Annotated in this window: 42 protein-coding genes and 1 pseudogene; 20 read left to right on the forward strand and 23 right to left on the reverse strand. The window is 71.0% G+C overall.

Translation table 11 applies throughout. The annotated features are described in order from the left end of the window. Nucleotides 1-191 precede the first annotated feature (191 nt). On the forward strand, nt 192-800 hold the full coding sequence (locus tag AB0912_RS29390; RefSeq protein WP_366705085.1) for a TetR/AcrR family transcriptional regulator: 609 nt from the start codon (nt 192-194) through the stop codon (nt 798-800). A 191-nt stretch (nt 801-991) separates the two neighbouring features. Here AB0912_RS29390 and AB0912_RS29395 read toward each other — a convergent pair whose 3' ends face one another. After that, nucleotides 992-1,756, reverse strand: coding sequence for an SDR family oxidoreductase (locus tag AB0912_RS29395; RefSeq protein ID WP_366705087.1), 765 nt, complete (start codon nt 1,754-1,756; stop codon nt 992-994). Nucleotides 1,757-2,117: 361 nt separating this feature from the next. Here AB0912_RS29395 and AB0912_RS29400 point away from each other — a divergent pair, with 361 nt between their 5' ends. The 3 genes from AB0912_RS29400 to AB0912_RS29410 all read left to right on the forward strand — a co-directional run bounded on the left by AB0912_RS29400 (nt 2,118) and on the right by AB0912_RS29410 (nt 4,162). Beyond that, nucleotides 2,118-2,303, forward strand: coding sequence for a CsbD family protein (locus AB0912_RS29400; protein WP_366705089.1), 186 nt, complete (start codon nt 2,118-2,120; stop codon nt 2,301-2,303). A 300-nt stretch (nt 2,304-2,603) separates the two neighbouring features. Next, complete coding sequence (locus AB0912_RS29405) at nt 2,604-3,011, forward strand: YciI family protein (RefSeq protein WP_366705091.1); 408 nt, start codon at nt 2,604-2,606, stop codon at nt 3,009-3,011. Nucleotides 3,012-3,019: 8 nt separating this feature from the next. Next, on the forward strand, nt 3,020-4,162 hold the full coding sequence (locus tag AB0912_RS29410; protein ID WP_366705093.1) for a DUF6596 domain-containing protein: 1,143 nt from the start codon (nt 3,020-3,022) through the stop codon (nt 4,160-4,162). 111 nt (nt 4,163-4,273) lie between these two features. Here AB0912_RS29410 and AB0912_RS29415 read toward each other — a convergent pair whose 3' ends face one another. The 7 genes from AB0912_RS29415 to AB0912_RS29445 form a co-directional block, all read right to left on the reverse strand. Further along, nucleotides 4,274-4,429 carry a DUF6131 family protein gene (locus tag AB0912_RS29415; protein WP_366705095.1) on the reverse strand — a complete coding sequence of 52 codons (156 nt, stop codon included), beginning with the start codon at nt 4,427-4,429 and terminating at the stop codon, nt 4,274-4,276. Between the two features lie 142 nt (nt 4,430-4,571). Next, the gene (locus tag AB0912_RS29420; protein ID WP_366705097.1) at nt 4,572-4,928 is read right to left on the reverse strand and encodes an STAS domain-containing protein; all 357 of its coding nucleotides are present in this window, start codon (nt 4,926-4,928) and stop codon (nt 4,572-4,574) included. Continuing rightward, a complete protein-coding gene (locus tag AB0912_RS29425) occupies nt 4,925-6,226 on the reverse strand; it encodes a SpoIIE family protein phosphatase (protein ID WP_366705099.1) in 1,302 nt (433 codons plus the stop codon). The genes AB0912_RS29420 and AB0912_RS29425 overlap by 4 nt, the downstream gene beginning before the upstream one ends. Continuing rightward, on the reverse strand, nt 6,207-7,037 hold the full coding sequence (locus AB0912_RS29430) for an alpha/beta hydrolase (protein ID WP_366705101.1): 831 nt from the start codon (nt 7,035-7,037) through the stop codon (nt 6,207-6,209). Before AB0912_RS29430 ends, AB0912_RS29425 begins: the two co-directional genes overlap by 20 nt. Nucleotides 7,038-7,123: 86 nt before the next feature. Continuing rightward, nucleotides 7,124-7,591, reverse strand: a complete 468-nt coding sequence (locus tag AB0912_RS29435) for an ATP-binding protein (RefSeq protein WP_366705103.1) — start codon at nt 7,589-7,591, stop codon at nt 7,124-7,126. A gap of 222 nt (nt 7,592-7,813) precedes the next feature. Continuing rightward, nucleotides 7,814-8,653, reverse strand: a complete 840-nt coding sequence (locus AB0912_RS29440; protein WP_366705105.1) for an RNA polymerase sigma factor SigF — start codon at nt 8,651-8,653, stop codon at nt 7,814-7,816. Between the two features lie 230 nt (nt 8,654-8,883). Then, nucleotides 8,884-9,666, reverse strand: a complete 783-nt coding sequence (locus AB0912_RS29445; protein ID WP_366705107.1) for a response regulator — start codon at nt 9,664-9,666, stop codon at nt 8,884-8,886. A 113-nt stretch (nt 9,667-9,779) separates the two neighbouring features. Here AB0912_RS29445 and AB0912_RS29450 point away from each other — a divergent pair, with 113 nt between their 5' ends. Beyond that, on the forward strand, nt 9,780-11,387 hold the full coding sequence (locus AB0912_RS29450) for an ATP-binding protein (protein ID WP_366705109.1): 1,608 nt from the start codon (nt 9,780-9,782) through the stop codon (nt 11,385-11,387). On the opposite strand, the gene AB0912_RS29455 is transcribed toward AB0912_RS29450, so the two are convergent. Beyond that, nucleotides 11,302-12,327 (reverse strand): STAS domain-containing protein, encoded by a 1,026-nt coding sequence (locus AB0912_RS29455; protein WP_366705111.1) that lies wholly within the window; start codon nt 12,325-12,327, stop codon nt 11,302-11,304. The genes AB0912_RS29450 and AB0912_RS29455 overlap by 86 nt on opposite strands. Before the next feature lie 14 nt (nt 12,328-12,341). Here AB0912_RS29455 and AB0912_RS29460 point away from each other — a divergent pair, with 14 nt between their 5' ends. After that, the gene (locus AB0912_RS29460) at nt 12,342-13,364 is read left to right on the forward strand and encodes a TIGR03885 family FMN-dependent LLM class oxidoreductase (protein WP_366705113.1); all 1,023 of its coding nucleotides are present in this window, start codon (nt 12,342-12,344) and stop codon (nt 13,362-13,364) included. Next, complete coding sequence (locus AB0912_RS29465; RefSeq protein WP_366705115.1) at nt 13,355-15,055, forward strand: alpha-amylase family protein; 1,701 nt, start codon at nt 13,355-13,357, stop codon at nt 15,053-15,055. Before AB0912_RS29460 ends, AB0912_RS29465 begins: the two co-directional genes overlap by 10 nt. Before the next feature lie 35 nt (nt 15,056-15,090). Here AB0912_RS29465 and AB0912_RS29470 read toward each other — a convergent pair. The 3 genes and pseudogenes from AB0912_RS29470 to AB0912_RS29480 form a co-directional block, all read right to left on the reverse strand. Then, nucleotides 15,091-15,245 (reverse strand): annotated as a pseudogene (locus AB0912_RS29470) (VOC family protein); the annotation flags it as partial. A 26-nt stretch (nt 15,246-15,271) separates the two neighbouring features. Continuing rightward, entirely contained in the window at nt 15,272-15,919 is a 648-nt protein-coding gene (locus AB0912_RS29475) for a class I SAM-dependent methyltransferase (protein ID WP_366705117.1), read from the reverse strand. 17 nt (nt 15,920-15,936) lie between these two features. Beyond that, nucleotides 15,937-16,296, reverse strand: a complete 360-nt coding sequence (locus tag AB0912_RS29480; protein WP_366705119.1) for a VOC family protein — start codon at nt 16,294-16,296, stop codon at nt 15,937-15,939. Nucleotides 16,297-16,655: 359 nt separating this feature from the next. Here AB0912_RS29480 and AB0912_RS29485 point away from each other — a divergent pair, with 359 nt between their 5' ends. Next, nucleotides 16,656-19,094: an RICIN domain-containing protein gene (locus AB0912_RS29485; protein WP_366705121.1), complete on the forward strand. Its 2,439-nt coding sequence runs from the start codon at nt 16,656-16,658 to the stop codon at nt 19,092-19,094. Nucleotides 19,095-19,580: 486 nt separating this feature from the next. On the opposite strand, the gene AB0912_RS29490 is transcribed toward AB0912_RS29485, so the two are convergent. Next, the gene (locus AB0912_RS29490) at nt 19,581-20,519 is read right to left on the reverse strand and encodes a chlorophyllase (protein ID WP_366705123.1); all 939 of its coding nucleotides are present in this window, start codon (nt 20,517-20,519) and stop codon (nt 19,581-19,583) included. A gap of 238 nt (nt 20,520-20,757) precedes the next feature. Here AB0912_RS29490 and AB0912_RS29495 point away from each other — a divergent pair, with 238 nt between their 5' ends. Continuing rightward, nucleotides 20,758-21,138, forward strand: a complete 381-nt coding sequence (locus AB0912_RS29495) for a MerR family transcriptional regulator (RefSeq protein WP_366705125.1) — start codon at nt 20,758-20,760, stop codon at nt 21,136-21,138. A gap of 155 nt (nt 21,139-21,293) precedes the next feature. Here the strand turns inward: AB0912_RS29495 and AB0912_RS29500 are convergent, their stop codons facing one another. Further along, nucleotides 21,294-21,686, reverse strand: coding sequence for a PASTA domain-containing protein (locus AB0912_RS29500; RefSeq protein WP_366705127.1), 393 nt, complete (start codon nt 21,684-21,686; stop codon nt 21,294-21,296). A 124-nt stretch (nt 21,687-21,810) separates the two neighbouring features. Then, nucleotides 21,811-22,116: a cupin domain-containing protein gene (locus tag AB0912_RS29505; RefSeq protein WP_366705129.1), complete on the reverse strand. Its 306-nt coding sequence runs from the start codon at nt 22,114-22,116 to the stop codon at nt 21,811-21,813. Nucleotides 22,117-22,630: 514 nt separating this feature from the next. Between AB0912_RS29505 and AB0912_RS29510 the strand changes: the two genes are divergently transcribed. Beyond that, nucleotides 22,631-23,209 carry a fasciclin domain-containing protein gene (locus AB0912_RS29510; protein ID WP_366705131.1) on the forward strand — a complete coding sequence of 193 codons (579 nt, stop codon included), beginning with the start codon at nt 22,631-22,633 and terminating at the stop codon, nt 23,207-23,209. A gap of 134 nt (nt 23,210-23,343) precedes the next feature. Here AB0912_RS29510 and AB0912_RS29515 read toward each other — a convergent pair whose 3' ends face one another. Next, nucleotides 23,344-24,402: a TIGR01777 family oxidoreductase gene (locus tag AB0912_RS29515; protein ID WP_366705133.1), complete on the reverse strand. Its 1,059-nt coding sequence runs from the start codon at nt 24,400-24,402 to the stop codon at nt 23,344-23,346. A 180-nt stretch (nt 24,403-24,582) separates the two neighbouring features. On the opposite strand from AB0912_RS29515, the gene AB0912_RS29520 reads away from it, so the two are divergent. Continuing rightward, nucleotides 24,583-24,876, forward strand: coding sequence for a hypothetical protein (locus tag AB0912_RS29520; protein ID WP_366705135.1), 294 nt, complete (start codon nt 24,583-24,585; stop codon nt 24,874-24,876). Nucleotides 24,877-25,011: 135 nt separating this feature from the next. Here AB0912_RS29520 and AB0912_RS29525 read toward each other — a convergent pair whose 3' ends face one another. Next, nucleotides 25,012-26,010, reverse strand: coding sequence for a helix-turn-helix domain-containing protein (locus AB0912_RS29525; protein WP_366705137.1), 999 nt, complete (start codon nt 26,008-26,010; stop codon nt 25,012-25,014). 244 nt (nt 26,011-26,254) lie between these two features. Here AB0912_RS29525 and AB0912_RS29530 point away from each other — a divergent pair, with 244 nt between their 5' ends. Together AB0912_RS29530 and AB0912_RS29535 are read left to right on the forward strand one after the other, a co-directional pair. Further along, nucleotides 26,255-26,839 (forward strand): isochorismatase family protein, encoded by a 585-nt coding sequence (locus AB0912_RS29530; RefSeq protein ID WP_366705139.1) that lies wholly within the window; start codon nt 26,255-26,257, stop codon nt 26,837-26,839. 337 nt (nt 26,840-27,176) lie between these two features. Next, nucleotides 27,177-30,302, forward strand: a complete 3,126-nt coding sequence (locus AB0912_RS29535) for a discoidin domain-containing protein (RefSeq protein WP_366705141.1) — start codon at nt 27,177-27,179, stop codon at nt 30,300-30,302. Between the two features lie 218 nt (nt 30,303-30,520). Here the strand turns inward: AB0912_RS29535 and AB0912_RS29540 are convergent, their stop codons facing one another. Beyond that, nucleotides 30,521-30,874, reverse strand: a complete 354-nt coding sequence (locus AB0912_RS29540; protein WP_366705143.1) for a VOC family protein — start codon at nt 30,872-30,874, stop codon at nt 30,521-30,523. 251 nt (nt 30,875-31,125) lie between these two features. On the opposite strand from AB0912_RS29540, the gene AB0912_RS29545 reads away from it, so the two are divergent. Continuing rightward, nucleotides 31,126-31,665: a TerD family protein gene (locus AB0912_RS29545; protein ID WP_366705145.1), complete on the forward strand. Its 540-nt coding sequence runs from the start codon at nt 31,126-31,128 to the stop codon at nt 31,663-31,665. Nucleotides 31,666-31,678: 13 nt separating this feature from the next. Here the strand turns inward: AB0912_RS29545 and AB0912_RS29550 are convergent, their stop codons facing one another. Beyond that, on the reverse strand, nt 31,679-32,737 hold the full coding sequence (locus AB0912_RS29550) for a helix-turn-helix domain-containing protein (protein WP_366705147.1): 1,059 nt from the start codon (nt 32,735-32,737) through the stop codon (nt 31,679-31,681). Between the two features lie 255 nt (nt 32,738-32,992). Here AB0912_RS29550 and AB0912_RS29555 point away from each other — a divergent pair, with 255 nt between their 5' ends. Further along, nucleotides 32,993-33,118: a hypothetical protein gene (locus tag AB0912_RS29555; RefSeq protein ID WP_366705149.1), complete on the forward strand. Its 126-nt coding sequence runs from the start codon at nt 32,993-32,995 to the stop codon at nt 33,116-33,118. A 13-nt stretch (nt 33,119-33,131) separates the two neighbouring features. On the opposite strand, the gene AB0912_RS29560 is transcribed toward AB0912_RS29555, so the two are convergent. Beyond that, nucleotides 33,132-33,269, reverse strand: a complete 138-nt coding sequence (locus tag AB0912_RS29560; RefSeq protein ID WP_366705151.1) for a hypothetical protein — start codon at nt 33,267-33,269, stop codon at nt 33,132-33,134. A gap of 114 nt (nt 33,270-33,383) precedes the next feature. On the opposite strand from AB0912_RS29560, the gene AB0912_RS29565 reads away from it, so the two are divergent. Together AB0912_RS29565 and AB0912_RS29570 are read left to right on the forward strand one after the other, a co-directional pair. Further along, a complete protein-coding gene (locus AB0912_RS29565; protein WP_366705153.1) occupies nt 33,384-34,148 on the forward strand; it encodes a methyltransferase domain-containing protein in 765 nt (254 codons plus the stop codon). A gap of 185 nt (nt 34,149-34,333) precedes the next feature. Continuing rightward, entirely contained in the window at nt 34,334-36,406 is a 2,073-nt protein-coding gene (locus AB0912_RS29570) for a glycosyl hydrolase family 28-related protein (protein ID WP_366705155.1), read from the forward strand. A gap of 125 nt (nt 36,407-36,531) precedes the next feature. Here AB0912_RS29570 and AB0912_RS29575 read toward each other — a convergent pair whose 3' ends face one another. Beyond that, nucleotides 36,532-38,862 (reverse strand): FUSC family protein, encoded by a 2,331-nt coding sequence (locus AB0912_RS29575; protein ID WP_366705157.1) that lies wholly within the window; start codon nt 38,860-38,862, stop codon nt 36,532-36,534. Nucleotides 38,863-39,147: 285 nt separating this feature from the next. On the opposite strand from AB0912_RS29575, the gene AB0912_RS29580 reads away from it, so the two are divergent. Together AB0912_RS29580 and AB0912_RS29585 are read left to right on the forward strand one after the other, a co-directional pair. Further along, nucleotides 39,148-40,101 (forward strand): RNA polymerase subunit sigma-70, encoded by a 954-nt coding sequence (locus AB0912_RS29580; protein WP_366705159.1) that lies wholly within the window; start codon nt 39,148-39,150, stop codon nt 40,099-40,101. 59 nt (nt 40,102-40,160) lie between these two features. Next, a complete protein-coding gene (locus tag AB0912_RS29585) occupies nt 40,161-40,721 on the forward strand; it encodes a dihydrofolate reductase family protein (RefSeq protein WP_366705162.1) in 561 nt (186 codons plus the stop codon). A 107-nt stretch (nt 40,722-40,828) separates the two neighbouring features. Here the strand turns inward: AB0912_RS29585 and AB0912_RS29590 are convergent, their stop codons facing one another. Continuing rightward, nucleotides 40,829-42,937 (reverse strand): glycoside hydrolase family 6 protein, encoded by a 2,109-nt coding sequence (locus AB0912_RS29590; RefSeq protein WP_366705164.1) that lies wholly within the window; start codon nt 42,935-42,937, stop codon nt 40,829-40,831. Nucleotides 42,938-43,740: 803 nt separating this feature from the next. On the opposite strand from AB0912_RS29590, the gene AB0912_RS29595 reads away from it, so the two are divergent. After that, complete coding sequence (locus tag AB0912_RS29595; protein WP_366705166.1) at nt 43,741-45,564, forward strand: cellulase family glycosylhydrolase; 1,824 nt, start codon at nt 43,741-43,743, stop codon at nt 45,562-45,564. 224 nt (nt 45,565-45,788) lie between these two features. Here the strand turns inward: AB0912_RS29595 and AB0912_RS29600 are convergent, their stop codons facing one another. Next, on the reverse strand, nt 45,789-46,721 hold the full coding sequence (locus AB0912_RS29600; RefSeq protein ID WP_366705168.1) for a Ku protein: 933 nt from the start codon (nt 46,719-46,721) through the stop codon (nt 45,789-45,791). Nucleotides 46,722-46,982 lie beyond the last annotated feature (261 nt).

The following is a 46,982-nucleotide window of genomic DNA, read 5'->3' on the forward strand; positions in this document are numbered from 1 at the left end:
GACGACGCGGAGCGTCGGCAACCGACGACAACGCCGCAGATGTGCGTGCCCTGCCCCGCGACCCGCCACATGATCCAAACGACACGCCCTAGGGCATGTCGTAACGGCGAAAGGTGACCGGGCGGCCCGGCGACGCCCTGCCGCTCCACGCCTACACTGGACCAGGTGGTCCATTCCCGGGAGGTGGCGGTGTGCGCGGCGAGCTGACGGCCAAGGGGAAGGCGACGCGGGACCGGATCGTCGAGGGCGCCGCGGCGGTGCTGCGGGAGCGGGGGGTCGTGGCGGCCACCCTGGACGACGTCATGGCGCGGACCCGCACCAGCAAGAGCCAGCTCTTCCACTACTTCCCGGCGGGCAAGGACGAACTCCTCGTCGCCGTGGCCCGGTTCGAGGCGGACCAGGTCCTGGAGGATCAGGAGCCCTTCCTGAGCCACCTGGACTCGTGGGAAGCCTGGAGCCAGTGGCGCGACGTGGTCGTCAAGCGCTACGAGGACCAGGGCGACCAGTGTCCGCTCGGGTCGCTGTTCCTCCAGATCGGGCGCTCCACGCCGGGGACGCGGGCGATCGTGATCGAGTTGCTGCGACGCTGGCAGGAGCGGCTCGCGGCGGGCATCCGGGCCCTTCAGGCATCCGGCAGCCTGCCCGCCGGGCTCGATGTGGACCGGCGGGCCGCGTCGCTGCTGGCCGCGATCCAGGGAGGGGTGTCCATCCTGCTGAGCACGGGCCAGTCCACTCACCTGCGCGCCGCCCTCGACCAGGGGATCGCCGACCTCAGGAACGCGGGCCACGCCACCGGGTGACCCGCGTGGCGGCACCGGCGTACCCAGGGCCGGTCCCCGGCGGTTGACGGGGCCCTTGGCCGACCCCGGTCCCGGTGTGTACGGTCCTCGGCTGTCGCCGACGCGAGCCTCCCCGACGCAAGCCGCCCGGCGTGCAGACGGCCGCCCGGCCGCACCGCGCCCCGACTCGCCCGCCCGCCGGCCGGACAAGGTCAGGCGGCGATGACCGCCGCCGTGGTGCGTCCGCCGTCGACGTCGAGCACGATGCCGTGCACGAAGGCGGACTCGTCGGCGGCCAGGTACACCGCGGCGTTCGCGATGTCCTCGGGGGTGCCCATCCGGTTGGCCGGAGTGCCCTTCATCATGACCTCGGCGGGGTGCTCCTCGCCGGGGACCGGCGCCAGCACCACGCCCGGCGAGATGGCGTTCACGCGGACGCCGTGCGGCCCGAACTCGGCGGCCCAGGCCCGGGTCAGCGTCTCCACCGCGCCCTTGGTCGAGCTGTAGAGCGCGCTGATCGGAATGCCGAGCCGCGCGATCCAGGAGCCCAGGTTGATGATCGACCCGCCGCCGGCCTCCACCATGGCGGGCGCGACGGCCGCCGTCAGGAAGAAGGGGGCCTTCACGTTCACCGCGTAGACCTGGTCGAAGGTCTGCTCGTCGGCCGTGGCCGTGGTGTTGGCGGGGTAGATCCCGGCGTTGTTGACCAGGACGTCGATCCGGCCGCCCAGCACCCGGGTCGCCTCGTCGGCCAGGGCCCGCGAGGCCGCGGCGCTGCCGTCCAGGTCGGCCCGTACGAAGTCGGCCCGGCCGCCGCGTGCGCGGATACCGTCGACGACCTCCCCGCCCCGTTCGGCGCTGCGGCCGGAGACCACGACATGCGCGCCCTGGGCGGCGAAGGCCTCCGCGATCGCCCGTCCGATGTTGCTGGTCGCTCCGGTGACCAGCGCGGTCCTGCCCTCAAGCCGTGTCGACATGATCCACTCCGTTGCGTTCGTTCTGCACCGTGAACCCGGACGGCCGAACGGCATACCGCCTTCGTCCGAACGGGGCCCTGACCCGCAGGGCGCAGGCGCCAACGTACGACCGAGAAAATGGACCGGCAAGTCCAGAAAGTGGGGGCGCGGGCAGACCTGGAATCGGGCGGCACGACGGCCGCGGGGGACTGGACCGGGCCCTCTGCCGGACGGATGTCTCGGCCGGGGCCGTGACCCGGTGGCCCCGCTCCGGAGCCAGGTCCGTGACGCAGGGTGGTGACCCCGGTGCCCCGCTCCGGATGCGGGGCGTGCCGACCCTCCCTAGCGTGACTCGCGTAACACCCCCAACCAAGGAGTGATCATGGGCAAGAGTTCCATGGACAAGGCCAAGGGCAAGGCCAAGGAAATGGTCGGCAAGGCCACCGGCAACGACCGGATGGAGACCGAGGGCAAGACCGACCAGGCCAAGGGCAACGTCCGCGACGTAGCGGAGAAGGCCCAGAACAAGGCCGCCGGCGCCCGCGACTCACTCCGCGACGAGCGATAGTCGGCTCCACGCGCGCACGCGCACGCAAGGGCGTCCCTCGACCAGGATCGAGGGGCGCCCTTCCGCGTGACCGATGACCGCCGCCGCGAACCCGACGCGACGGGGCGGACCGGGTGGACCGGGCGGATCGGTATGAGGTCTGGCCGGCAGGCACGAGGTCCGCCCGATATCAGGTCCGGCCGGTACCCGGTCCGAGGACATCCGGAAAACCCTCGGCGGCGATGTCGAGAACCCGTGCCCCGCTCCGTCCCCGGGGTGAACGCGACCACAATGGGTCGCATCCGTACCGAGGAGAGCACCATGGCCAAGTACCTGCTGCTGAAGCACTACCGAGGCGCTCCGGCCCCCGTGAACAACGTGCCGATGTCCGAGTGGACCGAGGAGGAGATCTCGGCCCACCTGCGGTACATGAACGAGTTCGCCGCCCGGCTGGAGAAGTCGGGGGAGTACGTCGACTCCCAGGCGCTCTCCCCCGAGGGGACGTTCGTCCGCTACGACGGTGAGGGCCGCCCGCCGGTCACCGACGGCCCCTTCGCCGAGACCAAGGACCTGATCGCCGGCTGGATGGTGATCGACGTCGACTCCCACGAACGCGCCGTCGAACTGGCCGGTGAACTGTCGGCGGCCCCGGGCGCGGGCGGCAGGCCGATCCACGAGTGGCTGGAGCTGCGCCCCTTCTACGGCGTGCGGCCCACCACCACGGAGTGACCCGGGGGATGGACGAACACCTGCTCCGGAGCCTCACCCCGGCCGTGCTCGGGGTCCTTGTCCGCCGCGGAGCCGACTTCGCGGCGGCCGAGGACGCCGTACAGGACGCGCTGATCGAGGCGGTCCGGGTCTGGCCGGCCGATTCGCCCCGGGATCCGAAGGGGTGGCTGGTCACCGTCGCCTGGCGCAAGTTCCTCGACGCCACCCGGGCGGACACCGCCCGGCGCCGCCGCGAGGAGAGCGCCGCGGAGGAACCGGCGCCCGGGCCCGCACCCGCCCTGGACGACACCCTCCAGCTCTACTTCCTGTGCGCGCACCCCTTGCTGACGCCGTCCTCGGCCGTCGCGCTGACCCTGCGGGCCGTCGGCGGCCTGACCACGCGGGAGATCGCCCGGGCCTACCTGGTACCCGAGGCGACCATGGCGCAGCGCATCAGCCGGGCCAAACGCACCGTCTCCGGAGCGCGGTTCGACCGGCCCGGTGACGTCGCCACCGTGCTGAGGGTCCTCTACCTGGTCTTCAACGAGGGCTACTCCGGGGATGTGGACCTCGTCGCCGAGGCCATCCGCCTCACCCGGCGGCTCGCGGCCGTCATCGACCATCCCGAGGTGGCGGGGCTGCTCGCCCTGATGCTGCTGCACCATGCCCGGCGCGCCGCCCGGACCACGCCCGACGGCAGCCTCGTACCCCTTGCCGAGCAGGACCGCGGCCGGTGGGACACGAGGATGATCGCCGAGGGCGTCGGCATTCTTCAGGCGGCCCTCGCTGGGGACCGCCTGGGGGAGTACCAGGCGCAGGCCGCCATCGCCGCGCTGCACGCGGACGCGCCGAGGGCCGATCAGACGGACTGGGTGCAGATCGTCGAGTGGTACGACGAACTCGTCCGGCTCACCGACAGCCCCGTCGTCCGCCTCAACCGCGCGGTGGCCGTCGGAGAGGCCGACGGCCCGCGTGCCGGCCTGGCCGCGCTCGCGGAGCTGGACGGCAGCCTGCCCCGCCACACCGCTGTCGCCGCCTATCTCCATGAGCGCGACGGCGACAGGCGAACGGCGGCACGTCTCTACGCGGAGGCGGCCGGGCAGGCGCCCAGCCTCGCCGAGCGGGACCACCTCATACGCCAGGCGGCCCGCCTCAACGCCGACAGGACCTAGGACAACGGAAGGTCGCGGACCCTCACGTCCTGACGGGCGCGGTCATGAAGAGGGCGCGGTCACGCGTGGGGTGAGTTCACCGGTGAGGGCGCGGTCACGTGTGCGGTGAGTTCACCAGTAGTGCCGGCGTCCGCCGACCTCGCGGCCCAGCGCTCCCAGGATCCAGAGCAGGGCTCCGACGGCCACCAGGATGACGCCGATGGTCCAGAGGATCCCGATTCCGGCCACGAGGCCGACGACGAGCAGAATGACTCCAAGGATGATCATGGCGTCCTCCGATGACGGGGCGTCGTCCGGGGGCGCCCCGATCTGCCACCCGAGTGCCCGCACCGTGGCGAGGCAAACACACCGGGTTCGCGGCGGATTCGGCAGAGTGCGTCGCTCGACGCGGCGGGCTCGGCCGGCCGGGTCAGCCGGTGGGACGCCAGGCGGCCACGGCGGCCTGCACGGTGGCGTGGGAGGCGAACACCTGGTCGAGGCCGACCATGCGGAAGATCCGGCTGACGGGACCGGGGACGGCGGCCAGCGCTATGCCCGCGTCTGTGGCCAGGGCGTGGTTGCGGGCCGCGATGAGCACCGTGATGCCCGTGGAGTCGCAGAAGGTGATGCCCCCGAGATCAAGGACGAGCTGCCCGCCCGGAGGCAGCTCCAGCCCGGCCAGTTGGGCGCGGACCCGGTCGGCGCTGTGGAAGTCGAGTTCCCCGGAGAGTTCGATCACCGCCCCCGAGGGGGTGGTGCGCGTGTGGAGGCTCAGATGCTGGGTCACTGCTGCTCTCCACGGGGGGATCGAGGCACATGGATGGCGAGGACGGCGGTGTCGTCGTCCACGCCGGTGCCGAAGGTGTCGAGCAGTTCCCGGACCGCGTCGATGGCGGCCGACGCGGTGGTGGGCGCGAGTTCACGGGCGAAGTCGAGAAGGGCGTCGTCGCCGTAGCGGCCGTCGGCGGCGCCGCCGGTGTGGGCCTCGGTGAGTCCGTCGGTGTGCAGCAGCAGGGTGTCGCCGGGGGCCAGGTGCACCGCCGTGGTGGCGATGTGCACGTCCGTCAGCGCGCCGATGAGCTGCCCGCCGGGAGTGGGCAGGATGTCGGCCGTGCCGTCGGCGCGCATCAGCAGCGCGGGAGGATGCCCGCCACCCGCCAGGGTGATCCGGAACCCGCCGCGCTCGCGGTCGGGGGTGAGCAGCCCGAACACGACGGTGCAGAAACGGGGATCGGTGCCGTTGTACTCGTGGTTGAGGACGGTGTTGAGGTTGTCCAGGACGGTCGCCGGGTCCGGGTTGTACACGGCGGCGGCCCGCAGGGTGTAGCGCGCCAGGGAGGTGACGGCCGCCGCCGCGGCCCCCTTGCCGCACACGTCCCCCATGAACAGGCCCCAGGTGCCCTCGGCCAGCGGGAACAGATCGTAGAAGTCGCCGCCGACCTGGTCGACGGAGGCGATGTGGTAGTGCGCCGAGACCTCCAGGCCGGGCACGTTCGCGAGGGCCGGCGGCAGCAGCGTCCGCTGGAGGGTGGTGGCCAGGTTCTGCAGCCGTTCGCGCTCCTGCTCGGCCTCCTGACGGGCCCGCAGCAGTTCGGTCTCGTAGGCGCGGCGGTCGCGGGCGTCGAAGAGCGTGGTCCGGATCAGCAGGGGCTGTCCGTCGCTGCCCGACTTCACGGTCGAGGTGACGAGGACCGGCAGCCGGGACCCGTCGGCCGCCTTGAGCTCCAGGGCGATGCCGCTGACCTCGCCCTGCATGCGCAGCAGGGGTGCGAAGTGGGTCTCGTGGTAGATCCGGCCGCCGACGGTGAGCAGGTCGGAGAAGTGCATACGGCCCAGCAGCTCGTCCCGGCGGTAGCCGAGCCAGTTCAGCAGGGTCGTGTTGACCTTCGCGATCAGGCCGTCCAACTGGGTGGAGAGATAGCCGCAGGGCGCGTTCTCGTACAGGTCCTCGGCGCTGTCCTCCAGGAGGGCGGAGAACTGGGCCCGCTCGTCCACCGTGTCGCCGTCCGTGCCGCACTGGTCGCGGCTTCCGGGCGGCCGGCCCGCCGCGCTGTACTCGTCGTGGTCACCGGGGGGCTTGCACATGGTCCGGCAGCCCCTTCACGAACGCGGTGATCGCCGCGGCGGTCTCCTCGGGGGCGGCGAGCTGCGGGCAGTGCCCGGTCGCGTTCAGCGTGACGAGCCGGCTGCCCGGGATGCGGGCATGCACGAAGTCGCCCACCTCGGGTGGCGCGATCGCGTCGCTGGAGCACTGGGCCACCAGCGTGGGCACCGTCACTCCGGAGAGGTCCGCGCGGTTGTCGGACAGGAAGGTGACCCGCGCGAAGAGGCGGGCGATGGCCGGGTCGGTGCGGCAGAAGCTGTTGGTCAGCTCCTCACCCAGCTCCGGCCGGTCGGGATTGCCCATGATCACCGGCGCCATCGCCCCGGACCAGCCCAGGTAGTTGGCCTCCAGCGATTCGAGCAGTTCCTCGATGTCCGCCGCGCTGAACCCGCCGCGATAGCCGGTCGCCGGGTCGTCGACGAAACACGGCGACGGCGCGAGGAGCACCAGTCCCGCGAAGGCCTTGGGGTCCCGGGCCGCCGCGAGCACCCCCATCATCGCGCTCACGGAATGCCCGACGAACGTCACCGGCCCGAGATCCAGCTCCCGGCACAGCTCCAGTACGTCGTCCACATAGCCGTCCAGCGTCGCGTACCGCTCCGGGCTCCACGCGGACAGGTCCGAGTTCCCCGCGCCCACGTGGTCGAAGAGGACCACCGTGAAGTCACGCTCCAGGGCCGGCGTCACCAGGCGCCACATGTTCTGGTCGCACCCGAAGCCGTGGGCCAGCATCACCACCGGGGCACCGGCCCTGCCGGTCACCGTCACATGGTTCCTGCGCCGCGCGTTCATGGGCCGATCCTCTTCATGGGCGATCCTCGCTGTCTCGTACCGGTCGCCCGCCTGCCGCGAGGGCTGCTCCGGGGGTACCGGATCAGTCAGAGCGCGCTCGGTGCGGGAGCCACACCGAGCGAGATGTCGGCGGTGACGCGTTTGCCGACCGCCGTTCGTTCGATGCTGAAGCTCTGCGCGAGCGCGGTGACGATCTCCAGGCCGTGCTGGCCGATGCGCGCCGGGTCCGCGGTCTTGGCGGCCGGCAGAAGCGGGTTGCTGTCCCACAGTTCGACCCGCAGCACGGAGTCCGTCACCAGCAGCCGCAGCCGCGCCGGACCCGGCGCGTGCTTGCGGGCGTTGGTGACCAGCTCGCTGACGATGAGCTGCACGACCTCCACCACGGCCGACACGACCGGGATGCCCTGGGTGTCCCTCACCTTGGACAGGAAGGCGACCGCCACCTGCCGGGCCTGGGCGATCCGGGTGCCGTCGCCGTCCAGTTCGAGTGAGGTTTCCAGCGCAGGGCTCTCGCCCGCCCTTCCACCGCCGGCCACGCCTGATGATTCGTCCATCTGTGCCCGCTTCCGTCTCCCGCCGACTACCCCCGCAGGCGCCGCGTACGCTCGTCCCGGCACGTTACCTGTCCCACAGCCGCCCCGACGGCCGAGTCCCGAGGCCGGACTCCCACGCGAACGCCGGCGTCTGAACCCCGGCAACGGCGAAGGCGCCCACCCCGCGGGGTGAACGCCTCGGCTTCCGTACGTACCGGACGGGCATCGCGCGCCCGCCGCGGGTCACTGGGTGCTGAGCATCCCCGTACGCAGCTTGGCCAGCGTGCGGTTGAGCAGCCGGGAGACGTGCATCTGGGAGACGCCGAGGTGCTCGCCGATCTGGGCCTGGGTGAGTTCGTCCACGAACCGCATGTGGATGATGCGGCGCTCGCGGTCGTCCAGACCGGCGATCATCGGGGCCAGCGCGTTGAAGTCCTCGACCAGTTCGAGGGCGTTGTCGTCGGCGCCGATGAAGTCCGCGAGGGCGGCCTCACCGTCGTTGCTGGAGCTGATCGTGGCGTCGAGGGAGGAAGAGGTGTAGCCGTTGGAGGCGAGGCGCGCCTCGTTGACCTCCTCCTCGCTCAGGCACATCAGCTCGGACAGCTCCTTGACCGTGGGCGTCCGGCCGAGCCGGCTGCGCAGTTCCTCGGTGGCCTTCGCGAGCTGGATCCGCGCCTCCTGAAGACGCCGCGGGACATGCACCGCCCACGAGGTGTCGCGGAAGAAACGCTTGATCTCACCGACGATGTAGGGGACGGCGAACGAGGTGAACTCGACCTCACGGGTCAGCTCGAACCGGTCGATCGCCTTGATGAGGCCGATCGTCCCCACCTGGACGATGTCCTCCATCTCGTCGTGACTGCGGCTGCGGAACCGCGCCGCCGCGAAACGCACGAGTGTGATGTTCATCTCGATGAGGGTGTTGCGTGCGTACTGGTACTCGGGCGTGCCCTCTTCCAGGACGGCGAGCTGGTCGAAGAACAGCCTCGACAGCTCGCGGGCGTCCTTCGGAGTGACCCGCGACGGGTCGGTCACCTCCGGAAGCGTCGCCGTTCGTGCTTCCGTCGTCTCGGTCACCGTCATGTCAGATCCCCTCCCTACTGCGCCAGCCCCCGTGCCGCCGGCCGCTGGAGGCCGACGCAAGAGGCGCGTACCCCGGCTTCGGCCGTCCACACCAGAAAATTCGAACGAAGAGTCGTGGAGGGAGTATTCGCGCTCCCCGGCCACGTGGGCACCGACACCGTACCGCTCGCCGATGCCCACGCGACCCAGCCCCGCGGCGGACCAGGACAACCGGTCCCCGGCCGCGCCCGTCAGTTCTCGGTGCGCGGCAGCCGGGTCGCCGTCTCCAGGTAGAAGGCGTCGATGCTCTGCACGGCCTGCTCGAACTCCACCAGGTTGACGGGCTTGGTCACATACGCGTTGGCGTGGCTGTTGTAGGCGCCGGTGACGTCGTCCGGGGCGGAGGACGTGGTGAGGACGACCACAGGGATGGTCTGCAGCTCCTCGTCCGTCTTCAGCACCTGGAGCAGCTCCCGGCCGTTCATCCGGGGCATGTTGAGGTCGAGCACGATGAGGTCGGGCCGCACGGTCGACGGGTCGCGCAGGTGCTCCAGCGCGGCGACCCCGTCGGTGACCTGGACCAGATTGCGGGCGCCGCGCTCGGAGAGGGCCTCCTCGATGAGCATGGCGTCGGCGACGTCGTCCTCGACGAGCAGGACGTCGAAGGGTCGAGTGGGGGTGGTCATCATCGGTTGCTCCGTGGGTGCTTCGGTGGAGTGGTGGAAGAGTCCCGGCCAGCGGCGTCGGGCGCCCTGGCGCGTCATGTCGCACGCCTCGCCGATCTGCGGGTAACCGGCGCCCGCGCGGGCGGCGTCCACGGCCGCTTCACGCTGGAGGCGTTCGGCGGCCCGCTGGAGATGCGTCAGTACGTGCAGACGGGTCAGGGCGCGCGTGGGATCATCGGCGGTCGGCGGAGGCGGGGGGTCTTCCATGAGCTGGTGGGCGATGCGCCGCGCAAGTTCGTCGACCGCGGCGTCCGCGACTGCGGCTGTCTCCTGCGGGCTGGACGGCACAACGAAATTCTTGCCAGGCATACCCGGCACACTAGGCCCCGGACCGCCCCCACGACAACAACCGTTGTCGACCTCCCTCTAGAGTGTGCGCTGCGCCGCTTTCAGGGCGGCCGTCACAACGGAGGAGTCAGAGGATGACCGGCGACGAGAGGCTGCCGCACGAGCGGGGGCTGTCCACCTGGACGACCCGGCGGTGGCTTCGTGTGGGAGTGGCGGTCGCGCTGACCGTCCTCGGCCTGCTCGGGGCGACCGGGGCCTGGGTCCTCGGACGTACGGCGTCCATCAGTGACGATCTCGTGGACGTGAAGTCGCCCGCCCTGACCAGCTCGATCCGCCTGGAGTCGGCCCTGCTCAACCAGGAGACGGGCATCCGCGGTTACGGGCTCACCGGCACCCCGGACTTCCTCGCCCCCTACCGCCAGGGACTCGCCGACGAGAAGACCTACACCGCCCGGCTCAAGGAACTGCTCCGGGGCGACGCCCCCGCACTGCGCGACCTGAAGAACGTCGAGGACCACATCAGGATGTGGCAGGTGCGGAACGCGCGCCCCATCGCCGCCTCACCGGCCGGGGCGCCGTCACCCCAGGCCACCGAGCGGGCCGCCGAGGGCAAGAAGGACTTCGACCGGCTCAGGTCGGCCATGACCGCCCAGCAGAACCGGCTCCGCGACGAGCGCACCCGGTCGCGGGACGACCTCGCCTTCACGATGCGCCTGCGGAACTGGGTGTTCGCCACCATCGCCGTCCTCATCGTCGCCCTCGCCGGGATCGTCTTCGAGGCACTGCGCCGTGGCATCACCCTGCCGCTCGGACAGCTCGGGGCGGACGCCCGCACGATCGCCGACGGCGACTTCGGCCATCCCATCACCCCGACCGGCCCCGCCGACCTGCGACGGCTGGGCGGCGAGATCGAGTCCATGCGCCGACGGCTCGTACGCGAACTCGACTTCAGCGAGCAGGCCCGGCTGCGCCTCGACGCCCAGTCCGCCGACCTCAAGCGCTCCAACGCCGAGCTGGAGCAGTTCGCCTACGTCGCCTCGCACGACCTCCAGGAACCGCTGCGCAAGGTGTCCAGCTTCACCCAGCTCCTCCAGCGGCGTTATGGCGGACAGCTCGACGACCGCGCCGACCAGTACATCGACTTCGCCGTCGACGGCGCGAACCGCATGCAGACCCTCATCAACGACCTGCTCGACTTCTCCCGGGTCGGACGCGTCCACCGTCAGCTGCAGGACGTCGACCTCAACGCCGTGATGAAGCGCGCCCTGTCGGCGCTCAGCGTCAGCGTCGAGGAGTCGGGCGCGGTCGTCACCCGCGACGAACTGCCCACCCTGGTCGCCGACCCGACCCAGATGAGCATGCTGTGGCAGAACCTGATCGGCAACGCCGTCAAGTTCCGCCGCCCCGGCGAGACCCCGGCGATCCACGTCTCCGCCGAACAGGACGGCGACCTCTGGCGGTTCTCGGTCACCGACAACGGCATCGGCATCGACCCCGAGTACGCCGAGCAGGTCTTCGTGATCTTCCAGCGGCTGCACACCAAGGACACCTACCAGGGCAGTGGCATCGGCCTCGCGATGTGCAAGAAGATCGTCGAGTTCCACGGCGGCACCATCTTCGTCGACCCCGGCTACCGGGACGGCACCCGCATCACGTTCACCCTCGCGAGTGAGCCCCCGGCGGTGAGCCTCGCCCCCGCCGAGCCCGCGGAGACCGGCTCCGGCACGGCACCGACGAACTGACCCCGGTACCACCGACGGGACGCGCGGCGTCCAGCAGACGCTGTACGCCGGGGGAGCGGGGGCCGAGACGAAGGCGCCGCTCCCGGCGGCTCCAGCAGTCGAGAGCGTTCAGCAGCGCCGAATCGGCGAACGTGACGTGCCGGGTGTCGACGCTGAGGTGGACATAGCCCAGCGCGGCGGCCGAGGCGAGCAGCGCCCGGAGCGGCAGGGTGCTGTGGTGATCGATCTCGCCCTGCAACTCGATCCGCAGGGCCTGGCCGATGGTGGTGCAGGAACGGATGATTATGTCGCCGGGCGCGCCGGCGCCCGGCTCCCTCGCACAGCCGGCGACAGCGCCGGTGACGGCGACGCCGGTGTTCGGATCGGTGGGATCGGTCAGTATCGGAAGAACGCTCGCGGTACTCACGCCAAGATCAACAGCCGGGCCCGCTTCCGGGGTGCGGGTGATCACCCGGGTGTACGGAAGATCCGCCCCACTGGGGAAAAGCCGTCCCTCACCCGGGTGGTGTCCGGCATGGGGTGGCCGGATAGGGCGTCCGGGGCGGAGGTGGTCGGACAGGCCGTCCGGGATGGGCCTGGTCGGACAGGGCGTCCGGCGTGGGAGCGGGGCTGGACGGGGCGTCCGGGATGGGGGTGGCTGGATGTTGGACGACCTGGCGGGTGCCGGACCGGCGAGCGTGGCTGTGACTGTGGCCGTGGCCGTGGCCGTGGCCGTGGTCGCGGCTGTGGTCGCGGCTGCGACTCGGGGCCCGGAGCGGGTCCGGGTTCCGGGTTCGGGTTCGGCTCCGCTCCAGCGTGCCCGGGGCGACTCGTGGCCGTCCGGTGCGAGCCGAGGCTCCTCCAATGGGCGCCGAAGTCCCTTCCTCGCGAGCCGAAGCTCCTCCGGCGCGGGGCGAGGTTCCTTCGGTGCGGGCCGAAGTTCCCCCCGTGCCACCGCCACTGAGGACCCGTCGTGTGGGTACCCGCCGCGGCATGACCGTCTACGGATTACACGCCTCGCACGAACAGATCCCGCCCGCCGACCTCCTCGACGCCGTCGTGCGAGCGGAGGGCGCGGGCTTCACCGCCGCCATGTGCTCCGACCACTTCTCGCCGTGGAGCGTCCGCCAGGGCGAGTCCGGCTTCGCCTGGTCGTGGCTCGGCGCGGCGCTCCAGGCCACCGAACAGACACCGTTCGGCGTGGTCAACGCGCCGGGCCAGCGCTATCACCCGGCCATCGTCGCCCAGGCGATCGCCGGCCTCGCCTCCATGTACCCGGGCAGGTTCTGGGCCGCGCTCGGCAGCGGAGAGGCCTCCAACGAGCACATCACCGGCGCCCGTTGGCCCCGTAAGGAGCTGCGCAACGCACGGCTGCGCGAATGCGTCGACATCATCCGCGCGCTGCTGAACGGCGAGGAGGTCAGCCACAACGGGCTGGTGACCGTGGACCGGGCCCGGCTGTGGACCCTGCCGTCCGCCGTGCCGCCGCTGCTCGGCGCCGCGTGCAGTACGGCCACCGCCGCCTGGTGCGCCGAGTGGGCGGACGGCCTCATCACGGTCAACGCCCCGCGCGAGAAGCTGCGCGAGATCGCCGACGCCTACCGGGACGCGGGCGGGCGCGGCCCCCTGAACCTGCAGGTCCATCTGAGCTGGGCGCCCGACGAGGACGAGGCCCTGGCCCTGGCCCACGACCAGTGGCGCACCAACGTCCACTCCCCGCCGGTCAGTTGGGACCTGGACTCGGCGGAACTCTTCGACATCGTCAGCGAGCACGTCACGCCCGAACAGGTGGCCCGCACGGTCAACGTCTCCTCCGACCTCGGGCAGCACACCGCCTGGCTCCAGGAGTACGCCGATCTCGGCTTCGACGCCGTGATGCTGCACCACGTGGGCCGCGAACAGGGGCCGTTCATCGACGCGTTCGGCGCCGAGGTCCTGCCGCAGCTCGCGGTCACCCGCCCCCTGCCCGCCACGGCGAAGGAGTACCGATGCGTCTGACCCGCACCTCCGACCTGTGGTGGAAGAACGCGGTGGTCTACTGCCTGGACGTCGAGACGTACCAGGACGGGAACGGCGACGGCATCGGTGACTTCGCCGGTCTCACCCAGCGCATCGACCACCTGGTGCGCCTCGGGGTCACCTGCCTGTGGCTGATGCCCTTCTATCCGACGCGGGAACGCGACGACGGCTACGACATCACCGACTTCTACGGTGTCGACCCCCGCCTCGGCACCCTAGGCGACTTCACCGAGTTCGTCCGCACCGCCAAGGACCGGGGCATCCGGGTGATCGCCGACCTGGTCGTCAACCACACCTCCGAGGAGCACCCCTGGTTCAAGGACGCGCGCTCCGCCCGGGACTCCGCCCACCGCGACTGGTACGTCTGGCAGGACGAGCCCCCCGAGGACGGGCCCAAGGGCGTGGTCTTCCCCGACGCCGAGGACAGCCTGTGGGAGTACGACGAGGGCAGCGGCCAGTACTACCTGCACCGCTTCTACAAGCAGCAGCCCGACCTGAACGTCGCCAACCCCGACGTGCGCGACGAGATAGCCCGCGTGATGGGGTTCTGGACCCAGCTCGGCCTGTCCGGGTTCCGCGTCGACGCGGTGCCGTTCCTGCTGGAGACCGACGGGCAGGACGACGCCGGGGAGCTGCCCGATCCGCACGCCTACCTCGCCGACCTGCGCGCCTTTCTCGGCCGCCGCAACGGTGAGTCGGTCCTGCTGGGCGAGGTGAACCTGCCGTACGGCGACCTCGCGCGCTTCTTCGGCGACCCCGACTCCGACCGCGGCGACGAACTCACCATGTGCTTCGACTTCGTCGGCATGCAGCAGATGTACCTCTCGATGGCGCGCGAGGACGCGAGGCCGCTGGCCGGCTCGCTGCGGGAACGCCCCGCCGCGCCGCGGGACGCCCACTGGGCCACGTTCGTGCGCAACCACGACGAACTCACCCTCGACAAGCTGACCGAGGCAGAACGCGCCGAGGTGTTCGCGGCGTTCGGACCGGACAAGGACATGCAGCTCTACGACCGGGGGCTGCGGCGCAGGCTGCCTCCCATGGTCGACGGCGACCGGCGCCGCGTCGAACTCGCCTACAGCCTGCTCTTCACCCTGCCGGGCACGCCCGTCCTCTTCTACGGCGAGGAGATCGGCATGGGGGAGAACCTCGCAGCCGAGGGTCGGCAGGCCGTCCGTACACCCATGCAGTGGACCCCGCAGCCGGGCGCCGGCTTCTCGACCGCCGCCCCCGACGCCTTCCCCAACCCGCTGGCCGACGGGGAGTTCACTCCTCAAGAGGTCAACGTCTACGACCAGAGCCGCGACCCCGGCTCCCTGCTGAGCCGTGTCCGGCTGTTCGTCGAGCGCTACCGCGAGACTCCCGAACTGGCCTGGGGTGAGTACCGCGTCCTCGACGCCGGTGAGCGAGCCGTTCTGGCCCACTTGAGCCACACCACCGACGGCAGCGTCCTGGTCCTCCACAACTTCGCCGGCCGCCCCGTCACGGCCCGCCTCCGCCTCCCCGACGCCACCCCCGGCACGAGGTTCACCGACCTCCTCGACGAACACCACACCGCCCTCACCATCCCCGCCGACGGCGTCCTGCCCGTACAACTCCCGGCCTACGGCTACCGCTGGCTGCGCAGGGGGACACCGGCGGACGACGCGGAAAGGGTGGCGGGTAGCTGAGGGGGCCGCCCCGCGCACGGGTTGCGCCGGTCAGGTCAGGAGGAGGGGGGCGGCGGCCCGGGGTCGGAGCCGCCGCGCAGAACGCAGAACTCGTTCCCTTCGGGGTCGAAAGGACCGCCCAGCCCGACCCGTCGGGATTCCGGTGACCCACGACGAAGCGGGCACCGAGGCCGAGCAGGCGCCCTACCTCCCGCCGGAACGCCACCGACCCGGGTCTCACCCACGGGGCTGACCGACGGGTTCCGCGTCCGGATTCGGGGTCTCTGTCTCGTGGCGCCGAGTCCCGACAATCACGCTGAGGTCGGGGGCGAGGCGCAGTTCGGTTGCTCGAAGGGCGGGGTGTTCGAGCCAGTAAAGGCGCGAGTGGTCCAGCGCGCCGTTGAAGCGAGGCGGCCACGTCGGGCTCGGGGTGAAGTCGTCGATGACGACGGTGCCGCCGGTGGTGAGCAGACGGGCGGGGTCCGCCGTGCCGTCCCCCTTGGCCTGGCCCCCGCCGTCGAGCACGAGCAGGTCGTAGGGGCCGGACTCCTCGACGCGCCGCCAGTCGCCGAGCAGGACCTCGACGTCCTCGCGGTCCCGGAAGACGTCGGCGGCGATACGGGCTCGCGCCGGGTCGCGTTCCACGCTGATCAGCCGGGTGCCGGGCGCGGCGCCCGACGCCAGCCATGCGAGACCGACCCCGCAGCCGGTACCCGTCTCGGCGATGCCGGCGGAAGCTCCGGCGGCCAACGTCTGGAGCAGGCGGCCCTGTTCGGGCCGACAGGAGTACGCGAACCCGTGCGTCCGCGCGGCATCGACGGCCCTCCGGACCAACTCGGGGAGGTGGCCGCCCGCCTCGTACGCGGCGGTTCCCTGAAGTGACATCTCGCCCGGCCGGTAGCTCAGCCGCTTCGACGTGGGCCCAGTAGGCAGAACTCGTTGCCCTCCGGGTCCGTCAGGACGATCCACGGCTCCTCGCCGGTCTGGCCGATGTCGGCGTGGCGGGCGCCGTGGGCCAGGAGGCGGGCCACCTCCGCCTCCTGGTCGTCCGGGCGGAAGTCGAGATGCAGCCGGTTCTTCACCGTCTTGTTTCCGGCGTCGCGGCCGAAGAGCAGCCCCGGCAGGCGATCTGGCGCCGGGCGGATCTCGAACTCCTCGGGGGACGAGTCGACCACGACCCAGCCCAGAGCATCAGCCCACCACTGCCCCAACACAGCCGGATCCATCGAGTCGACAACTACCTGCTCCCATTCCAAGGTCATACGCCGAGCCTAGGCCCTGTCGTCAAAATCCCCGCCTGTCTGCCTGCCGACGGCCGAACGACGGGGATTTGACGACAGGACCTGGACCCGACAGCGTCTCAGACGCGGCCACGATCCCGCAGGCCACACAGGCGACTTGACGGACGTGCCCCCTGGTGCGCGCGAACCCTGGACAGGTCGTCCCCGCCGTGCTGTCATGCATGTCGGCGACACTCTTTCCAACGTTGTAGAAGACCGCGGCGCCCCACCCTCCACACCGGCGCCGCCCAACCGCACCTGGATGATCCGACGTTGCCCGCCCACCGGGGACAGCGTTGTCGCACTGCCAGTCGACCCCTCTCGGAAGGCAGATCACCCGCATGTCCCTGAGCAGACGCCAGCTCCTCGCGATGGGCTCCCTCTCCCTCGGAACCTCCGCCCTCGGGGTCCCCTTCGCCCCCTTCGCGGGAACCGCGGCAGCGGCCCCTCCCACCGCCGCCCCCGCGCCCCCACGGCCGAGTCTCCTCGCCGAGACGCGGACGCCCGACGTGTTCCGGAAGCTGCCTCCCGGCAGCGTGACCGCCCGCGGCTGGCTCGCCGGTCAACTGCGCCTGCAACTCGACGGGTTGTGCGGAAGATACGAGAGCTTCTCGCACTTCCTCGACTTCTCGACCACCGGCTGGACGCACCCGGAGCACGACGCGTGGGAGGAAGTCCCGTACTGGCTCCGCGGATACATACCGCTGGCCATCGCCACCCGCGACCCGAACGCCCTGACCCGCTCACGCGAGTGGGTGGACGCGATCCTCGCCACCCGGCAGAGCGACGGCTTCTTCGGCCCCCGCGCCCTGCGCACCTCGCTCAACGGAGGTCCCGACTTCTGGCCCTTCCTCCCCCTGCTCCAAGCGCTGCGCACCTTCGAGGAGTACACCGGCGACCAGCGCATCGTCCCGTTCCTCACCGGGTTCCTCCGCTTCATGAACGCCCAGGGCCCCGGCGCCTTCAACACGAGCTGGGTCTCCTACCGTTGGGGCGACGGCCTCGACATCGCCGTCTGGCTCTACCGCCGGACCGGCGAGGCGTTCCTGCTCGACCTGGCCGCGAAGATGCACACCCACGGCGCCGACTGGACCGGCGCGACCCCCAGCCCGCACAACGTGAACATCGCCCAGGGTTTCCGCGAGCCCGCCCAGTACGCCCAGCTCAACGGCTCGGCCGACCTCACCGCGGCCACCTACCGGGCGTACGACGCGGTGATGAACGTATACGGGCGTTTCCCCGGCGGCGGCATGGCCGGCGACGAGAACTACCGGCCCGGGTTCACCGACCCCCGGCAGGGCTTCGAGACCTGCGGCATCGTCGAGTTCATGGCCAGCCACGAACTGCTGACGCGCATCACCGGCGACCCGCTCTGGGCGGACCGCTGCGAAGACCTGGCCTTCAACATGCTCCCCGCCTCGCTCGACCCCGACGGCAGGTCGATCCACTACATCACCAGCGGCAACAGCATCGACCTCGACAACCGCCCCAAGACGCAGGGCCAGTTCCAGAACGGCTTCGCCATGCAGGCCTTCCAGGCCGGCGTCGACCAGTACCGGTGCTGTCCCCACAACTACGGCATGGGCTGGCCCTACTTCACCGAGGAGCTCTGGCTCACCACCGCCGACGGAGGACTCGCCGCCGCCCTGTACGCCCCGAACAGCGTCCGGACCACGGTCGCCGGCGCAACGACCGTCACCATCACCGAGGACACCGGCTACCCCTTCGACGACACGGTAACCCTCACCCTCTCGACGCCCCAACCCGTCCACTTCCCGCTCCAGTTGCGCATCCCCGGCTGGTGCAAGGGGCCCCAACTCACCGTCAACGGCTCCGTGTTCGCGGCCCCCGACGGCCCGGCCTGGGCGCGCGTCGACCGTACCTGGCGCGACGGCGACACGGTCCGACTGCGGCTGCCCCAGCAGGCCCGGCTCCGCCGCTGGCCCGGACAGCGCGACGCCGTCAGCGTCGAACGAGGCCCGCTCACCTACTCGTTGAAGATCGGCGAGCGCTACGACCGCTACGCGGGTGACGCGACGTTCCCCGCCTACGAGGTGCACGCCACCACTCCGTGGAACTACGGCCTGCTCCCCGACACCACCCTCACACCCACGCGGGCCACCGCCACCGTCCCGGACCAGCCCTTCACCCCCGCCGCGACACCCCTGTACCTGACGGCCCAGGCCCGGAAGATCCAGGAGTGGGTAGCGGACAGCGAACACGTCATCGCCCCGCTCCAGACCGCCCCTGCGCGCAGCACCGCCGCCGTGGAGACGGTCACCCTGATCCCCATGGGCGCGGCCCGACTGCGCATCACGTCCTTCCCGACAGCCACCCCCGACGGCCACCCCTGGACACCGGAGCCCCCGTTCCGCCGTATCGCGAACAAGAACAGCGGCAAGGTCCTGGCCGTCGACGGGATGTCGACCGCCAACAGCGCACGCGTCGTCCAGTTCGACAACACCGGAACGGGCGACCACGCCTGGCAGCTCGTCGACAAGGGCGCGGGCTGGTATCTGATCCGGAACGGCCACAGCGGCAAGGTGCTCGGTGTGGACCACATGTCCACGGCCAACAGCGCACAGGTGGTCCAGTACGACGACAACGGCACCGCCGACCACCTGTGGTCCCTCGTCGCGGACACCGGCGGCTGGTACCGCATCCGCAACAAGAACAGCGGCAAGGTCCTGGGCGTCGACCTCATGTCCACGGCCAACAGCGCACAGGTGGTCCAGTACGACGACAACGGCACGGCCGACCATCTGTGGCGCTTCTTGTGAGGGACTGGGGCCGGTGACCCGGATGAGTGAACCGGGTGACCGATTGCGGCGGGGCCGGGGACGCGAAGAGAGAGGCCGCCCACATCGGGCGGCCTCTCTTCCAGCGCTTCACGGATGTGCCTCAGCGCCGACTCGTACACGCTGGTCCCGCCGCTCACGCCCCTGGTACTGGTGTTTCACCGGTCGTACGCGGTCTCACGCGTCCGGTGGAACGGGTACATGTGCGGAAGGTCAGCCGCGGCGCAGCATCATGACGACGGCGACGATGACGATGACGAGGACGACGGTACCCAGTCCTATGTACACGGCTTTCTCTTTCCTTCGGAAAAGCGGCACCCATCGGTGTCGCAGACATCCGAGTGCCCCCGTCGGGGACTTTCAGGCAGCCCCGTTCGTTCTGTTTGCCTCGTCATGACGATTCCGCCGTGACCGCAGAGCGTCCTGCGTCGCTGGAGGGGAGAGGACCCGCTGTTGCGGGTGGCGGGGTCACTTGGTCGCGAGGTGCCCTAGCGGGTGTCCGTCGGTGAGGGCGCCTCGGGCGTTGTTCCAGTCCGTGTGGTCGACTCCGGTGATGTGCCGCAGGTAGGCGAGGGTGACCTGCTGGACGAGGGCGACACGGTCCGGGTTTTCATCGGTGGTCTCGGCCGACTGGTACCCGGAGATGCCGCCGAGGAAGTGCTCGCCGCCGCGGACGGTCAAGAGGCTCCTGTCGCCGCGGCTGAGGGTATAGGGGTCAGTGGTCCAGGAGGGGCCCCGGGTGGTGAGCGGGAGGTCGTCCTTGTCCCCGGCGACGACGAGGCCGGGAGCGGTGATGTGAGAGAAGTCCTGATCGCGCAACCAGGGAAGGTTGTCGTGAGCGAAGGCGGTCAGTTCGGCACCGCCCGCTCCCGCGGTGGCCAGTTGGACGCTGGCCATGACCCGGGCGTCGGACAGGTCCTCCGCGACGCCCGTGTCCGGGTCGGTGACCCGCAGCCCCACCAGGATGCCGGCGGTCTGGCCGCCGAAGGAGTGCCCGGCAGCAACGACGCGGCCGTGGTCGACGCGGCCTTCCAACCCCGGCACACTCGCCTCCAAAGTGGTGAGTTCGTCGAGCGCGCGTCGCATGTCCTGGACGCGGTAGCGCCATATACGGGGCCGACGGGGGTCGTCGGCGGGGAGGCCGAGCCGCTTGGAGTCCAGGTGCGTGGCCTGGACGACGACGAAGCCGCCGGCGGCCCAGTGGTCGACCAGCGGGGCGTAGCCGTCCAGGTCGGAGCCGAAGCCGTGGGCGAAGAGCACGACGGGCAGGCGTGTGCCGGTGGTGGGAGCGGTGACGCGGACGTGCAGGTCCGTGCCGCGCCGCCGTGCCCTCAGCACGAGTGGTTTGACGGACACCGTCGCGGTGCCGGCCGGATCGGTAAGGCCGGTGACGGGGTGGATGGTCATGCGGGTGTCCGCCTTTCCAGGAGAGGGCGGCCGGGACGGGCTCGGCCAGGTCGACGCCGATCTCCGCCGGCGCTGAAGACCCTCGCCGATGGATATTCCGACTGCTCGTGTTCACTCGATGCCGGTAAGGGGGCGAACGGGATCATTCGCCCGTCGGCGAGCGCATGGACTACCGTAAAACTTGACGTTGACGTGAAGGGCAACAGGTGTGACGCGGAACACCCGCAAAGGGGTAGGTATGCGGATCGGGGAACTCGCCCGGCGCACGGGAGTGACCACCCGCGCTCTGCGGTACTACGAGGAACAGAACCTCCTCACCGCCGAGCGCGGCAGGAGCGGACAGCGCCACTACGCGGAGACCGCCGTCGACCGAATCCACCTCATCCGCGAGCTGTACGCCGCTGGACTGAGCAGCAAGACCATCGCCGAGCTGACACCCTGCGTCATCGATGGCAAGGCCACCCCCGAACTCCTTCGGCGCTTGGCCGCAGAGCGCGACCGGCTCGACCGTCGCCTCGCGGATCTCGCCCAGACGCGGGACAGGCTCGACTCCGTCATCGACGGCGCCTCGTCCAATATGCGTACAGGCGCTCCCTGCCCACGGGACGCGAACGCGTAGACCGGAGCCATACCCGTCGGAAAAGGACTGGTTGATGACAGGCGGACCAACGGATCCATGAATCCCCGTACTTACAGGGCTCAGGGCCGCGCGGATCCCGTCTCCGGAAGGCCGGAGGCGGGATCCGCTTTTTCAGCGGCCGGGTGGTGCGACGTTCAGTGGTCGGGCACGGTGATGGTGACGGTGGTGCCGGCCTTCGCCTGGGTGCCGGGTGCGGGGGACTGGGCGGTCACCTTGAGAGAGTCGTCGCCGATGGTGGAGTCGTCAGTAAAGGCCATCCCGTAGTCGAGATCGGCGAGTTGGTTGCGCGCCTCGGCGACGGTGAGGCCCGTGAGATCGGGGACGGTGCCCTCCGCGGCGGTCGGGCTGGACTGCTGGTCGGAGGTCGCGGAGGGAGTGGCGGAGGGAGCGGCCGTGGACCGCGGCGGTGATGTCGGAGCGTTGTCGTCGTCCGTGCTGTGGCAGGCGGTGAGGGGACCGACCGCCAGGAGCAGACCGGCGAGGGGGAGGGCGGCGCGGCGGAGCGGGTGAGGGACGCGGTGGTGCATGACGGACTCCCCGTTGGTGAGGCGCCCCGGACATTCGGGGCGTGCAGGGCATCAGGGTGACCGACCTCTCGCGCGCGGCGCCATACGCATCGAGACGTAGCCGTCGGCGGCCCGCCGTCGTGCCCTACCCCTCCGGCAGCTCGACGATCACCAGAGTGCCGTGGCTTCCGGGACGTACGGTGTGGGCGGTTTCGGCCGGGACGACGAACAACTCGCCCGCCCCCACCGACACTTGCGTGCCGGCCACCTCCAACTCCATCCGGCCGTCGAGAACGAGCAACGCCTCGGCGGTTCGGTGGCGGTCCTCCGCGACCGGCTGCCCGTCCATCCGCAGCACCTTCACCAAGGCAGGCCCCACCGCCCCCAGTACGCGCGAACTCCACGCCTCCGGCAGACCGGACGCCGTCTCCACAAGGTCGAACGCCTTCATGGCACACCCCTCTCGCGGCCCCGGCCGATGAGGCCTCTCCGGGTCCGCGCAACAAGATCAATGGATGTCCTTGACGCTACTGGCGCGAAAGCTCCGACTGGTCGACCGGTGGGCAAAATCTGTCGCCGGACGACGAAGTGCCGGTGGGCGCGCTGCTCGCGTCCACCGGCTCGTCATGGGCGGCGCGCGGGGCACCTACGAGGCGCACAGCATCAACGTCGTGTTCCAGGGCCGTAAGCCCGGAAGCACCGCGAGCGGCCCGATCGGCGTCAAGATGCCGGCCTGCGCGTTGGTCAACTCAGGGTGAGAGCCGGTAGGCGCATGGTGAAATAAGCGCAAATCATAATTAATCGCCCATCTCCACCCATCCGCCACCGAACCCGCCTCGGATAAGAGGTGTGATCGAGCTGAGCCGGTAGTCCGGACCCCGCCTCGGGGACGTGTCCCCGGCCAGCCTCGATCGGCACCCATGAAAGGGCTCCCGATGAGTCCTCATCCCGAGGAGGTACCGATCATGGCCACCCGGAGCATGATCAGCATGGCCGCCGCGGCAGCCGCGGCGATCGCACTGCCCGTGTCCGTCGGGCTACTCGCCCCGGCCGCGCACGCGGACGACGGAGGAACGTTCGGGCCCGCGTGCTCGTCGGTTCCCAAAGACGGGTCCGGCAGCCTGCAAGGTATGGCCCAGGACCCGGTAGCCACGGCCGCGTCGCACAACCCGGCGCTGTCGACACTGGTGACGGCGGTGAAGAAGGCCGGCCTGGTCGACACGCTCAACAACGCCAAGGACATCACCGTCTTCGCCCCGACCAACGACGCCTTCAACAAGATCCCGAAGGCGGACCTGGCCAAGGTGCTCGCCAACAAGGACCAGCTCACCAAGATCCTCACCTACCACGTGGTCGGCGAGAAGGTCGCGCCGAACCAGCTCACCATGGGTTCCTTCAAGACCCTGGAGGGCGCCAAGCTCACGACCAACGGATCGGACGGAAAGTACAAGGTCAACGGCACCGCGAACATCGTCTGCGGCAACATCAAGACCTCCAACGCGACGGTGTACCTCATCGACAGCGTCCTCATGCCGCCCAAGTAGGGCCGACGCCGTTCGACGGGGGACCGTCCGGGCCGGGGCCCTTGGGGATACACGGCCTCGACCCGGACCTTCCTGACCTCGCCCCGCCGCCCTGCCACTCGCGAGGGTGACGGTGACCTGGGAGCGACCGTGACCTATGCCGGGCGGCTCTGGAGGCCAAGCCCGTCGCCGGAAGCGGCGCTGTTGTCCGAGCCGGAACTGGATCCGGAACTGGAGTCGGAGTCGGCGCCGTAGCCGTCGGCGGCTCCCGAACGGGCCGACCGCGCACGCCGTACGAGCGACACGGCGGCCTTCTCCCACTCCGGATGCGAGAAGGTGAACCCGGCCTCGCGCAACCGGCCCGGCACCACCCGGCGGCTCTTGAAGAGCAACTCGGTGTCCGAACGCATCGCGAACGCGCCCAGCTCGGCCATCCAGCGCGTCGCCGGAAGCCCGACCGGGACGCGCCAGGCGGTGCGCAGCGCCCGCATGAAGTCCCGGTGCGGAAGGGGACCGGGGGAGGAGAGGTTCACCGGTCCTTCGAGATCCTCCCGGTCGATCAGGAACTCCACCGCCCGGACGAAGTCCTCGTCGTGGATCCAGGAGACGTACTGCGCGCCGCCCGCCACCGGACCGCCCAGCCCGAGCCCGGTCAGCCGGGACAGCACGTCGAACACACCGCCCCGGTCGGGGCTCATGACCATCGCCGAGCGCAGAATCACCTTACGGGTGGCGGGCGTTGCCGCCTCCGCCTGCGCCCGCTCCCAGTTCCGCGCGATCTCGACGCTGTACGCCCAGTAGTCGGGCACCCCGGGCTCCGCCCCGCCGATCACACCGGTCGCCTCGTCGTTCGCCGCGTCGAACCGGTGGGCGTAGACCGTCGCCGTACTCATCTGGAGCCAGACCCGCGGCGGCCGCGCGGCGGCGGCGATCGCCTCGCCGACCACCCGCGCCGAGTCGACCCGGGAATCCATCATGGCCCGCAGGTTCTCGGGGGTGTAACGGCAGGAGACGCTGCGTCCCGCCAGGTTGATCACGGCGTCGCAGCCGTCGATCGCGGCGGCCCAGGGGCCGAGCGTGGCCCCGTCCCAGCCGGTCTCGCGCGCTCGCCGCGGACTGCGGGTCAGCACCGTCACGTCGTGACCGGCCGCCGTCAGCGCACGGTCGAGAATCGCGCCCACCTGTCCGGTTCCCCCGGGCAGCACTACCTTCATGGATCCCCCTCGTTTCGTGGATCCAGATTAGCCCCTCTTTTTGAACGTGTTCAACTGGATCGGAACGGCAGCCCCACGACCGGGATGACGGCAGCCCCCAGGCAGGGATGACCGCAGCCCCACGACAGGTATGGCGACAGTCCCAGGTGATGATCCCGAATTCGGGGTACACGCCTCGCCATGGCACCGAAGACCGAACGCGTCATGTTCCTGCGGGCCGTGCGACAGTTGCACCGGGTCCGTGCCTTCTACGTGATGGGCATCCTGCTGTGGACCGCCTCCACCCTCTGGACGGCCTGGCAGTCACCCGGAACCCGGCAGATGTGGGTCTCCGCCCTGCTCCTCGCCGTTTTCACCGGCCTGCTCCTAACGGCGACCCTGTCCCTGCGGCGCCTGCACCCGCCGACGACGGGCGACCCCGCCCATCACGCCGCCCCACGCAAGGCGACGGCCCCGCGCAAGGCGCACGCCTGAACGACCCGGCAGGGACCGATGGGGGCGGGCGGATCGCTCGGTACGGCGGGTCAGCCGACACGGCAAGTCGGCCGGCACGTGGGCGAGTCGTCCGGCCCCCGGCCGGCTCCCGGCGCGGACCAGCCGCGTGTCGCGTCACCGCACCTGCGGCACCCTGAACCTGCGTCGGTATTCGGTGGGCGTCGTGTTCAGCCGGCGCCGAAAGGCCCGCACCAGCGTGTCCGTCGTACCGAACCCGCAGGCCGACGCGATGCGTTCGAGAGTGGCGTCGGAGGATTCGAGTTCGTGGCGTGCCTTCTCGACACGGACGGACTCGATGTACGCGTGCGGGGTCGTGCCCAGTTCGGTCTTGAAGAGCCGGGTGAGATGACGATCGCTGACATGGGCGAACGCGGCGAGATCCACGACGGTGAGCGGCTCGCCGATGTTGCGCAGGATGTGATGGCGCAGGTCCTCGATCCGGCGGGTCGTGGAGATCTGCTCCAGCGGGACACTGAACTGGCTCTGCCCTGACGGCCGTTTGAGGTACATGACCAGTTGCCGGGCGACGCGCAGGGCGACGGCCTCGCCGAGGTCTTCGGCGACCAGGGCCAGCGACAGATCGAGGCAGGCGCTGATCCCGGCGCCGGTCCACACGTCGCCCTGTCGGATGAAGATCGGGTCGGCGTCCACCTCGACGGCCGGGTGGTCGGCGGCCAGTTGGGACGCGGTCGACCAGTGTGTGGTGGCCCGCTTGCCGTCGAGAAGACCCGCCGCGGCGAGAAGATGGGCGCCGACACAGACGGACGTGACGCGATGGGCGCGGCCCGCGAGGGACTTCACCCAGCTCACCAGGCCCGGATCGACAAGGGCCCGGACGCCGCGATCACCGTCCACCTCCACGGAGCCGGGCACGATGAGGGTGTCGATGCTCTTGGTGGCGGCCTCGCCGAAGGTGAGGTCCGGAAGGAGGCGGACGCCCGCCGAGGTGGTGACCGGGTCCATGCTCTCGGCGGCGAGAACGACCTGATAGCCGCTCGCTTCCTCCGTCTCGCGCCGGGCCAGGGAGAAGACCTCGGGCGGTCCGGTCACGTCGAGCAGGTCGACGCCCTCGAAGAGAACGATGACGACAAGGCGTTCGGCGGCATGCGGCACAAGTCCCCCTGATCGGCGCCCGGCACGCCCGGCCGGGCATGTCGGTTTCTGCATGTTAGACGTCATTGCGGACACGAACGCGCGGCCATAGCGTTCCAGAGGCACCCAACGCATCGCCGAGGCCGCCCTGTCCACCGGAACCACCGACCCGCAACCGGGCCTCACCGGCACCGGATTGCACCGGATTGCACCGGATTGCACCGGACCTCGACGCAACCACCGAACGACCGAAGGCGGTACACCCATGTCAAGAACGACGCTGCGCGAGCTGAACGGCTTCGACCGGAACCCCGCGAAGCTCGCCGGCTCCACCCTGATCCTCATCGACTTCCAGAACACCTACACCCAGGGCGTGATGGAACTCGACGGCTGGGAGGCCTCGCTCGACGCCGCGGCCCAACTCCTGGCCCGGGCCCGCCAGGAAGGCGCCAACATCGTGCACGTCGTCAACGACGGCGGCGAGGGCACCCCGTACGACATCCGGGCCGAGATCGGCCGCATCCACCCCCGGGTCGCCCCGGCCGACGGTGAGCCGGTGGTCGTCAAGCGGGTCCCGAACGCGTTCGTGGACACGGACCTCGCGACGCACATCCCGGAGGGCCAGGACGTGGTCATCGCCGGCTGGATGACGCACATGTGCGTGGCGTTCACCGCGCAGGGCGCGTTCCTGCGCGGCAACCGCCCCACGGTCGTCGCCGACGCCACTGCCACCCGCTCGCTCCCCGTGACCGGCGTCGACCTCGACGCCCGCCAGGTGCACTACGGCGCCCTCGCCACCATCGCCGACCTGTACGGCGTCGTCGTCCCGTCCCACAAGGAGCTGGTCTGAGGGCGACGCTGAGGGTGAGGGGAATGCCGAGGGTGGGCGGTATGCCGAGGGCGGGCAGGACGGCCGGGCGGAGGGGAGCGCCCGCGCCGAGCGCCGCCGCCGCGGTCACGGCGACTGCCACCGCCACTGCCCAGGGCGTGAGTTCCGCACCCCGTTCCCCTCGAATCCGCTGACCCCATCGGCTCCTCCCGCGCGCCACGCCGCAGGAGGAGCCGGAGCGCGTCCGGTCCCCCGCCCCAACAACCGCCCCCGCCGCACCCCTTGACGCACGCCTGATTCCGGACGAAGAATTTCGGTCATCCGTTTGACAACGTTGTCTTACCGAAAGGCGCCCAGCGTGCCCGATGTATCCCCGTATGTCGATCGCCGTCGTTTCGTCCAGCTTCTCGGTGCCGCCGCGGTCGCGGCGACCGTCCCTGTCACCTTCGGCAGCGGTGCGGCGAGCGCTCAGGGACGCCCGGCCGCGGCGCCCGGCACCATCGCGGACACCTACTACCGCGTCCTGCTGAACCACACGCACTGGTCCGAGACGCAGTGGGACGAGGCGCGCGGCTACTACACCGACAAGGACTTCGGGTTCGCCGTGGTCCTTGGCAATGCCGTCCTGCTCACCCACGGCCCCTACGACAGCGACCGCGCCGGGATCGACGCGAAGACGCTCAAGTCCCGCACGATCGCCACAATCCGGCACTTCGCCGCGTCGAACCGGCTCACCGGCGGCACCCAGTGGGGCCGCACCCTCTTCTTCGACACCACCTTCCAGCTCTACTTCGTGCTGGCGGCACGGCTGTTGTGGGACGAACTCGACGCGGCCACGCGCGCCGACGTCGACACCATCGCCCGCGAACAGGCCGCCTACACAACGGCCTTGGGAACCGGCGACGACCCGAACTCCGGAAGCTGGACCCCGCACGGCCTGCTCGGCGGCCACGAGGGCGACACCAAGCTGGAGGAGATGGGCGTCTACGCCCAGTCCCTCGCCCCCGGACTGGCCTGGGCCCCGGACGACCCCCGGCACGCCGACTGGGAGAAGTCCTTCGGGGCCTGGTCGCGTAACGAGGCCGGGCTGCCTCAGGCGGACCTCGCCAACCCCGCCCGTGTCGACGGCGTCCCGGTGTCCGGCAACACCGCCCGCAACCTGTACGACACCTTCATCGTCGAGAACCACGGTTCCTTCGGCCCGCACTACCAGGAAGAGCTGTGGCGCACCTCCGGCCGCAACGCCGCCCACTTCATCACCGCCGGGCGCCCGCTGCCCCAGGTGCTCACCAACCAGCCGAACGCGGACGAACTGTGGCGCACGCTGCTCGGGGTGATGAGCGACGCCGGTGAGCCGCTGATGCCGATGGTCAACGACCGTGAGCACCTCTACGGCCGTGACGTCATCCCGCTCGCCTTCCTCGCCCAGGTGGCCGGCGACCGTGCCGCCGCCCGGGCCGAACTGGCCCTCGCGGAGCGGCTGGAGGCCTACCAGAAGTATCCGCCGGAGTACCGCCTCGCCAAGTTCTCCGGCGAGCCGAAGTACGAACCGGAGGCCCGCGCCGAGGTGGCCATCAGCTACCTCCTGCACCTGTGGGCCGCAGGCCAGGGCCGGACGGTTCGGCCGCTGTCCTCGGAGGAACTGTTCGAACTCGCCTCGGGGGTCAACGACTTCGGAGCCGCGCCCGGGCTGGTGTCCCACCAGTCGGCCGGCGCCTGGGCGGGCGCCGTGACCAAGCCGGGCTTCGTGAAGTTCGCCTGGCAGCCGGTCCACGACGACTGGCTGTTCAAGCTCAGCGGCGCCAACCCCATGTTCCTGCCCGGCACCGCCGCACAGGTGACCGGCCGTCGGGTACGCGCGTACAGCGGACCGCGCGACGGATTCGACGGCAGCGCCACCATGCTGCGGCTCGGCGCAGGGCAGGCGGGTCTGACCACCCTGCCCTCGGGCGCCGTCGTCTACGCCACGACCGGCGTCGCGGCCGGGGAGGGGCACCTGGAGGTCCACAACCTCACCATGCCGGGCATCCCGGGCCTGACCGGCTCACGCACCTACCGCTTCGCGGAGGGCACCGCCACCGTGACCGCCCAGGACGCCCGCCCTGCCGCCGCCGCCACGCGCGTGGACGAGGTCGCCTTCGCCAGGACCGAGGTCAGACACCTGCGCATGACCGGCGTCCTGCCCGACCCGGCCTACGGCTACTCCCTGTACGCCTTCGAGATCCGCGACGGCTCGGACAGCGCCGACCTCGCCCGGAACGGGACCGCGACCGCGTCCTCGTACGACCCGGGGAAGGAACCGGCGCTCGCGGTGGACGGCGACGCCACCACCCGCTGGGCGGTGTCGAGAGCCGACCGGCCCCGCGCGGACAGCTGGCTCGCCGTCGATCTCGGCGCGCCTCACCCGGTTGACCGCGTCACGCTCCGCTGGGAGGCCGCCGCCGGACGCGCCTACACCGTGCAGGGCTCGGCCGACGGCCGGCAGTGGACCGACCTCGCCTCCTGGCCCGAGCCCGACGTCTCCAGCAAGGGCGGCTGGATCGACGTCGACGGCCGCGCCGGGCTCGTCGTACGGGGCCCGAAGCAGCCGATCGCGGTGTACGGCGACACCGTCGTGCTGGCCGACGGCCCGGCGACTCCCCTGCTCGCCGAGGGGTATCCCGGGATATCCGCCGACGCCCTCCGTGACCTCGCCCGCCGCGACGCGCCCCGGACCCAGGACGACGGCGTCCGCGCCGCTCTCACCGAGGACCACCTCAGCCTCTTCAACCTGACCGGCCGGCAGATCTCGACCCGGGTCGACATCCCCCAACCCGCCACGCGCGCCGTCCTGTTCGAGGGAGACCAGACCCTCACCGCCCAAGGCACCGCCTACGAGGCCCGCCTTGACGCCGCCACCGCCGAACTGCTGCCTCCGCGCGTGGTGTTGAGCCCTGTCGCGGGAACGAAACTGCCCGTCGGGCTACGCGCGGAGGTCGTGGACGCCGCCACCGTGCGGCTCACCGGCCCGTCCTGCGCCGTGCGGGTGGCCGGCCAGAGCCGCACCGAGGTGGCCGTGGTCCGCGCGGGCCGCACCACCACCGTCACCCTGCGGGGCGCCACGCCCTATCCGCTGGACGACCTCGCCCTGGGCCGCACCGTGTTCCCGACCAGCCCGCTTCCACCGGGCATGTCGGCCCCGTCGGCCGCCGTCGACGGTGACCCGCACACCGCCTGGACGCCCGGTCCCGGCGGCCGCATGGTGGTCGACCTCGGCGCCGAGCACCCCGTACGGGAGATCCGCGCGGAGTGGACCGGCGGTCGCGTCCCGGGACTCACGGCGGAACTCAGCGCGGACGGTCTCACCTATACGCAGGCAGGCCGGCTCACCGGGGTCGGCCGAAGCCGCCGGCTCGCCACCGACGGCACCGCCCGCTATGTGGCCCTGGCGACCGACGCCGGCCGGCCGGGGGAGGCCCGGTTGATCAGCCTCACCGTGCGCTGACCCGACGCCGGCGCCGATGTTGATGCCGGTGCCTTGGGTGCCGGGCGGGCTTCCTGGTTCGCGCGGGCCCGTGGAACACGTAGACCGCGAGGGACGCGTAGGCCGCGAGGGACGCGTAGAGGGAGTGGGACACGTAGAGGGAGCGGGGCGTAGTCACGGGGCCGCGACCGGGTGCTCACCGGGCCTGCCCGGCACCGTACGGGACGGGGCCGCGCGGACTACGAGGGCTGCCACAGTTCGATGCGGTTGCCCTCGGGGTCCGTGACCCAGCCGAACCGGCCGACCCCTTCCATGTCCTGCGTCTCCTGGGCCACGTCGGCACCCTGGGCGCGCAGTTGGGCCAGCATCGCGTCCAGGTCGCGGACCCGGAAGTTCAGCATGGTCTGCTGCGTGCGGGACCCGAAGTAGTCGGTCTCGGCCTCGAAGGGCGCGAACACCGTAGGCCCGGCCTCCTGCCGCCACAGGCCGTTCCCGTCCGTGTCCAGACCCAGGTTGTCCCGGTACCAGGCGCCGAGGGCCGCCGGGTCGGCGGACCGCAGGAAGTACCCACCGATTCCAAGCACATGTTCCATGCCGCAATCCTGCCAGCACGGGCCCACCGCGGGGGCCCGCACCACACCGGGGACCTCCGCGCTGTCCCCTCCACCGGCGGCTCGGCACCGCGAGACGCGCGGCGAAACGGCCGTCCCGCCCTGGCGGCCGGGGGTGCCGTTTCGGGCGCCCCGGAAGACCAGTACGGCTCGACCTGCGTGAACAGCGCTGCGCGGAGCCATACTTGACGATGTGGAGACGCGTGCCATACGCGTTCGGTTCAGGGGAGGCAATGTCCGTGAGTGGTGTCAGCAGGGGGCTCACCAAGGTCGAAGTGAAGCTCCGCTGGGATCCCAGCCCGTTTGGAGAGCCACCCCGCCATCTCGACATCATGGCGGCGACCTATTCCGCCGACGCCCCGCACGGACGTCCCGTGTACGTCGTCCACACCGAGAGCCGGTCGCCGGACGGCACCATCAACATGAGCCGGCACAGCGAGACCGGCCAGGGGCTCGGTTTCGTGGAGGTGATGGTGCTGGAACTCGACCGGCTCGCCTCCTCGTACCAGCGGGTCGTGGTGGGTGTGGCCATCCACCAGAACCAGGGCGCCCTGACCTTCGGCGACATGACGCGCGCCGGGGTTCTGGTCGTCGAGGACTACACGGAGCTGCTGGAGATCGACTTCGCGCGGGTCGCCGCGTCGACCGCCACGACGGTGGTGGAGTTCACCCGGGACACGACCGGGACCTGGGCCCTCCGGGAGATGGTCCGCGGCTTCGACGGATCGCCGACGGCGTTCGCCGCGCAGATGGGCGACATCCGGCCGTCCTGAACCGGCGCCGGTCTCAGAGCGCCTGCGCCGGCCAGTCCAGCAGGCGCGCGCCGATCGTCGCCGTCTGGAGCATGTAGCGGTCCGCGGGGTCGGCCGGGTTGGCGCCGGTGAGCTTGTGGATGCGCTCCAGGCGGTACGTCAGCGCCCGCACGCTCAGCGCCAGCCGGCGGGCCGCCTCGGCGGCGACGCAGCCGGAGTCGAAGTACGCGCCGAGCGTGTCCAGGAGCGGCTGGGCACCGCCGCGTGCCGTGGTGAGCGGGCCGAGGGCGTCGAGGACCAGGTCGGCCATCGCCTGCCGGTCGCGGGTCAGCACCGGGTAGACGAGGAGGTCGGCGGCGCGCAGCACCGGGTCCTCGATGCCCAGCCGCTCGCCCAGTTCCAGGGCGTTGAGAGCTTCCTCGTAGGAGTGGACGACGCCTCCGGCCCCGGGCTGCGGCCGGCCGATGCCGACCCGGCCGCCGTCGGTGGCGGCGTGCGCCTGCTTCGCGAAGTAGGTGAGGATGTCGTCGTGCCGGCCGGGGGCGATGCACAGCAGCCGCCCGTCCTTGGTGGTGATGAGGATGTCGCGGTCGCCGAAGCGGCCGATCAGCGCGTACTCGACCTGGCGGGGCGTCGGGTCGCCCTCCTCGTAGGCCGTGGAGCCCTCCGCGACGGCGACCGCGTGATCCTGCGACAGGCGCAGGCCGAAGCGCTCGGCACGTTCGGCGAGGCGGCCCAGGTCGCTGCGCCCGTAGAGCAGGTCGTCGATGAACTCGCGGCGCGCCGCCTCCTCCTGGCGGACGGCCTGCCGCTGGGCGCGTTCGTAGCCCTCGGCGAAGGCGTCCACCGCCTGCTGCACGGCGGCGAGCGCGGTGTCGGCGGAGCCGGGGGAGTGCGGCCAGGCGGCACGCGCCGCCGTGAGGTGTTCGCTCACCAGGCCGCGCAGCGGGTGGCCGGCGTCCGCGGCCCGCTCGCCGAGGGCGCGCCGGGACTCGATCTCCTCCCGGGTGAGGCGCCGGCCGGTGGCCGAGACGTCGGCCAGGATCTCCGCGTACCCCTGCAGATAGTCCGCAGGACCCTCCTGGTCGGTCATGCCGTCCCCCTGATCTCTTGACGCGCCGGTGCCGAGCCCCGGCCGCTCACCGGCATGCAAAACCTAACGAACACTGCCGGGATTCGGCAATGCGCCGGTGGGAGCCGGGCGGGCAGCATGACATCCGGGGAGCACTGCGAAGGGTTCTGGTGCCGGACACCGGCAGACGGTGTCCGGCACCGGAACCGAAGCCGCGCACGCGATCGCTCCCGCCCGTCCCTGCCCGCGGCGCGTATCCGGTCGACAGGAGCCGACATGACGTATTTCATCGCACCGCTCGTCGCTGCCCTCTTCTTCGTCGTGGTCAGCACCGCGTTCCTGATCCGCCGGGACCGACGCGAGATGGCCCGCCACTGGTCGCGTCCGCGCGAATGCGACTGACCGGAATCCACCTCTAGTCCGTCAAGTACGCCCTGAGGACGTCGGCCTCGTCGCGAAGCCGGACGGCCGCGTCGTGCCGGCCGTGGGCGTCGTACAGTTCGGCTTCGCCGGTGCGCTCCTCGATCGGTCCCCTAAAAGCCGTTGTGCGCACACCTTTTCACGCCTTCCGCGAGGGTGGGCCCTGCGGCAGAGGGTGAGGGTGGCGCCGGCCGGTGCGCGGGAAAACGGGTTGTGCCGGGCGGTGCGAACGGCTTGGTTCGTGCCCGTGACCGACCTCGTTGATCTCATACGTCCTGACCGTTACCCCCTCTCGTCCCGCTACGACCCGGCGTGGCTGCTCGAACTCGACATGGGACCGAACCCGTTGTGGCTGCTGGAGGACCTGGCCCGCGATCTCGAACTCCGGCCCGGGACGCGGGTTCTCGACCTCGGGTCCGGCAAGGGCGCCACATCGGTGTTCCTGGCACGGGAGTTCGGCGCCGAGGTGGTCGCGGCGGACTGGTGGACCGCCGCCGAGGACGCGGCAACCGTCTTCTCCGAGGCGGGAGTCGGCGACCAGGTGACGGCCGTACGGGCCGAGGCGCACGCCCTGCCGTTCGCGGAGGAGAGCTTCGACGCCGTCGTCAGCGTGGACGCGTTCGAGTACTTCGGCACGGCGGACGGCTATCTCCCCTACCTGCTGCGTTTCCTCCGCCCCGGCGGGCAACTCGGCGTGGCGACCCCGGCCATGACGCGCGAGATCCGCGAACTCGGGGCCATCCCACCGCACATCAAGAAGGTGGTCGGCTGGGAGGCGATCGCCTGGCACACGCCGGAGTGGTGGCGCTTCCAGTGGGAAATCACCGAGCTGGTCGAGGTCACCTCGGCGCGCTTGCAGGAGGACGCCTGGCGGGACTGGCTGTTGTGGTCCCGGGCCGCCATGGAGCGCCGGCCGCAGGGACCGAGCGCGAACGAGGCCGTCATCGAGATGCTCGCCGAGGACGCCGGGGACCTCCTGTCCTTCGCCCTGGTCACCGCCCGGAAACGCTGACCGGCGGCCCGCACCCGGAAGCCCGCAAGCGGCTGCAAGAAATCGATGAAAGAACGCAGGAAGCCAACGAGAAGCTGGAAAGACGCGTCCGATCTCTTGTAGGCGCGCCCCGTCACGCCCTACTGTCACCGCACCGGCACGGCCCTCCCTCCTCGTTCGTCCGTCCCGAGAGAAACGAGATTCTGATGTCGCGGAACAGCACCAACGGGGCTGCGGAGCGGGTCCGCAGCCGTGCGCGAAGACCGGCCAGGACCGCCGCCGTGGCCGCGGCGGCAGCCGGACTCGTCCTCGTCCTCGGCTCCCCGGCGCCGGCGGCCGGCGGTCACGCCGGAAGCGCGGGCGCTCCCGCCGTGACCCGGGCCGGCCTCGACCCCGCCCTCGTCGCGGGGCGCGGCGCGGCGGTGGACTTCGTGGAGCAGGAGGCGGAGAACGCGACGACGAACGGTACGGTCATCGGCCCCGACCGCACTGCCTACACCCTGCCCTCCGAGGCATCCGGCCGGACCGCCGTGCGCCTGAAGCCGGGCCAGTACGTCGAGTTCAGGCTGCCGCGCGCCGCCAACGCGCTCACCGTGCGCTACAGCATCCCCGACGCACCCCGGGGCGGCGGCATCACGGCACCGCTCGACGTCTCCGTCGACGGCAGACACCGCTCCACGATGACCCTCACCTCGCAGTACTCCTGGCTGTACAACCAGTACCCGTTCAGCAACGACCCCCAGGCCGACCTGCTGCACCCCGACTGGTGGATCACCGAGTGCGGCTGCGTGCCCGCCGACACTACCCCGGCACCCACCGTCGACAAGCCGTTCCGGCCCAGCCACTTCTACGACGAACAGCGACTCCTGCTCGGCAAGCGCTACGAGGCCGGCGACACCGTCCGCCTCACCGCGCCCAAGGGCAGCGCCGCCGCCTGGACCGTGATCGACCTGCTCGACACCCAGCTCGTCGCCGCCCCGCACATCGAACCGCGTGCGGCGAACGTGCTCGCGTTCGGCGCCGACCCCACCGGCCGGCGTGACGCGGGCGACGCGTTCGACCGGGCCATCGCGTACGCCAAGAAGCGGCACCTCAAGGTGTACCTGCCGCCGGGCACGTACCAGGTCAACCGGCACATCGTCGTGGACGACGTGACGATCGTCGGCGCGGGCAACTGGTACACCGTCGTCAAGGGACACCAGGTCACCCTCGGCACCCCGGCCCCCGACGGCTCGGTCCACACCGGCGTCGGCTTCTACGGCAAGGACGCGGCGGACGGCGGCAGCCACAACGTCCACCTGTCCGGCTTCGCCGTCGAGGGCGACGTCCGCGAACGCGTCGACACCGACCAGGGCAACGCCATCGGCGGAGCGCTCAGCGACTCCACGATCGACGGCCTCTACCTGCACCACACCAAGGTCGGCATGTGGTTCGACGGCCCGATGACCCGGCTGCGCGTCACCCGCAACGTGATCGCCGACCAGATCGCCGACGGCCTCAACTTCCATACCGGCGTGACGGATTCGACGGTGTCGGACACCTTCGTCCGCAACAGCGGTGACGACGGCCTCGCCATGTGGTCGGAGAAGACCGGCAACGCGCGCAACGTCTTCTCCCACAACACCGTGCAGACCCCCGTCCTCGCCAACGGCATTGCCCTCTACGGCGGCACCGACAACACGGTCACCGGCAACCTCATCGCCGACCCCGTCAGAGAGGGCAGCGCCATCCAGGTCGGCTCCCGCTTCGGCGCCGAGCCGTTCACCGGACACCTGTGGATCACGGACAACACCACCGTCCGCTCAGGCCCGTTCGAGCTCAACTGGAAGATCGGTCTCGGCGCCATCTGGTTCTACGCCCTGGAACGCGACATCGACGCCGACATCCAGGTCACCGGCGACCACTTCCTCGACAACACCTACAACGCGGTGATGCTGGTCTCCGACTTCCCGGTCAAGGACACGTACGCGATCCGGGGCGTCCGCTTCAAGGACATTCGGGTGGACGGCACCGGCACGTCCGTGCTCAGCGCCCGTTCCGCCGGCTCGGCGTCCTTCGAGAACGTGGACGCCCGTAACGTCGGCGCGGTCGGCATCAACAACTGCGGCTCCTTCAACTTCCCCTCCACGGGCTCCGAGTTCGCGGTGCGGGACCTCGGCGGCAACGACGGAGGCGGCACGACGGGACCCTGGATGGCGTCCTGGGAACTCCCGAACACCATCACCTGCGACGACCGTCCCCCGGTGGTCGCACCGCCGGCCCCGACTCCGTGGCCGTAGCGAATCGTCTCCGGCCCACCGGGTGAACTCCGCCCGCCGCGCGACGGACGACTGAGTCACGACAGCGTGGTCCCGGCCGGCTCTCCGGCCGGGACCACAGCGGCGCGAGTCGCTGAGACAGGCGGTCAGGAGAGCCGGAACAGGCCCATGCGCGCGTTGTGTTCACGCTGCAACCGGGCCACGATGCGCGCCGGACCCAGTACGCCCCGCTGGAGCCGTCGGGCCGCCTCGATGTGGTCCGCGGTCCACACGAGCCTGATGGCGGTCGAGGAACGCCGGCTCCGCTCGTCGCCGAGATCCCGCTCGACCGCGCCGATGAGCCGCTCGTCGGCGCCGGTGTCCTTGCCCTCGGCGTCCGGCACCTCGCCGACGCCTGTCAGCGCCCTCGCCGTCGCCTCGTACCAGGCGGCCAGCAGGTCGCCCGCGCGGTCGATCTCCGCGCGCGCGGCCGTACGGTCGGCGGCCGAGGGCGACTCCTCCCGCTCCCACAGGTCCAGTACGGCGTCGGCGGTCAGCCGGAGCACGGCCACGGCGGTCACCAGGGTGGTGACGTCGGTCAGCGACAGGTGCTTGGTGCCCCGTTCCGCGAGAAACCCCCGGAAGGCGTCGTCCAGCCGCCGGGCCGCCCCCGCCGCGCGAGACCGCTCCTCGTCCGGAACGGGCGCGGTCCGCACGAGACCGTCGCAGCGCGTCACGCCGTAGTCGAGCGCACCGCGCAGATACCGCGCACTCTCGGAGAAGCCCTCCGCCAGCGCGTGACCGAGGACGGACGCGGCACCGCGCGGCCAGAACAGCAGCCCCACGACCACGCTCACCGCACATCCGATCGCGACGTCCTCGATCCGTACGATGCCCACGGTCCAGCCCGTGGGTTCCAGCAGGTTGAACAGGATCAGGATCGAGACGGTGAACCCGGCCTGCCCGGCCGCGAAGGAGATCGCCGCCGGGGCGAATCCCGTGAACAGGACGGCGACGGGCAGCAGCACCCACAGCAGCGTGGTGTTCGACCCGATGAGATAGATCAGCCCGCCGCCGACGACGATACCGACGGTGGTCCCGGCGATCGCCCGCAGCGAGTTCTGCCCGGTCAGCACAGCACTGGAGCGCAGCACGGCCAGCGTGCCGAACGCGACCCAGAAACTGTGCTGCACCCCCGACAGCTCCGCCACGAGCACCGCGAGCGCGAGCGAGATCGCGCCCCGGACACTGTTGTGCAGCCACACCGAGTGCCGCTCGGCGTGCGCCCCCGCCCGCTGCTGCGCCGACACCAGAGACGAGTCGGCGCCGTCGGGGCGCCGGCCGGTGATCTTCTGCCACAGCGTGCGCCGGCGCGCGGCCAGGATCAGATCGACGTTCCGCGCGATCGCGGACACGGCGAAGCTCATCTCCTGAGCGCGAAAGCTCGGCTCCAGCGAACTCACGAACCCGGTCGCGGTGCGCTCGCCCCGGCCGTCGGCGGGGATCGGCTCGGCCTGACCGCCGTCCGTGGTCTTCGGGCGGAACGCGGTCACGGCGCTCTCCATCGTGGACCGGGCCTGGACGAGGCGCTCCTGCAACGGGGCCAGCCGACCCCGGTCACCGTCGTCCGGGCCGCCCAGCGGCTCCGCGCTCGCCTTCAGCAGATCCGAGGCGGCCGTCTTCACCCCGCACACGATCGCGTCCGTGGGGCCCGTCGTCTCTCCCACCGGGGCGCGGTCCAGGATCGTCGCGAGCAGCAGCACCTCGTCGACGAGCCGGATCAGCACACGGGTCGACGTGGACAGCCCGGTGGGGCGGTAAGGGGTCGCGAAGAACGTGTCCCGCAGCGATGCCACCGCGTCGCGCGTCTCGTCCGAGATCGTGCCGAGCGCCGTCCGGTCCGCCGTGCCGAATCCGCGCAGCACACAGTCCGCCTCGGCCCGCAGTTGCGCGGCGAGCGCGCCGCACGCGCCGGCGGTGGCGGTCCGCAGGGGCTCACGCACCGGAGCCGGCCACAGGAACCGGATGGCGAACTGGGAGGCCACGCCCGCCAGGCCCCAGCCCGCGAGCCGGTCCGGAATGGCGCCCGCCGGGCCGGGCAGCGTGGCGGACAGGATGAAGCTGACGAGCAGCGAGGTGGAGGCCCCGGCCAGCGCCGAACTGACCACACCGGAGAACAGCACCAGGAAGGCCACGACAGCGGTGGACAGCGTGGACAGCCACACCTCGCGGGACACCAGCGTGCCGAGCGAGATCAGCACCGCCCCCGTCACGACCAGCGCGGCCTGCTCGGCGACCCGGTCCCGCATCGGCCCCCCGAACTCCACGAACAGCAGCATCGCGATCGACCCGAACGCGGCGAAGAGCGGGACGACGGGGCTGTCCGTGATCGCCCGGGTGAGGGCGAAGAGCCCCGGGGCGACGATCGCGGCTCTGACCGACCTCCGGAGCGCGGTGTAACCCGCGTCGCGCCGCAGCAGGGACCGCACGATGTTCACAGCAGATGCCTCCCCAGGCACGTTCGGCTTCGTAGGACCAGGGCGTCACTAGGACGTCACTCTGACAGCTCGTTCGATCAACGGACGCAAGACGCGGTACCCCGGCGGTCACGTAATCCGAGCGGTCACGCAAACCGTGCATCCGAGCGGTCAAGCCAGCCGTGCGGTCAAGCCAGCCGTGCGGTCACGCGATCCGAGCGGTCAGGTGACCGGAGGGAGGCAGGCAACGGGCGCGGAAGGCCGGAACACTCGGCGGCCGGCCGTGCGAACCCGCATCATGGCCCGGTGGACTACGAGCCGTACCGAGGTGAGCTGGTGGCGTACTGCTACCGGATGACGGGCTCGTTCCACGACGCCGAGGACCTGGTGCAGGAGACCCTGCTGCGCGCCTGGAAGGCACGTGAGCGTTACGACCCGACGCGCGCGTCCGTGCGGACCTGGCTGTACCGGATCGCGACGAACGTATGCCTGACCGCGCTGGAGGGACGTGCCCGGCGCCCGCTGCCCTCCGGGCTGGGCGGACCGAGCGACGATCCCGGGGCGCCGCTCACCCCGGCGTCGGACATCCCCTGGCTTGAGCCGTTCCCCGACAACCGGTTCGACATCGGCGTGCGCACCGACATGCGGCTCGCGCTGGTGGCGGCGGTGCAGGTGCTGCCGCCACGGCAGCGGGCCGTGCTCGTGCTCCGGGAGGTTCTGGACTTCAGCGCCGCCGAGGTGGCCGCCCAGTTGGGTACCACGGTGGCCGCCGTCAACAGCGCCTTGCAGCGGGCCCGGGCCGCACTCGCCGACGCGGGCGACCTGGGCGAGGTAACCGAACCGGACGATCCGGAACTGCACGCCGTCGTCCAGCGGTACATGCGGGCGTTCGAGGCGGCCGACGTTCCGGCGCTGGTGCGTCTGCTGACCGACGCGGTCGTGCTGGAGATGCCGCCGGTGCCGCTGTGGTACCGCGGCAGCCACGACTACGGCCGGTTCATCCGGAGGGTCTTCGACCTGCGGGGGACGGGATGGGCGATGCGAGCGCTCACCGCCAACGGACAGCCCGCACTGGCCGCGTACGCGCCGCCCGGGCCCGGGCACGGACCGGACGGCACCCTGGCGCTGCACACCCTCCAGGTTCTCAGGCTCGCCGGCGGCCGGATCGCGCACAACGTCGTCTTCGCCGACCCGGCGGTGTTCGAGGCCTTCGGCCTGCCCCGGCAAATCTCCCGGGACGAATCCCGCCGGGCGCGATGAGTCCGGCCGGTGCCGCCGGTATGTACCGGTGAGCATCGACCGAAGGGACGACAACCATCGTGAGTGTCATCGTCATCGAGTTCATCACCCTGGACGGGATCGTGTCCGACCCGGACGGTTCCGGGGGCACCCCGGCCGGCGGCTGGGCGTTCCGGCACGGGCCCGAGACGGTCGCCGGGGACAAGTTCCGGCTCGGCCCCGTCCTGGACGACGGGGTCATGCTGCTGGGGCACCGGACCTGGCGGCTGTTCTCGCGGCTCTGGCCCGGCCGCGACGACCCGTTCTCCGCACGGATGAACGCCGTGCCCAAAATCGTCGCCTCCCGCACCCTGACCGACGCCTCCGCCTGGGCCAACTCCCGCGTCCTGGAGGGAGATCTGGCCGACGCCGTCAAACAGGAGCGGCGCGACGTGATCGTGACCGGCAGCCTGAGCGTCGTCCGTACGCTCAGGGCGGCGGACCTGGTGGACGAGTACCGGCTCCTCACCTTCCCCACGATCCTCGGCACCGGGGAACGGCTCTTCCCCGCCGGCGGTCCGCCCGAGTACCTGGAGTGCCTGTCGGCCGAGCGGGCGGGCGCCGCCGTGCTCACGCGATACGGGAGGCCAGGCTCCGTGTAAGTACGGGAGGCCGGGCCCCGCGACACGGGCGGACAGGGCGCTACAGGGGACCGGAGCGGCGTCACCCGCCCCGGTCCCGTGCCCGGCGTGCCGGCCGGTCGGTCCCTCTACGGCTCGGTGCCCCAGACGAGCGCGCCCGCCACATAGACGGTCACCTTCGAGGCGTCCGCGTACGAGGAGTTGGCGCCGTGGCTGTAGTCGTCCGACTCGTCGAAGTTCGACCAGTCGGATTTGGCCAGGCGCAACTGGAGATCACCGCTGTCGGCTCCGGCCGCCAGCGAACCCGAGGTGAAGCCCACCTCCAGGTAGTGGTCGGCGCCCGTACGGTTCGGCGACACCGCGCCCACCGAGGTCTTCACCGTCGAGCAGCCGAGCTGCGCCCAGTCGCAGAAGGTCTGGTAACCGGCCGAGGACGACTCTCCGGTGAACCAGTAGCGGATGGTCACCTTGGACAGATCGGCCGTGCCGGAACCGCCGTTGACCAGCCTGAGGCCGGGCCTGATCTGGTTGTCGCCGGTGGACGAGTCGTTGTTCTTGTACTGGGCCTTGAGACCCGGTGTCCCACCCCCGCCGCCCGAGGACGCCTTGGTGGTGGCGGACACGGCCGCCGAGGCGGCCGACACATTGCCCGCCGCGTCCTTGGCCCGCACCGTGTACCGGTAGGTCGTGGACGCGGAGAGACCGCTGTCGGTGTAGGAAGTGGTGGTCGAACTGCCGACCTTCGTCCCGTCGCGATAGATGTCGTATCCCGTGACGGCGGTGTTGTCCGTGGAAGCTGTCCAGCTCAGGGCCACACTGCTGCTCGTGGTTGAGCCGACGGTGAGGCCGCCGGGAACGGTCGGGGCCTGCGTGTCGCCGCCACCGCCACCCGATCCGCCCACCGGCGGGCTGGCGTTGGCGAGCAGCTGGCGGAACTGCGCGGAGAACCAGTGCCCGGCGAGCGGGGAGTTGGGCAGCGCGCCGGTGAGGTTGTTGCCGTTGCGCCCGTTCCCCGTGTAGGTGGGATCGCACATCCGGTCGAAGCTCTTGCCCTCGTCGTTGTCGACGGCCTGGCTGGCCCCGTCGGACTCACCCGGCGGCTTGGCCCACACATAGGCGTCGATTCCCGTGTCGGGCGCGGTGGTCGGACGCTCACCGAGGCCGGCCCCGCTCTGGTTGCACCAGTTGCCCGCGTGGATGCGCCGGTCGACGCGGCCACCGTCCACGTACGCGTCGACGCTCGTCGCCGGACCGGGACCCGTCGGCCGCGCCGGACCGCCCCAGCCGTTGCGCGAGGTGTCGATGAGCATGCCGATACCGGCGTCGAAGCCCTGCCCGACCAGCGCGGTGCGCAGACCCTGCGCGTACGAACTCTCGTCGTTGTACTGGTTCCAGTCGATCCACTTGGACTGGCGCACCGTCTGGCCGTTCACGGTGTCCGTCACCTTGACGTAAGGCTCTTTGGTGGCCGAGTAGTTGGCGGTGTTGACGATGAAGCCCGTCACGTCGTTCACGGTGGCGCCGTTGGAGGTGGCGGCCTTCTTGAACTCCTGGGCCGACGGCACGAGATTGCTGTCCCAGCCGAGCCAGCCGTGGTGGCCGGCGTCGATGTAGTTGTAGGTGTTGGGCAGCGCGCCGAGCTTGTGCAGGGCGTAGCCGACGCCTTTCTCGTAGTTGCCGTTGGCCTTCATCGTGGCGCACTCGGGAGTGGAACCGGCGGTGCCTCCGGCGTTGGTCACCAGGTTGGGCAGCGAGTCGGGCTCGATCAGGTTGACGATCCGCAGACTCGCGTAGGCCGGATCGGCGAGGATCGCGGCGATCGGGTCGATGTAGTCGCTCTGGTACGTGGCGAGTTGGTCGGGGCCGAGTTCGCCGTTGGAGGCGAGCGCGGCGCAGTCCCGCCCCGGCAGGTCGTAGATCACCAGTTGGACGAGGTTGGCGCCCTGGGCCTTCGCCGCGTCGAGATGCGCTTTCAGGCCGCGGGCGCCGGGAGTGCCCTGGATCGCGGCCATCCGGTCCAGCCAGACGAACGTCGGCTGGTTCGACACCGCCGAACCACCCGGCTCGGCAGCCGCCTTGGCCGACCAGTCGGGGTTCACATACGCCTTCGCGCCGACGTACGGGTTGTCGAGTTTCGCGGCGGCCGTCGCGGTGGCCGGCAGGGCGGCCACCGACAGAGCGCCGAGCAGAGCGCCGGCGGCCAGAACAGCGGTCCGCTTGGGGCCACTTCGGCGCATGGGGGAGTGGGGTCTACGGGAGATCATCGGTCAACTCCGGGGGAGAACGGACAGGTACGGACGGTGCGGGTGCGGGTGCGTGCTGGTGCGGGTTCGCGGACGCCCCGTGCGGAAGAGCGCAGGACAGGCGGGGCGGGCGAGGGCGAGCGGGCAGGACGAGGACGCGACCGTGTGCGTCGCGCGGGGTGGAGCCGAAAGGGCTGCCGGACAGGAGCGCACCACGGCGGCGGTCCGGGCCCGGGCCCGGGCCCGGCGTTTCGTCGTCGTGCGCTGACGCGGTGCCCGGTCGCCGAGATGACGGCGGGGACAGGGGCACCGAACGTGGGAGCGCTCCCAAAGTGCGGCGCCTCGACCGTGGATGTCAACACCCCTGCGAATAATGGGCTCCTGACATCCTGTCGGATTTGCGCGATCATGGTTGCGGGTGAGCGGCCCCGGGTGGGCGCGGTCCAGGTGGGGGCGGGTGCGGAGGTGGTGGCGGGGGCTTCGCGGCTCACGCGCCGTTGTTCCGCCGAGCCGAGCCACCGAGGCGATCATTGCGTGAAGTATTGACGCGGACACGCTTAGTGGCTTCCATGTGCGCAGTCCGGCTTCGACGAGCCGGCCGTCGGGAGCGGGACACTCCTGCCGGTCCTCGGGAGCCGTCAGGCCGGATGCCCGGCCGCACTTGCCTGGCGGCGGGGGCTCACCTGTGCCGAACCCGTTCGTCTCGTACGCGCTCCTCCCGTACCCGCTCATCCGCCTGCCTGTTCGGAGACGTGCGCCCATTGATGGGAGCGCTCCCACCCGAAAGGACCCCCACCATGCGTCACCCACCCGCAGCTCGTGTCCGGCGCGCCCTGGTCGCGTTCGTCGCGGCAACCCTCGCCGCGTTCGTCCCCCTCACGGTCGCCGGACCCGCACAGGCTGCCGCCGCGCCCTCCTCCCCGTCGAGCGCGGCGGCAGCCGCCGGTGCCGGGTACTGGCACACCGACGGCCGACGCATCCTCGACGCGCAGAACCAGCCGGTGCGCATGGCCGGCGTCAACTGGTTCGGCTTCGAGACCGCCAACTACGTCACGCACGGCCTCTGGTCACGCGACTACAAGTCGATGATCGACCAGATGAAGACCCTGGGCTACAACACCATCCGGCTGCCCTACAGCGACGACATCTTCAAGGGCACCCAGCCCAACGGCATCACCTACGCCAACGGCCTGAACACCGACTTGCAGGGCCTCAACTCGCTCCAGGTGATGGACAAGATCGTCGACTACGCGGGCTCGATCGGCCTCAAGGTCGTACTCGACCGCCATCGCCCCGACTCCGGCGCCCAGTCGGCACTCTGGTACACCTCCGCGGTCCCCGAGACGACCTGGATCTCCGACCTCAAGGCGCTCGCGGCCCGCTATCAGGGCAACACCGCGGTGATCGGCATCGACCTGCACAACGAGCCGCACGACCCGGCCTGTTGGGGCTGCGGCGACACGAGTGTCGACTGGCGGCTCGCCGCCGAGCGGGCCGGCAACGCGGTCCTGTCCGTCAACCCCAGCCTGCTGATCTTCGTGGAGGGCGTGCAGACGGTCAACGGCCAGAGCAACTGGTGGGGCGGCAACCTCGCTGGCGTCGCCTCCGCGCCGGTGCGGCTGAGTGTCGCCAACCGCCTCGTCTACTCGGCCCACGACTACGCCACCAGCGTCGCCCAGCAACCGTGGTTCAACGACCCGTCGTTCCCGGCCAACATGCCGGCCATCTGGGACAAGAACTGGGGCTACATCTTCAAGCAGAACATCGCCCCGGTGTGGCTCGGTGAGTTCGGCACCACACTTCAGTCGACCGTGGACCAGAAGTGGCTCGCGGCCCTTGTCGACTACCTGCGCCCCACCGGCACGTACGGGGCCGACAGCTTCAACTGGACCTTCTGGTCCTGGAATCCGGACTCCGGTGACACCGGCGGCATTCTCAAGGACGACTGGCAGACCGTGGACACCGTCAAGGACGGCTACCTCGCCGCCATCAAGGCACCGGGCTTCGCCGCGGGCGGGGGAGGGGGCGGCGGAGACACGACCGCGCCCTCGACGCCGGCCGGACTGACCGTGACGGCCACGACCGCGTCGAGCGTGTCGCTGTCCTGGACCGCGTCCACCGACGACAAGGGGGTGGCCGGCTACGACGTCTACCGCGGCACCGGCAGGGTCGGCCAGGTCACCAGCACGACCTTCACGGACACCGGCCTGACCGCCGGAACCCGCTACGACTACACCGTGCGGGCCCGCGACGCGGCCGGCAACGTCTCTCCCGCCTCCACGTCCGTCACCGCGACGACCACCGGAACCGGGGGCGGCTCCGCCGGCTGCAAGGCCACCTACAAGGTGAGCAGCGACTGGGGCAGCGGATTCAACGCCGACGTCACCGTCACCAACACGGGTTCCTCACCCACCAGGTCGTGGCAGGTCACCTGGGACTGGCCGGGCAACCAGACCGTCTCCGGCATGTGGAACGCCTCCTACAGCCAGGTGGGCCGGACGGTCACCGCGACGAACGCCGACCACAACGGCGCGATCGCGCCCGGCGCTTCGACGGGCTTCGGCTTCGGCGCCGCACCGGGCGGCGCGGGCGCACCGGTGCTGAACTGCCGGGCTGGTTAAGGGCGTTGTGGGGAGCGGGCCGACGGGCGGCGTGTCACGTGCCGCAGCCGCGAGGCGTGACCGGACGCGTAGTCTTCCGGCGCACACCGGCCCGCTCCCTTACGCGCCACCCGCCGGAGACGCAGACGGAGACGGAGACGGAGGGGGACCGGAGCCGGCGAAGGCCCGAAGGCCTGAAGCCCCGAAGGCCCGGAGCCCGTCCCGAAGGTCCGGCGACCTGCCGGTCACGCGCTCCGCGACTTGCGTGCGGCAGCCGTCTTCTTCGCGGTCTTCTTGGCGGGCTGCTTCTCGGCCGTCTTCTTGGCGCCCTCGGCGGAGGTGGTCTTGGCCGCGCTCTTCTTCTTGGGCAGGTCGTGGACCGTCGCTTCCTCGCCCCGGGACTCGCGGGCCTTCGCCACGGACTCCTGGAGCGCGGCCATCAGGTCGACGACCTTCCCGGCGGGCTTCGTCTCCGGCGGCGCCTCGGGGGGCTCGGCCCCCTCCCGCTTGGCCTTGATCAGTTCGGCGACGGCGTCGTTGTAGTGGTCGACGAACTCGGGCCCGTCCAGGTCGTCGCGTGTCATGCGTTCGATGAGCTGTTCGGCTCCGGCGATCTCGTCGTCGGTGAGTTCCACCGGGTCGGGAACCAGGGAGGAGGGGTCGCGGACCTCGTCGGGCCAGCGCATGGAGTGCAGCACGATCACGTTGTCCCGGACCCTGAGCAGCCCCAGCCGCTCGCGCCCCGACCACGCGTACTTGGCGACGGCGACCTTCGCCGAGCGTTCCAGGGCCTGGCGGAGCAGCTTGTACGGCTTGGCCGCGGCCTGTCCGGCGGGCTGGAGGTAGTAGCCGTCACCGATCTGGATCGGGTCGATGGAGTCCACCGGGACGAACGCCTCGATCTCGATGGCCTTCGCCGTGGGCAGCGGCATCTCCCGAAGCTCCTCGTCGAGTACGGGGATGATGGTGTCCTTGCCCCACTGGTAGCCCTTGCCGATCTCGGACTGTGCCACCTCGCGGTCCTCGAGTTCGCAGACCTTCCGCACCCGGACGCGGGACATGTCCTCCAGATGGACTTGGTGCAGGTGGATGGAGTGGTCCTCGGTCGCGCTGACCACCTGGATCGGCACGCTGACCAGGCCGAACGAGATGGCGCCGGACCAGACGGTGCGGGGCATGCGAAACCTCCACGACAGGATGGACGAGAGGCCCAGCCGTGCTGGGGGCAGGCGTCACCAGTGTCCACCGATCCGCCGCGGTCAGCGACTCCGTGGCGATGATCGACCGGGGGCGTCGGGGACCCGGGCGAAGTCGGTGAGGAGGGCGGCGGTGAGCCGGTTCCAGGCCTAGGGCGTGTCGTTTGGATCAGGTGGCGCCGGAGTGCGGCGCCTTGTCGGCTGGGCCGAGCGGGGCAGGGTGCGTGCAGCTGCAAGGCGGAG

It is taken from the genome of Streptomyces sp. NPDC007084 (assembly GCF_040703595.1).
Classification (GTDB): Bacteria; Actinomycetota; Actinomycetes; order Streptomycetales; family Streptomycetaceae; genus Streptomyces.

Bases quoted from the DNA above. Each gene is read 5' to 3' on its own strand.
- AB0912_RS29395 (WP_366705087.1), bottom strand. From the start codon at position 1,756: ATGTCGACACGGCTTGAGGGCAGGACCGCGCTGGTCACCGGAGCGACC.
- AB0912_RS29400 (WP_366705089.1), top strand. From the start codon at position 2,118: ATGGGCAAGAGTTCCATGGACAAGGCCAAGGGCAAGGCCAAGGAAATG.
- AB0912_RS29405 (WP_366705091.1), top strand. From the start codon at position 2,604: ATGGCCAAGTACCTGCTGCTGAAGCACTACCGAGGCGCTCCGGCCCCC.
- AB0912_RS29410 (WP_366705093.1), top strand. From the start codon at position 3,020: ATGGACGAACACCTGCTCCGGAGCCTCACCCCGGCCGTGCTCGGGGTC.
- AB0912_RS29415 (WP_366705095.1), bottom strand. From the start codon at position 4,429: ATGATCATCCTTGGAGTCATTCTGCTCGTCGTCGGCCTCGTGGCCGGA.
- AB0912_RS29425 (WP_366705099.1), bottom strand. From the start codon at position 6,226: ATGTGCAAGCCCCCCGGTGACCACGACGAGTACAGCGCGGCGGGCCGG.
- AB0912_RS29430 (WP_366705101.1), bottom strand. From the start codon at position 7,037: ATGAACGCGCGGCGCAGGAACCATGTGACGGTGACCGGCAGGGCCGGT.
- AB0912_RS29435 (WP_366705103.1), bottom strand. From the start codon at position 7,591: ATGGACGAATCATCAGGCGTGGCCGGCGGTGGAAGGGCGGGCGAGAGC.
- AB0912_RS29440 (WP_366705105.1), bottom strand. From the start codon at position 8,653: ATGACGGTGACCGAGACGACGGAAGCACGAACGGCGACGCTTCCGGAG.
- AB0912_RS29445 (WP_366705107.1), bottom strand. From the start codon at position 9,666: ATGCCTGGCAAGAATTTCGTTGTGCCGTCCAGCCCGCAGGAGACAGCC.
- AB0912_RS29450 (WP_366705109.1), top strand. From the start codon at position 9,780: ATGACCGGCGACGAGAGGCTGCCGCACGAGCGGGGGCTGTCCACCTGG.
- AB0912_RS29465 (WP_366705115.1), top strand. From the start codon at position 13,355: ATGCGTCTGACCCGCACCTCCGACCTGTGGTGGAAGAACGCGGTGGTC.
- AB0912_RS29475 (WP_366705117.1), bottom strand. From the start codon at position 15,919: ATGTCACTTCAGGGAACCGCCGCGTACGAGGCGGGCGGCCACCTCCCC.
- AB0912_RS29480 (WP_366705119.1), bottom strand. From the start codon at position 16,296: ATGACCTTGGAATGGGAGCAGGTAGTTGTCGACTCGATGGATCCGGCT.
- AB0912_RS29485 (WP_366705121.1), top strand. From the start codon at position 16,656: ATGTCCCTGAGCAGACGCCAGCTCCTCGCGATGGGCTCCCTCTCCCTC.
- AB0912_RS29490 (WP_366705123.1), bottom strand. From the start codon at position 20,519: ATGACCATCCACCCCGTCACCGGCCTTACCGATCCGGCCGGCACCGCG.
- AB0912_RS29495 (WP_366705125.1), top strand. From the start codon at position 20,758: ATGCGGATCGGGGAACTCGCCCGGCGCACGGGAGTGACCACCCGCGCT.
- AB0912_RS29500 (WP_366705127.1), bottom strand. From the start codon at position 21,686: ATGCACCACCGCGTCCCTCACCCGCTCCGCCGCGCCGCCCTCCCCCTC.
- AB0912_RS29505 (WP_366705129.1), bottom strand. From the start codon at position 22,116: ATGAAGGCGTTCGACCTTGTGGAGACGGCGTCCGGTCTGCCGGAGGCG.
- AB0912_RS29510 (WP_366705131.1), top strand. From the start codon at position 22,631: ATGGCCACCCGGAGCATGATCAGCATGGCCGCCGCGGCAGCCGCGGCG.
- AB0912_RS29515 (WP_366705133.1), bottom strand. From the start codon at position 24,402: ATGAAGGTAGTGCTGCCCGGGGGAACCGGACAGGTGGGCGCGATTCTC.
- AB0912_RS29520 (WP_366705135.1), top strand. From the start codon at position 24,583: ATGGCACCGAAGACCGAACGCGTCATGTTCCTGCGGGCCGTGCGACAG.
- AB0912_RS29530 (WP_366705139.1), top strand. From the start codon at position 26,255: ATGTCAAGAACGACGCTGCGCGAGCTGAACGGCTTCGACCGGAACCCC.
- AB0912_RS29540 (WP_366705143.1), bottom strand. From the start codon at position 30,874: ATGGAACATGTGCTTGGAATCGGTGGGTACTTCCTGCGGTCCGCCGAC.
- AB0912_RS29545 (WP_366705145.1), top strand. From the start codon at position 31,126: ATGTCCGTGAGTGGTGTCAGCAGGGGGCTCACCAAGGTCGAAGTGAAG.
- AB0912_RS29550 (WP_366705147.1), bottom strand. From the start codon at position 32,737: ATGACCGACCAGGAGGGTCCTGCGGACTATCTGCAGGGGTACGCGGAG.
- AB0912_RS29555 (WP_366705149.1), top strand. From the start codon at position 32,993: ATGACGTATTTCATCGCACCGCTCGTCGCTGCCCTCTTCTTCGTCGTG.
- AB0912_RS29570 (WP_366705155.1), top strand. From the start codon at position 34,334: ATGTCGCGGAACAGCACCAACGGGGCTGCGGAGCGGGTCCGCAGCCGT.
- AB0912_RS29590 (WP_366705164.1), bottom strand. From the start codon at position 42,937: ATGCGCCGAAGTGGCCCCAAGCGGACCGCTGTTCTGGCCGCCGGCGCT.
- AB0912_RS29595 (WP_366705166.1), top strand. From the start codon at position 43,741: ATGCGTCACCCACCCGCAGCTCGTGTCCGGCGCGCCCTGGTCGCGTTC.
- AB0912_RS29600 (WP_366705168.1), bottom strand. From the start codon at position 46,721: ATGCCCCGCACCGTCTGGTCCGGCGCCATCTCGTTCGGCCTGGTCAGC.